This is a genomic window from Streptomyces sp. NPDC096339 (assembly GCF_044762985.1).
Lineage (GTDB): Bacteria > Actinomycetota > Actinomycetes > Streptomycetales > Streptomycetaceae > Streptomyces.
The window spans coordinates 1-54,766 of sequence record NZ_JBIWFI010000001.1 but is presented as its reverse complement, the minus strand read 5'-3'; the positions used below and the strand labels follow the sequence as shown (position 1 = coordinate 54,766).

53 protein-coding genes, 1 tRNA gene and 6 pseudogenes (1 of these 60 cut by a window edge) are annotated in these 54,766 nt (G+C 68.3%); 25 read left to right on the top strand and 35 right to left on the bottom strand.

Annotated elements, in window-relative coordinates:
- The 3 genes from ACIQ5Y_RS00300 to ACIQ5Y_RS00290 form a co-directional block, all read right to left on the bottom strand.
- On the bottom strand, positions 1-448 hold the start of the coding sequence (locus tag ACIQ5Y_RS00300; RefSeq protein WP_403873190.1) for an iron-containing redox enzyme family protein. 638 nt of this gene lie to the left of the window's left edge; 448 of the gene's 1,086 nt are visible here — the first part of the coding sequence; it begins with the start codon at positions 446-448; its stop codon lies beyond the left edge, outside the window.
- Between the two features lie 73 nt (positions 449-521).
- Positions 522-1,199, bottom strand: coding sequence for a TylF/MycF/NovP-related O-methyltransferase (locus tag ACIQ5Y_RS00295; RefSeq protein ID WP_403873187.1), 678 nt, complete (start codon positions 1,197-1,199; stop codon positions 522-524).
- Positions 1,200-1,425: 226 nt separating this feature from the next.
- Positions 1,426-2,094 (bottom strand): HAD family hydrolase, encoded by a 669-nt coding sequence (locus ACIQ5Y_RS00290; protein ID WP_403873184.1) that lies wholly within the window; start codon positions 2,092-2,094, stop codon positions 1,426-1,428.
- A 926-nt stretch (positions 2,095-3,020) separates the two neighbouring features.
- On the opposite strand from ACIQ5Y_RS00290, the gene ACIQ5Y_RS00285 reads away from it, so the two are divergent.
- Positions 3,021-3,476, top strand: coding sequence for a hypothetical protein (locus tag ACIQ5Y_RS00285; RefSeq protein WP_403873181.1), 456 nt, complete (start codon positions 3,021-3,023; stop codon positions 3,474-3,476).
- Positions 3,477-3,746: 270 nt separating this feature from the next.
- Here the strand turns inward: ACIQ5Y_RS00285 and ACIQ5Y_RS00280 are convergent, their stop codons facing one another.
- Both ACIQ5Y_RS00280 and ACIQ5Y_RS00275 read right to left on the bottom strand, forming a co-directional pair.
- Positions 3,747-5,081, bottom strand: coding sequence for a S41 family peptidase (locus ACIQ5Y_RS00280; RefSeq protein ID WP_403873178.1), 1,335 nt, complete (start codon positions 5,079-5,081; stop codon positions 3,747-3,749).
- A 160-nt stretch (positions 5,082-5,241) separates the two neighbouring features.
- Positions 5,242-5,445: a hypothetical protein gene (locus ACIQ5Y_RS00275; protein ID WP_403874490.1), complete on the bottom strand. Its 204-nt coding sequence runs from the start codon at positions 5,443-5,445 to the stop codon at positions 5,242-5,244.
- Between ACIQ5Y_RS00275 and ACIQ5Y_RS00270 the strand changes: the two genes are divergently transcribed.
- From ACIQ5Y_RS00270 to ACIQ5Y_RS00250, 5 genes are all read left to right on the top strand, one after another.
- Entirely contained in the window at positions 5,434-5,634 is a 201-nt protein-coding gene (locus ACIQ5Y_RS00270) for a hypothetical protein (protein WP_403873175.1), read from the top strand. The genes ACIQ5Y_RS00275 and ACIQ5Y_RS00270 overlap by 12 nt on opposite strands.
- Positions 5,635-5,640: 6 nt before the next feature.
- Positions 5,641-5,970 (top strand): hypothetical protein, encoded by a 330-nt coding sequence (locus ACIQ5Y_RS00265; RefSeq protein WP_403873172.1) that lies wholly within the window; start codon positions 5,641-5,643, stop codon positions 5,968-5,970.
- A gap of 48 nt (positions 5,971-6,018) precedes the next feature.
- Positions 6,019-6,447, top strand: coding sequence for a DUF4158 domain-containing protein (locus tag ACIQ5Y_RS00260; RefSeq protein WP_403873169.1), 429 nt, complete (start codon positions 6,019-6,021; stop codon positions 6,445-6,447).
- Between the two features lie 307 nt (positions 6,448-6,754).
- Positions 6,755-7,108, top strand: a complete 354-nt coding sequence (locus ACIQ5Y_RS00255) for a NucA/NucB deoxyribonuclease domain-containing protein (RefSeq protein WP_403873166.1) — start codon at positions 6,755-6,757, stop codon at positions 7,106-7,108.
- Positions 7,108-7,641 carry a hypothetical protein gene (locus tag ACIQ5Y_RS00250; RefSeq protein ID WP_403873163.1) on the top strand — a complete coding sequence of 178 codons (534 nt, stop codon included), beginning with the start codon at positions 7,108-7,110 and terminating at the stop codon, positions 7,639-7,641. Before ACIQ5Y_RS00255 ends, ACIQ5Y_RS00250 begins: the two co-directional genes overlap by 1 nt.
- A 467-nt stretch (positions 7,642-8,108) precedes the next feature.
- On the opposite strand, the gene ACIQ5Y_RS00245 is transcribed toward ACIQ5Y_RS00250, so the two are convergent.
- From ACIQ5Y_RS00245 to ACIQ5Y_RS00225, 5 genes are all read right to left on the bottom strand, one after another.
- Positions 8,109-8,639, bottom strand: a complete 531-nt coding sequence (locus tag ACIQ5Y_RS00245; RefSeq protein WP_403873160.1) for a hypothetical protein — start codon at positions 8,637-8,639, stop codon at positions 8,109-8,111.
- Between the two features lie 600 nt (positions 8,640-9,239).
- Positions 9,240-9,896: a response regulator gene (locus ACIQ5Y_RS00240; RefSeq protein WP_403873157.1), complete on the bottom strand. Its 657-nt coding sequence runs from the start codon at positions 9,894-9,896 to the stop codon at positions 9,240-9,242.
- A complete protein-coding gene (locus tag ACIQ5Y_RS00235) occupies positions 9,893-10,903 on the bottom strand; it encodes a sensor histidine kinase (protein WP_403873154.1) in 1,011 nt (336 codons plus the stop codon). Before ACIQ5Y_RS00235 ends, ACIQ5Y_RS00240 begins: the two co-directional genes overlap by 4 nt.
- 190 nt (positions 10,904-11,093) lie before the next feature.
- Positions 11,094-11,918 (bottom strand): hypothetical protein, encoded by an 825-nt coding sequence (locus ACIQ5Y_RS00230; RefSeq protein WP_403873151.1) that lies wholly within the window; start codon positions 11,916-11,918, stop codon positions 11,094-11,096.
- A 508-nt stretch (positions 11,919-12,426) separates the two neighbouring features.
- A complete protein-coding gene (locus ACIQ5Y_RS00225; protein ID WP_403873148.1) occupies positions 12,427-13,911 on the bottom strand; it encodes an alpha/beta hydrolase in 1,485 nt (494 codons plus the stop codon).
- Positions 13,912-14,547: 636 nt separating this feature from the next.
- On the opposite strand from ACIQ5Y_RS00225, the pseudogene ACIQ5Y_RS00220 reads away from it, so the two are divergent.
- Positions 14,548-15,307 (top strand): annotated as a pseudogene (locus tag ACIQ5Y_RS00220) (IS5 family transposase); the annotation flags it as partial.
- A 1,318-nt stretch (positions 15,308-16,625) separates the two neighbouring features.
- On the opposite strand, the gene ACIQ5Y_RS00215 reads toward ACIQ5Y_RS00220, so the two are convergent.
- Positions 16,626-17,690, bottom strand: coding sequence for a S8 family serine peptidase (locus tag ACIQ5Y_RS00215; protein WP_403873145.1), 1,065 nt, complete (start codon positions 17,688-17,690; stop codon positions 16,626-16,628).
- 414 nt (positions 17,691-18,104) lie between these two features.
- On the opposite strand from ACIQ5Y_RS00215, the pseudogene ACIQ5Y_RS00210 reads away from it, so the two are divergent.
- Positions 18,105-18,674, top strand: a pseudogene (locus ACIQ5Y_RS00210) (IS701 family transposase); the annotation flags it as partial.
- Positions 18,675-19,075: 401 nt separating this feature from the next.
- Here ACIQ5Y_RS00210 and ACIQ5Y_RS00205 read toward each other — a convergent pair.
- Together ACIQ5Y_RS00205 and ACIQ5Y_RS00200 are read right to left on the bottom strand one after the other, a co-directional pair.
- Positions 19,076-19,411, bottom strand: a complete 336-nt coding sequence (locus ACIQ5Y_RS00205) for a hypothetical protein (protein ID WP_403873142.1) — start codon at positions 19,409-19,411, stop codon at positions 19,076-19,078.
- Between the two features lie 23 nt (positions 19,412-19,434).
- The gene (locus ACIQ5Y_RS00200; protein ID WP_403873140.1) at positions 19,435-20,178 is read right to left on the bottom strand and encodes a helix-turn-helix domain-containing protein; all 744 of its coding nucleotides are present in this window, start codon (positions 20,176-20,178) and stop codon (positions 19,435-19,437) included.
- Between the two features lie 480 nt (positions 20,179-20,658).
- Between ACIQ5Y_RS00200 and ACIQ5Y_RS00195 the strand changes: the two genes are divergently transcribed.
- Positions 20,659-22,530 (top strand): solute carrier family 23 protein, encoded by a 1,872-nt coding sequence (locus ACIQ5Y_RS00195; RefSeq protein WP_403873137.1) that lies wholly within the window; start codon positions 20,659-20,661, stop codon positions 22,528-22,530.
- A gap of 377 nt (positions 22,531-22,907) precedes the next feature.
- On the opposite strand, the gene ACIQ5Y_RS00190 is transcribed toward ACIQ5Y_RS00195, so the two are convergent.
- Both ACIQ5Y_RS00190 and ACIQ5Y_RS00185 read right to left on the bottom strand, forming a co-directional pair.
- Entirely contained in the window at positions 22,908-23,363 is a 456-nt protein-coding gene (locus ACIQ5Y_RS00190) for an SDR family NAD(P)-dependent oxidoreductase (protein ID WP_403874460.1), read from the bottom strand.
- 22 nt (positions 23,364-23,385) lie between these two features.
- The gene (locus ACIQ5Y_RS00185; RefSeq protein ID WP_403873134.1) at positions 23,386-23,697 is read right to left on the bottom strand and encodes an SDR family NAD(P)-dependent oxidoreductase; all 312 of its coding nucleotides are present in this window, start codon (positions 23,695-23,697) and stop codon (positions 23,386-23,388) included.
- A 162-nt stretch (positions 23,698-23,859) separates the two neighbouring features.
- On the opposite strand from ACIQ5Y_RS00185, the gene ACIQ5Y_RS00180 reads away from it, so the two are divergent.
- Together ACIQ5Y_RS00180 and ACIQ5Y_RS00175 are read left to right on the top strand one after the other, a co-directional pair.
- Positions 23,860-24,153, top strand: coding sequence for a NucA/NucB deoxyribonuclease domain-containing protein (locus tag ACIQ5Y_RS00180; RefSeq protein WP_403873131.1), 294 nt, complete (start codon positions 23,860-23,862; stop codon positions 24,151-24,153).
- Positions 24,153-24,455: a hypothetical protein gene (locus ACIQ5Y_RS00175; protein ID WP_403873128.1), complete on the top strand. Its 303-nt coding sequence runs from the start codon at positions 24,153-24,155 to the stop codon at positions 24,453-24,455. Before ACIQ5Y_RS00180 ends, ACIQ5Y_RS00175 begins: the two co-directional genes overlap by 1 nt.
- A gap of 343 nt (positions 24,456-24,798) precedes the next feature.
- On the opposite strand, the gene ACIQ5Y_RS00170 is transcribed toward ACIQ5Y_RS00175, so the two are convergent.
- The gene (locus ACIQ5Y_RS00170) at positions 24,799-24,921 is read right to left on the bottom strand and encodes a hypothetical protein (protein WP_403873125.1); all 123 of its coding nucleotides are present in this window, start codon (positions 24,919-24,921) and stop codon (positions 24,799-24,801) included.
- 628 nt (positions 24,922-25,549) lie between these two features.
- Positions 25,550-26,206, bottom strand: coding sequence for an MFS transporter (locus tag ACIQ5Y_RS00165; RefSeq protein ID WP_403873122.1), 657 nt, complete (start codon positions 26,204-26,206; stop codon positions 25,550-25,552).
- A 282-nt stretch (positions 26,207-26,488) separates the two neighbouring features.
- Here ACIQ5Y_RS00165 and ACIQ5Y_RS00160 point away from each other — a divergent pair, with 282 nt between their 5' ends.
- Positions 26,489-26,623 (top strand): hypothetical protein, encoded by a 135-nt coding sequence (locus ACIQ5Y_RS00160; protein ID WP_403873119.1) that lies wholly within the window; start codon positions 26,489-26,491, stop codon positions 26,621-26,623.
- Between the two features lie 120 nt (positions 26,624-26,743).
- Here the strand turns inward: ACIQ5Y_RS00160 and ACIQ5Y_RS00155 are convergent, their stop codons facing one another.
- Positions 26,744-27,364 carry a TetR/AcrR family transcriptional regulator gene (locus ACIQ5Y_RS00155; protein WP_403873118.1) on the bottom strand — a complete coding sequence of 207 codons (621 nt, stop codon included), beginning with the start codon at positions 27,362-27,364 and terminating at the stop codon, positions 26,744-26,746.
- 96 nt (positions 27,365-27,460) lie between these two features.
- Here ACIQ5Y_RS00155 and ACIQ5Y_RS00150 point away from each other — a divergent pair, with 96 nt between their 5' ends.
- From ACIQ5Y_RS00150 to ACIQ5Y_RS00140, 3 genes are all read left to right on the top strand, one after another.
- Positions 27,461-28,246, top strand: coding sequence for an alpha/beta fold hydrolase (locus ACIQ5Y_RS00150; protein WP_403873115.1), 786 nt, complete (start codon positions 27,461-27,463; stop codon positions 28,244-28,246).
- Between the two features lie 174 nt (positions 28,247-28,420).
- The gene (locus ACIQ5Y_RS00145; protein WP_403873113.1) at positions 28,421-30,061 is read left to right on the top strand and encodes an ISL3 family transposase; all 1,641 of its coding nucleotides are present in this window, start codon (positions 28,421-28,423) and stop codon (positions 30,059-30,061) included.
- Positions 30,015-30,221: a hypothetical protein gene (locus ACIQ5Y_RS00140; RefSeq protein WP_403873110.1), complete on the top strand. Its 207-nt coding sequence runs from the start codon at positions 30,015-30,017 to the stop codon at positions 30,219-30,221. Before ACIQ5Y_RS00145 ends, ACIQ5Y_RS00140 begins: the two co-directional genes overlap by 47 nt.
- A 32-nt stretch (positions 30,222-30,253) precedes the next feature.
- Here the strand turns inward: ACIQ5Y_RS00140 and ACIQ5Y_RS00135 are convergent, their stop codons facing one another.
- On the bottom strand, positions 30,254-30,658 hold the full coding sequence (locus tag ACIQ5Y_RS00135) for a hypothetical protein (protein ID WP_403873107.1): 405 nt from the start codon (positions 30,656-30,658) through the stop codon (positions 30,254-30,256).
- Positions 30,655-30,807, bottom strand: a pseudogene (locus ACIQ5Y_RS00130) (IS5/IS1182 family transposase); the annotation flags it as partial. The gene ACIQ5Y_RS00135 and the pseudogene ACIQ5Y_RS00130, both read right to left, overlap by 4 nt.
- Before the next feature lie 533 nt (positions 30,808-31,340).
- Between ACIQ5Y_RS00130 and ACIQ5Y_RS00125 the strand changes: the two are divergent.
- The 3 genes from ACIQ5Y_RS00125 (at position 31,341) to ACIQ5Y_RS00115 (ending at position 33,665) form a co-directional block, all read left to right on the top strand.
- Entirely contained in the window at positions 31,341-32,339 is a 999-nt protein-coding gene (locus ACIQ5Y_RS00125; RefSeq protein ID WP_403873104.1) for a DUF6192 family protein, read from the top strand.
- Positions 32,340-32,341: 2 nt separating this feature from the next.
- Positions 32,342-32,761, top strand: coding sequence for a RacP protein (locus ACIQ5Y_RS00120; RefSeq protein ID WP_403873101.1), 420 nt, complete (start codon positions 32,342-32,344; stop codon positions 32,759-32,761).
- Positions 32,762-32,828: 67 nt separating this feature from the next.
- Positions 32,829-33,665, top strand: coding sequence for an IS5 family transposase (locus ACIQ5Y_RS00115; protein ID WP_403873099.1), 837 nt, complete (start codon positions 32,829-32,831; stop codon positions 33,663-33,665).
- 30 nt (positions 33,666-33,695) lie between these two features.
- On the opposite strand, the gene ACIQ5Y_RS00110 is transcribed toward ACIQ5Y_RS00115, so the two are convergent.
- The 6 genes and pseudogenes from ACIQ5Y_RS00110 to ACIQ5Y_RS00085 form a co-directional block, all read right to left on the bottom strand.
- Positions 33,696-34,388, bottom strand: a complete 693-nt coding sequence (locus tag ACIQ5Y_RS00110; protein ID WP_403873096.1) for a hypothetical protein — start codon at positions 34,386-34,388, stop codon at positions 33,696-33,698.
- A gap of 88 nt (positions 34,389-34,476) precedes the next feature.
- Positions 34,477-34,968 carry a hypothetical protein gene (locus tag ACIQ5Y_RS00105; protein ID WP_403873093.1) on the bottom strand — a complete coding sequence of 164 codons (492 nt, stop codon included), beginning with the start codon at positions 34,966-34,968 and terminating at the stop codon, positions 34,477-34,479.
- A 65-nt stretch (positions 34,969-35,033) separates the two neighbouring features.
- Positions 35,034-35,732: pseudogene (locus tag ACIQ5Y_RS00100) on the bottom strand (IS5 family transposase); the annotation flags it as partial.
- A gap of 297 nt (positions 35,733-36,029) precedes the next feature.
- On the bottom strand, positions 36,030-36,563 hold the full coding sequence (locus ACIQ5Y_RS00095) for a hypothetical protein (protein WP_403873090.1): 534 nt from the start codon (positions 36,561-36,563) through the stop codon (positions 36,030-36,032).
- 270 nt (positions 36,564-36,833) lie between these two features.
- Positions 36,834-37,901, bottom strand: coding sequence for an IS110 family transposase (locus ACIQ5Y_RS00090; protein WP_403874458.1), 1,068 nt, complete (start codon positions 37,899-37,901; stop codon positions 36,834-36,836).
- Positions 37,902-38,102: 201 nt separating this feature from the next.
- Positions 38,103-38,519: pseudogene (locus tag ACIQ5Y_RS00085) on the bottom strand (transposase); the annotation flags it as partial.
- A gap of 120 nt (positions 38,520-38,639) precedes the next feature.
- Between ACIQ5Y_RS00085 and ACIQ5Y_RS00080 the strand changes: the two are divergent.
- Entirely contained in the window at positions 38,640-39,851 is a 1,212-nt protein-coding gene (locus ACIQ5Y_RS00080; RefSeq protein WP_403873087.1) for an IS4 family transposase, read from the top strand.
- A 214-nt stretch (positions 39,852-40,065) separates the two neighbouring features.
- Here ACIQ5Y_RS00080 and ACIQ5Y_RS00075 read toward each other — a convergent pair whose 3' ends face one another.
- Together ACIQ5Y_RS00075 and ACIQ5Y_RS00070 are read right to left on the bottom strand one after the other, a co-directional pair.
- A complete protein-coding gene (locus tag ACIQ5Y_RS00075; protein WP_403873085.1) occupies positions 40,066-40,494 on the bottom strand; it encodes a hypothetical protein in 429 nt (142 codons plus the stop codon).
- A 41-nt stretch (positions 40,495-40,535) separates the two neighbouring features.
- Positions 40,536-41,998: pseudogene (locus ACIQ5Y_RS00070) on the bottom strand (NF041680 family putative transposase).
- Positions 41,999-42,108: 110 nt separating this feature from the next.
- Here ACIQ5Y_RS00070 and ACIQ5Y_RS00065 point away from each other — a divergent pair.
- Entirely contained in the window at positions 42,109-42,489 is a 381-nt protein-coding gene (locus ACIQ5Y_RS00065; RefSeq protein ID WP_403873082.1) for a hypothetical protein, read from the top strand.
- 353 nt (positions 42,490-42,842) lie between these two features.
- Here ACIQ5Y_RS00065 and ACIQ5Y_RS00060 read toward each other — a convergent pair whose 3' ends face one another.
- On the bottom strand, positions 42,843-43,328 hold the full coding sequence (locus ACIQ5Y_RS00060; protein ID WP_403873079.1) for an RICIN domain-containing protein: 486 nt from the start codon (positions 43,326-43,328) through the stop codon (positions 42,843-42,845).
- Positions 43,329-43,867: 539 nt separating this feature from the next.
- Here ACIQ5Y_RS00060 and ACIQ5Y_RS00055 point away from each other — a divergent pair.
- Both ACIQ5Y_RS00055 and ACIQ5Y_RS00050 read left to right on the top strand, forming a co-directional pair.
- Entirely contained in the window at positions 43,868-44,356 is a 489-nt protein-coding gene (locus tag ACIQ5Y_RS00055; protein WP_403873076.1) for a helix-turn-helix transcriptional regulator, read from the top strand.
- Positions 44,357-44,670: 314 nt separating this feature from the next.
- Complete coding sequence (locus ACIQ5Y_RS00050) at positions 44,671-45,165, top strand: RICIN domain-containing protein (protein ID WP_403873073.1); 495 nt, start codon at positions 44,671-44,673, stop codon at positions 45,163-45,165.
- A 1,578-nt stretch (positions 45,166-46,743) separates the two neighbouring features.
- Here ACIQ5Y_RS00050 and ACIQ5Y_RS00045 read toward each other — a convergent pair.
- On the bottom strand, positions 46,744-46,935 hold the full coding sequence (locus tag ACIQ5Y_RS00045; protein WP_403873070.1) for a hypothetical protein: 192 nt from the start codon (positions 46,933-46,935) through the stop codon (positions 46,744-46,746).
- 55 nt (positions 46,936-46,990) lie between these two features.
- Here ACIQ5Y_RS00045 and ACIQ5Y_RS00040 point away from each other — a divergent pair, with 55 nt between their 5' ends.
- Positions 46,991-47,134 (top strand): hypothetical protein, encoded by a 144-nt coding sequence (locus ACIQ5Y_RS00040; RefSeq protein WP_403873067.1) that lies wholly within the window; start codon positions 46,991-46,993, stop codon positions 47,132-47,134.
- A gap of 287 nt (positions 47,135-47,421) precedes the next feature.
- Here ACIQ5Y_RS00040 and ACIQ5Y_RS00035 read toward each other — a convergent pair.
- The 5 genes from ACIQ5Y_RS00035 to ACIQ5Y_RS00015 form a co-directional block, all read right to left on the bottom strand.
- Positions 47,422-47,492, bottom strand: a tRNA-Asp gene (locus ACIQ5Y_RS00035).
- A gap of 279 nt (positions 47,493-47,771) precedes the next feature.
- Positions 47,772-48,521, bottom strand: coding sequence for a hypothetical protein (locus ACIQ5Y_RS00030; RefSeq protein ID WP_403873064.1), 750 nt, complete (start codon positions 48,519-48,521; stop codon positions 47,772-47,774).
- A gap of 61 nt (positions 48,522-48,582) precedes the next feature.
- Entirely contained in the window at positions 48,583-49,620 is a 1,038-nt protein-coding gene (locus tag ACIQ5Y_RS00025; protein WP_403873062.1) for a hypothetical protein, read from the bottom strand.
- A complete protein-coding gene (locus tag ACIQ5Y_RS00020) occupies positions 49,620-50,216 on the bottom strand; it encodes an AAA family ATPase (protein WP_403873059.1) in 597 nt (198 codons plus the stop codon). Before ACIQ5Y_RS00020 ends, ACIQ5Y_RS00025 begins: the two co-directional genes overlap by 1 nt.
- Before the next feature lie 171 nt (positions 50,217-50,387).
- On the bottom strand, positions 50,388-51,926 hold the full coding sequence (locus tag ACIQ5Y_RS00015) for a Mu transposase C-terminal domain-containing protein (protein ID WP_403874456.1): 1,539 nt from the start codon (positions 51,924-51,926) through the stop codon (positions 50,388-50,390).
- 322 nt (positions 51,927-52,248) lie between these two features.
- On the opposite strand from ACIQ5Y_RS00015, the gene ACIQ5Y_RS00010 reads away from it, so the two are divergent.
- Together ACIQ5Y_RS00010 and ACIQ5Y_RS00005 are read left to right on the top strand one after the other, a co-directional pair.
- The gene (locus tag ACIQ5Y_RS00010; RefSeq protein WP_403873056.1) at positions 52,249-53,523 is read left to right on the top strand and encodes a helix-turn-helix domain-containing protein; all 1,275 of its coding nucleotides are present in this window, start codon (positions 52,249-52,251) and stop codon (positions 53,521-53,523) included.
- 113 nt (positions 53,524-53,636) lie between these two features.
- Positions 53,637-54,056, top strand: coding sequence for a hypothetical protein (locus ACIQ5Y_RS00005; protein WP_403873053.1), 420 nt, complete (start codon positions 53,637-53,639; stop codon positions 54,054-54,056).
- Positions 54,057-54,766: the final 710 nt, after the last annotated feature.

Sequence of the window (54,766 nt, the reverse complement as noted above, 5' to 3'; positions counted from 1 at the left end):
CCGCGGAGGCATGTTGGGAGAGGAAGTCGAACAGCGGATGGCCGCACACCGGGTGCTCCGCGATCAGCTCCGACAACCACTGCGCGAAGCGTCCGGGTTCGCTGGGGACTCGGTCCGCCGGCCACCGGGTACGGGCCGACTCGCTCCGTTCCCAGGCCTGCTCCAGGACCTGCTGCACTCCGACGACTCCCGGGTGGAACTGGCCGCCCACCGGGCCCTGGTCGGGGGTGAGCAGGTGCTGGTCGTACGACCACGCCAGCGTCTGGTGGGCGGCCAGCAGCGCGGCCGGATCACGGTCCTCGAAGGCGCGGCCGGCCACCTCGGCCGCCTGGTCCCACATCCCTGCCCAACGGGCCCGCGCCGCCGGCTCGCCGGCCCCTTCCGCCACGCTGCCCGCCGCCATCGCCCGCACACGCGCGGCGAAGCCGTCGACCTGCTCTTGGTCCATGTCTACTGCCCCTCCATCGTGCCCGCACCGGTCCCGGGATCGGGTACGCGAGGCGAGCGTTGCCCTGTGTCGGTCAGACGGCGGCCGGCTGCGGCTGGCGGTAGATCCCGAGTTCGCATGACTCTGCGGCGCAGGTGACCGGGTACGGGGCGGCGGCGAAGTAGTCCTGGCAGGCTTTGAGGACTCCTGGGTACTTCGGTTTGGCGACGGTCGGCTGGTCGAGGGGGACGGTCGGGTCGGCGTAGTCGTCGACGAGGACGACCGCGCCGGGTGCCAGGCGTGGCACGCAGTGGGTCAGGCCGGTGAGGATCGAGTCGTACATGTCGCCGTCGAGGTAGACGAAGGCGATGGTGTCGGGCAGCCGGCCGGGCAGGGTGTCGGCGAACCAGCCGGGGTGGACGGTGGGCCGCCGGAGCCCGAATCGGTCGTGCAGGGCGGTGACGTCTTCGGGGCCGGCGGTGAACTCGCCCGCCGGTACGGCGGCATTGTCCTTCTCGCCACCACGCGGCAGGCCCTGGAAGGAGTCGTAGGTGTGTACGGCCCGCTCGTCGCCGAGGGCGGTCAGGACGGCGCGGACCCAGGTGGTCATCGCCCCGCGGTAGCAGCCCAGCTCCACGACCGCGCCCTTGATGTCCTCGCGGGTCAGGCGGGTCAGTTCGCGCTCGACGACGGGCAGCCTCCCGCGGTCGACGGTGCGCGTGTACTCGCTCTCCAGGACGGAGCGGATCTGGTCGCGGTGGAGGTGGGGCATGGTGGTCCTGTCTCGGACGGGTTGGCGGTCCTGCCGCCTCGGGCACTGTACGGCGCAACGATTCAGCGGCCCGGGCGGACACGTGCGGCCCCGCACGGCCGGAGGAGCGCATGAAGCACGACCGGACCCGGGGGAGCCGCCGGGCAGGCATTTTGGGAGCCGGCGTGCCGGACGCGCCGGCGGTTGCCTGGAGCGCGTACCGCTCGCGGCGCTGTACGCCCGGCGGTCACACCGGCGGCTCCGGCCGGCTTCCGTGTCCCGCCGCACGCCAGCAGTCGAGCCATCGCGCAAGCCCGGGGTCGAGGAGAGACCCCCACAGGACATCGGCAAGGGGGGACGTGTTCCCGACGGCCACGACCGGAATCCCGGCGGCTTTCGCGGCCCGAACCCCCACAGGAGAATCCTCGAAGACCAGAACCGATTCCGGCACCACGCCCAGGCCGCGGCATGCGGCGAGGTAGACGTCCGGGGCCGGCTTGGAGGCATCCACCTCGTCCGCAGCGACCGTCACCGCGAACCTGCCGGCGAGCCCGATAGCCTCCAACGTCGGGTCCAGCACGCACCGGGGCGCGTTGCTCGCCACCGCCACCGGCATCAATCTCGCGATCGCGGCCACGCATTCAAGGGCCCCGGGCATCGCGCGCACACCCATGCGCAGACGCCGCATGCCCGCATCCAGGAGTTCCTGCTCGATGAACCGCTCACGCCCCGCCTCCCCGAAGTGCCCGGCCATGACCGTGGCGACGTCCGGAACGTCCAGCCCCAGCAGTGCCTTCCGCTCGGTTTCCCCGAACGCCAAGCCCCTGCGCCGGTACAGCTTGCCCCGCGCGGCAGCCCACAGGGGCTCCGAGTCGGCCAGCAGGCCGTCGCAGTCGAACACCACGGCCGCGGGCACCGGCCCCCGCCAGGGCGGGCCGCCGTCGGATGCCGCGGTGCCCGCAGCCGCCGCGGCCGGTCCGGGCACTGCGCCGGGGCCGTCCCCTGCCACCTGTAGATCGTTCACGTGTGGGGAACGCTTCCGAGGCCGCATGGTTACCGGTGTGAGGTGCGTGCGGGTATCGCTCGTGTCGGGAAGGCGAATGAGGCGGTGGCCGTGGCTGCGAACGCGCAGGCCACCCACCCCAGAAAGCCGCCGGCGCGGCGTCAGCGCGCCGGCTGCCTATGCACCAGGACCCGGATGCTCGGCGGGACCGGGCCGGTCGAGGAAGACGACCGGTACGAGTGCCACGCCAGGGAACGGCCGAGCTGTGGTCGTGAGGGGGAGCGAGGCCGCTCTTCGTTCAGTCGGGGAAGAAGTCGCCGCGGAGGTCGGAAGTGGTGGGGATGCTGGTAGTGCCGGTCATGTAGCCGCGTTTCCTTTCCCAGCAGCGAGGATCTCGCTGCGCACCGCGCGGATTCCCGGCGTTCTGCCGCTGCTCCGCTGCTCCGCTGCTGGAGTCGTCTGGGGCAGCGGTCGAACTGCTCGCGGTGCGCGACGTTTAGGGACGGCGCGACAGTCATTGCCGACGGTTCGGGCGTTGGTCCCGGCGGTGAGTCGTCCGTGCCTGCCGAGTCAGACTGCGCACGGCGATGATCGTGTCTGCCAGGTCGAACCATGCGTATCGATGCGGTGGCGCGCCGCTCGTAACAGCGGGCGAGCCGAGAGAAGGCGTTCAGCCCACGCCTTCGTCGTCCTCGTCCAGCTCCGGCGCGTCCCGGTTGCGCAGCGGACGCAGGAGCGTCTGCTTGAGCAGGCGGAACGTGTGCTCCACGCTGAACCGTCGTAGGTACGCCCGCTAGAGCGTGTCTCCTCGGTGCTCCCCGCGTGCGAACCTGTGCACCATGGTGCCTTCGATAGTCCGTGGACTTACTCTGCCCGCCCTACTGACGTCGTTCATCGATCGCAACCTCTGGCGTCATCCGGGCGATGTGGTGCTGGCGAAGGCCATTCCGTGGTTCAAGGACCCACTTGGCTTCGTCTCGAACCCCGAGCAGATGGCGTACGCGTCCCAATCGATGGACATGGTCGCCGATGATCCGCACTCCGCCTTCTTTCGCCAGGCACGCGGAAGCAGGAGCGTCGCCCCGCTTGAACTTCCTTGGCTTGACGTTGAACGGGCAGTGCTGATCGCCACCACTCGCAACCCCGGTGATGATGGCGCTCTGGCTCTCGACTACCGGCCTGACCCCTCAGATCCTCGTATCGTCGGCAGCGACTTCTGGACGGACCCCTTTCTGTGCGAGTGGCGGGTCGTAGCACCCAATTTCTCGGGCTTCGCCTCGAGTTTGGGCCTATAGCTTCCGCAGTCGTCGTCACTGCACCGTTCGTGTGGCGGGGCGACCCCCCGCAGGCCCGCAGTAGGTTCTCCGGGCCTGGGGGTCGACGTGGGATCCCACTCCTTCAGCAGCCACGGCGCACGAGGTGGGGCATCACGGAGGTGATCATCGTCTCCCGGTGACCTGGCTCGCCTACGCCTCGCCGCAGTGGGTCGCGGTGGTGCAGACCGGCTTCACCCCCGCGCCGCTGTTCCTCGCCCTCACCCTCGCCGACCGGGGGCGGCCTCGCCGCTACTCCCGGAGCTCCGCGACGGCCGTGTCGAAGGCCGAGTCGCGATGCTTCGCGAACTCCTCCTCGGTGAAGACCGGTGTGCGAAGGTGCGGCAGGATGCCGTCACCGTCGAAGGTCCGCCCCGAGCGGGTCAGGAACTCCTCGTTCGGGAGTCGGACCTTCATGCCGTTGGGGAGCGCGCGCTCCATGACGTCGGAGAAGACGCCCTGGGTCGCCTCGCCGATGCGGACGGTCCTGCCGGGCCGGTCCATGAGGGCCTGGGTGAACGTCTCGCCCGCGCTGAACGTCGTGCTCGCGGTCAGTACGGCGACCGGGCCGCCGTAGCGGGGGGCGTGCGCGTCGGGTTGCACCCGGACGGGCTGCGGGTGGGTGTACCGGGTGCGTTTGCGGTAGGCGGTGTACGGAGTGTCGCTCAGGCGCCCGGCAAGGCGCAGGCCGAGGGCGTCGGAGCCGCCGCCGTTGATGCGCAGATCGATGATCAGTCCCTTCAAGGCGGCGGTCCGCTCGACGGTGAGGACGGTGTCGAGTGCCCTGTCGAGTTCGGCCAGCTGGGCGGCGTACGAGGAGTCCTGCGCGTCGTAGCCGGCGAATCCGGAGATGCGCAGGTAGCCCAGCCCGCCGGGCAGGTCGGCATAGCCGATCCGCCCGTTCGCGAATTCCGTCGGGCTCTTGCCGTCGAGGTCGTACCGCAGGATGTGGTCCTTGACCCTGTCGTCCAGCGTCTCGCCGATCGCCGGCGTGCCCGGGCGGACCTGTGCGAAGCGGCGGTCTCCGTCGATGACGGCCACGTGCGCGTCGTACAGCGGCGCCACCATGTCGCTGAAGAGGGAGAAGAGCTCGTCCCTCGTCGTGCCGGCGTGCACCTTGGCCCGGTACAGGTCCCGTCGCGCGTGCCAGTCGATGCCCTTGGCCGCGAAGAAGGGGTAGTTCTCCTCGAAGGACTGCCAGAAGACGTCGAACGTCGTCACCGGGTCGTCGGACGTGGAGCGCCCGCACGCCGCCGGGAGCCCGGCCAGCCGGCGCAGCTCCCTGTCCCCCGCCGATCCGGCCACGTGCAGCGACCCCGAGGGCCGGATGGTGAGGACCGTCCCGTCGTCGGTGCGGTAGGCGCCCTCGGCCGTTCGCCGCGCTGCGGCGCCCTTGATGCAGCTCACGGCTGTCGTCTGGTACTCCTGTAGGCGTCCGTCCGCGACCGACAGAACGGTGCCGTAGCCCTCGACGCGCCAGACGCCGTCGGCAGGCGGTCGTGGCGCGGCTGAGGCGGGGGCCACCGCCCCGCCGGCAAGGGCCAGCACCACCAGGGCCGTTGCCGCTTTGGAACTCCTGAATCGCACGCTCTTCCCTTCCCCCGTACGCACCCTGCGTCAGGAGATCGACGATCGCCGACCGGGCCGCCCGGCGGCCATCCGGCGGGCAGGCGGATCGGCAGGGGGGCTACCCCCCTGCCGATCCGCCTCGGACGCCCGGAACGCGCACTGAACCCGGCCCGGCTCCTCAGCCGGTGGCGGCTCGGAAGCCGCGCAGACGCAGGCTGTTGCCGACCACGAAGACCGAGGAGACGGCCATGGCCGCTCCGGCCATGATTCCGCACGCGGGACCGCCCTCGACGGCGACGGCAAGATGAGGGGAGAGGAGATCAACCCTGGCGTGAGGATGGTCGACGAGGTGGAGTTGGAAAGGATCCGCTTGGATCTGCACGCCAAACTCGGCGATCCCGAAGTCAGACAGGTTCCGAAGGGCACCATCGAAACATGGAAGCTGTCGGACGACCCGAAGGCGACCGTGACCTGTCGGTCGTTCAGCAGGTCTGGCGGAGCGACCATTGACTACAACGACGTGGACGGCTTGGACATGAAGCGCTTCCACATTCCGCAGCATGGGGACTGAGGCCTGGTGAACCAGGAGGCGTACCGCCGAGAGCTGGACTATCTGAGCCAGTACGCACACGACGACTGGGTCGGCTTCTCGGTCATCAGCGGAGCCGTGGGGAGTTTGCTCGGACGGGGAGCCTCGTTCGAGGAGCAGCTTGTGTTGCTCCTGCGGATCGTCGGCGACCTGTACGACGCCGGGGCGAGGCCGGGAGACCTGACAGAGTCGGAACAGGGTCCCTTCCTGCCATGGAAATCGGACAAGGCGGGGGCCTTGGCGCGAATCGCGGCAGTGATCGATGCCGATTCCCGTTTGCCCGACTCCGGTGACATCTGCTGGTTCACGGTGCCGTGACGGCCGGCACGGCCTTCCACGGCGCAAGAATCGCTCGGGGTCAAAGAGGTGACGGCCGCTGCGGTGGATTACGTGGCCCAGCAGGTGAAGGTGCCTGCGGAGGCGTGGGCGGACTACGACTGGCAGAGCAAGGCGATCCAGCGGCACCAGGGCGAGATCCGGGCGGCGTATGGGGTCCGGGCGAACACCGAGGAGGACCAGGACCGCCTTGCCGCGCGCCTGGCCACCGAGCTGTGCCCGCGGAGCTGTCGCGCGACCGGCTTGCGCGGCGGTCGTGGCCCGGTGCCGCAATTACCACATCGAACCGGCGGCGGCGCCGGCGCCGGGGCAGGTGCGGCGGCTGGTGGGCAAGTGCGGCGGCTGGTGGGCAAGGTGGTGAAAGACTTCGAGAAGCGGTTCTGTCGCAACACGCTGGACCGGCTCAGCCACACCACCCGCTGCGGCTGGAGGACCTCTTCGCGTGCGACGACACCGTGAACAGGAACGGGGTCATCGAGGTGCGGAGGACGGCTACCAGAGCCATCGATCGAGGAGTTCCGCCCAGATGAAGCCCTCGTACCCGTTGAACGACGGTGGAGGCCGGCAGGCAGACGGCAGGCACGATCACGTACCGGGACTCCACGACCAAGCGGAACACCACCACCGCATCCCACACGGTGACCGCGACCTCGGCCGCGGCCACACCGGGCACAGCGTCATGGAAGTCCGAGGCGTTCCGGTGCGACAAGGAGATCGGAGTCAACGCGGGTGCGTGTTCCCCGCCGCGAGCCCGACCCTCACCACCTTGAGCCGGCTCCCGGCCATCGCCGCGAACATCCGCCGCGTCATGGACGCGGGCCCTCACCACTACGGCGACCCCACCCGCGGCAGTGCCCTGACCCGCAGCACCGACGCCACACTCGAACGCGCCAACCGCGACACCGCCTGCCCTGCCTCCCGCAAACGTACCCAGGGCCAGTCCTGCGACGAGTACCCCTTCGCACGCACCGACCAGGGCGCCTCGAAATCCGAGCGTCGCGACTGGGGATGGGCCTGGGTCCCCACTTCCGAACAGCACAGCCAGGGCGGCTGCCTCTCCGCCTTCTACAAGGCGCAGCGCGTCCTGAACGGCGACAAATTCTGGGTCGAGGTGCCCTGATGACCGCCCTCCACGACATCACCGCCACCGCACCCGTCTGGGCCGGCGACAGCCAGTACTACCTCTACGGCACCGAATTCGACCCCACAGGATTCACCTACACCGGCTTCAACGGACTCCTCGCCCCACTCCGCCCGGGTACCGGCATCGGCGTTCCCGGCACGTTCGCCGTCATCCTGACCGGCCTCGAAACCGGCTACGTCACCGTCACCCTCGAACTGCACCCCACCTCCCCACCGGCGCCTGTCCTGGACGACTGGGACGAGGTCGTCGAAGCGAGCCTGGAACTTCCAGACGGTGACGCCTACATTTTCGACGCCCACGACGCGACACCCTTCCCCTCCCTGGCCGCCTATACAGGCCGGCCCACGCGGATCCGCGTCCACGCCCGCGGCCGTGACGCGGCCCGCAACGCAACCGAACCCGACGACGAGCATCCCCTGGAACAGCACCTCATCCAGCTCTGGCCCGCCCCCGTCGCCGAGCTCATCTCCCACAAACTGATCGACACCACCGGAAAGGCTCATCGCTGACCAGCCGAAGTTGCCGCCGGCTTGGCGGTTGACGAGTTGGGGAGCATGTAGTCACCATCAGCTGCGCGGCGGTGGCCGCGGCTGTCGCCTCGCCAGTTGGACCGACCCCGTGGTGGTCGAGAGGGACTTCACGGAGATCGAGCGTCGGCTAGAGGACAGCACGTCCTGCGGGAACTATGGCGGGCGCTATCGCACGCCGACGACCAGTCACCGGGCCAGGCCCGGCGCCCTGGCCGATTCGATCTTGTTCCTGGACTGGCGCGGTGACGGTCGCGGCTACGGGCGCCACAAGTACGCAGGCTTGCCCACTGTCTGACGGCGCAGTAGTACGGGCCGCCACCCTCGCCGGGCAGCGGGGACACTCATGGGCAGCGGCCGTACTCTTGCACTTCGTGACTCGACATCTCGAAGCGTGGAGGGCGGCCGCGTCACGTGCCCCCGGAAGCGGTAGAGGTTAAAGACCAAACTTAGTGGTCGACGAACATCTCGAAGTCGTTGTAGCCATCAGCGAACACGTAAGTGTAGGGCTTGTCGAAAAGCTTATGCCAGTTGTTGTTGGTGTCCTGGGCCCAGATTTCTTGCCGAGTGATTTTCACATTCTTCTGACGACCTGGAGGGGTATTCGGTGTGCTCACCGTCAGGGTCAGACTGGTGAGGTCCTTCCAGACGATGTGGTTCGCCGGCTTGGGGCCGGCCAGCAGGTTGACCCGGCTGTGGGTGTTCTGAAAGTCGCCGAACTTCTGCAGGTGCTCCGGGTCGGAGTCGCAGCCGTTGGTGTTGGTGCGCACCAGCCTGGTCCAGGTGTCGCTGCCGGACGCGTCCCTGTACCGGGCCGTCACCCAGGACGGGATGCACTCGTTGGTGTTGGAGAGTTCGCCGATGTCGAACCAGAGACTGAACGCCTTGAACTCCTCCGCCCCCGCAGCGGCAGCAGCAGTAGCAGGGGAGGTGCTGAACGAGCCGGCCAGCAGTCCCGCCCCCGCAATTGCCGTGAACAACCTACGAAACCCTCGAACAGTTCGTACAGCCATGCCGCATCCCAATTTTGATCGGTCCAAGTTCCTTGCGGCAACAGGCTAGATAACGTTCCGTATGCATGCAATCACTCGGAAGAGTTGCCTGTTCGGCCGGGGTTTAGAAACGAGCCGAAACCCTCACTGAACATACGACTCGACCCTCGCACCATTCCAGCTGTCCTGCCCGAGTACTGGACCGCCCCGCTCGACGAACTCGACGCACCGAGACGGCAACTGCGGTGGGACGCGGCGATCCGACTCGTCCGGATGGCCACCGGCTCTTCTCGACGCTCCGCCGCCCTCCACCTCGGAACCCCTCTGGGATCGCTGCACGCCGCCACCGTCATCATCCACCCCTGGCAGAAGGAACCAGGCAATGCTTTGGCGTACCAGAACGCCCTTCATCGCGTCGTCGGGATCGCCATCGCCGAAGGTCAAAGCGACGGTGAGAGTGTCCCGGTAGGGTGACAGCGCCCCTGGACGGGCAATGCTGCCGCAGTAGGCCGCGGGTGTCGAAGTAGTCACCTCCGGGCCACCCATCCATCGTTTCTATGAGGTGGAAGCCGATCCTGAATTGGCCGCTCACTGCGGAACTTCCACCAGCCCGCTCTCGTAGGCGATGATGACCAACTGGACCCGGTCGCGGGCGTCGAGCTTGGACAGCAGACGGGTCACGTATGTCTTGGCGGTCGCGACGTTGATGCACAGGTGGGCGGCGATCTCGCTATTGGACAGGCCCGTGCCGACGAGGCCCAGTACTTCACGTTCGCGGTCGGTGATGGAGGCCAGTGTGCGGCGGTTCCTGGCTGCCGGGGCCGAGCGGCTTGAGAAGTCCTTGATCAGACGGCGGGTCACGCTGGGAGCGATCAGTGCGTCGCCTGCGGCGACCACCCGGATCGCCGCGAGGATGTCGTCCACCGCCAAGTCCTTGACGAGGAAGCCGGCCGCGCCGGCGCGTAGAGCCCCGTAGACGGATTCGTCGTCGAAGGTGGTCAGGACGAGGACATGCGCGGTGCTCGGACCCGCGATGATCTGACGGGTCGCCTCGACGCCGTCCATGCCGGGCATGCGGAGGTCCATCACGACTACGTCGGGTCCGGCGTCCACGGCCAGTTCGACGGCCTCGGTGCCGGTCCCGGCCTCCGCGATGACCTCGATGTCGGGGGAGTCGGTGATGACCATGTGGAGCGCGGTCCGGATGAGCGGCTGGTCGTCGACGAGTAGGACGCGGATGGTCATGAGATTCCTGACGGAACGGGGAGGCGGGCGGTAACCCGGAAGCCGCCTTCGGGGCGTGGTGCGGCATGGAAGTCACCGTGGAGCAGTCCGACTCGTTCGCGCATGCCGACGAGTCCGTAGCCGGAGCCCGAGCTGTTGGTGCGGCCGGGTCCGCTGTCCAGGACCTCGATCGAGAGTTCGTTGTCCTGGCAACCGATGAACACCTGGCAGGAGCTGGTCCCGGCATGACGCACCGCATTGGTGACCGCCTCCTGAATGATCCGGTAGGCAGACACGTCGATCTCGGGAGGTAGCTGCCGCCTCTCGCAGTTCCAGCGCACGTCGACCTTCACCCCGGCCTGCGTCGTCCGCTCGGCCAGCCGGTCGACGTCCGCGAGACCAGGTGCCGGGTCGAACGCCGCCTCTTTCGCCTGCTGCCCGGCCTCCGCCTCGCGTAGCGCGCCGACCATCCGGCGCATGCCCGAGAGCGTCTCCCGGCCGGCGGACTCGATCGCTCGCAGCGCGCCACGGGCCGCCGCCGGCTGGGTTTCGAGGACCCGGCCGGCCGCACCGGCCTGCAGGGCGATGACGCCGATGCTGTGCGCGATCATGTCGTGCAGCTCACGCGCGATGCGGAGCCGTTCGGCGGTGACCGCCTGGGTGGTCAACTGGGTGCGCAGTACCTGGGCATGCCGTCGGTCCTCGCGTACCGAACGCCCCGTCAGCCATGCGACCACGGCGACCCGGACCATGACCAGCACAGCGGACGCTCCCGGACTCGCCCCGAGCAGCAGTCGGACGAGCACGTAGCCGGACATCACCCCCAGCGACATGCCCGCGGCGGCGCGGCCCGTGTGCGGCGGCCGCGTGGCCGTGACGCAGCCGAGCGCAAGATCGAAGGCCAGAAACTGCGCCAGTGGGACGTCCGCCACGCTCACCGTCGTCGACGCGGCGACCGAACCGCCCAGCAGCAGCGCCAGGGCCGGCAGCGGACGGCGGCGCAGCAACGCGCAGCCGAGCAGCGCCATGGCGCTGGCGGCGGCGTTGATCAGTGCGTACCGAAGGGGGGTGGGCTGTGATCGGGAGGACCGCATATCCGTGGTTCAAGCGCTTGATCACCCCTCGCGTCGACCGGACCCTGATCGTTCTCGCCGGGATCTTCTGTACCCCGACTACTCACATCCGACTTCACGGCACGGCCGTGCCCGAGGGCCAGGGTCAGGTGGTGTGGCGGGCCCTGAGGGCTTCGCACAGCCGGTCGGCGACCAGGTGGGCGAAGGCCACCTGGAACATCAGGACGCTGAAGGCGACGGAGACGGCCGCGATGATGATGCCGAGGGACAGGGAGGCGTCGGGCGGGCCCGTGGGCTCGTTGCCGGCCCTGTTCACCATCGAGTCAAGAGGCAGGAAGCCCACCGTCAGGTCTATGCCGAACGCGATCAGCGCCGCGAGGGCCAGGGTGGAGAACGCCGGCCACCACACGCCCTTGATCAGCGCCGCCGACCGGCCCAGGGCCCGGAACATGCCCACTCCGTCGCGGGCCATGACCGACGGGGCGAGCGAGTACACCACCCACGGCCAGGCCAGCAGCGGAGCGAGAGGGCTGAGCATGCAGGGGAAGAGGAAGATGGTCAGCAGGTAGCCGCCGACCGTGCCGGGGATCCGGGGCGCGCTCACCCTCAGGAGGCCGCGTACGGTGACTCGCTGTCCGTTCGCGTCCTGCTGGGCCAGGGTGGAGGCCAGGGACCCGACAGCGCCCTGGACCAGGAAGATGGCCAGGAGAGCGGGAACGAGGACGATCAGGAGCATGTCCGTCACGTAGTCCGGGCTGGCGGCGCCTTCCGGGTCCTGGCCACCCCGGAGCGCGTAGATGCCGAACCAGGTCATCCCGGCCAGGACGAAGATCGCCAGCTGGGACAGCAACAGGGCACCCAGCAGGCGCAGCCAGTGCCGGCCCAGGATCCGGAAGGCGCTGCCAAGGAGGACTCCTGGGCTCGGGAGCGGCGGAGGCGTCGGCCGCCAGTCGGCAGGCGGCGGGACCATCTCCGGGTGGTGCCATTGTCCCTGCCACTGCCCTGACATCGCCTCGGCCTCCCCAGGGCCCGGGTGTGGTGCCGATGGTAGGTATCGATCGGTGTGGAGGAAAGAGCTCCGACGGGCCAGCCGGCTCAGGCGGTGCCGGGCGAGTGCCGCGGTCACCGAGTCTCGAAGTTGGTACGGGCGCCGGCTGGAACGCTGCCTGGGGAGCGCGGGAGCCCGCCGGGCAGCGCGTACCGGAGCCCCCCAACTTCCGCCAGCCGACGGACGTTGGTGGGCCACTGCTCAACCGGCTTGTCGAGTGCGGTGGTGAGACGCGGTGGGGCCAGGGTTCCGTACAGCTGGTGGTAGGCACGTGCGGCGGCGGACTCTGGTCGCAGTCGGCGGTGCCCGAGACGATCCCGAGCTGATTCGGTGAGGCGGCCCGTTCGCCGTTCGTCTGTGCGGTCGTACGACGGCGGTTCTCCGCCGCCCCGGCTGGAGGACGAGGTAGCCCTCCAGCCGGACGAGACTGTCAGAGTGGTAGGGCTGGGCAGCTGGTGCCCTGGGGCGGGACTTCCAGGTCGGTGAGATAACCGTCCACGGTGTCCTGCATGCACGGGCCCCTGGTAACGCTGCCGTGGCCGTGGCCTTCGTAGGTGAGGAGTACGCCGCTGCGGCCGAGCCGGCGGGCCACCGAGACCGCCCACGGGTAGCCGGTGGCGGGGTCGTGCAGGGCGTTGGAGACCAGGATGGGCGGTGCGCCGTGTGCGTCGAGGCGGTGCTGCGGGTTGGCGGTCGGCGTGCCCAGGCACGCGGCTGCCATGTGGATCGGCAGCAGGAAGGGCAGGTCGGGCGCGGTCTTGTTCATCATGGCGACGAGCGCGGTGTACTCCTGGTAGTCGCGTACCGGCAGGCGCCAGTCGGAGCAGAAGACCGGGGTGGCAGGAGGCAGCGGAGCTGTCGAGGTGGGCGACGCGGGCAGCGGTCTGCTCGCATCCATGCTTGCGATCACCGTGGCCAGGCCCGTGTAGTCGGCTCCGTAGAACTTCCGGAACGCGGTCTTGTTGACCAGGTCCGAAGATGACAGCGAGGTGCCCGCCTTCGCGGGGTCCTCCAGCTCGCCGCGCCCGGCCCGGGCCAACAGCCCCTGCCATACGGCGTGGACGTCGCGGCCGTGCAGCGCGCAGTGCACGGCACGGTCGCACCACTTCACGAACTCCTGGAACGAGTCCTGGGCCGTGGCCGCCTCGGACCGCAGGAACTCGCGGGTGGTCGGGACGCTGTGGTCCATGACGCTCTCCAGCACCATCGCGCGCACCCGGCGCGGGTAGGTCTCGGCGTACTGGGCCCCGAGCAGTGTGCCGTACGAGCTGCCGTGGAAGGTCAGTTTCCGCTCGCCGAGGGCGGCCCGGAGGGCGTCCAGGTCCCGGACCGTCTGGCCGGTGTCGAGGTGGTCGAACACGGGGCCGGTGCGGGCCCGGCAGTCGGCTCGGAGCCGCCCGTTGTACGCCAGGGTGGCCTCGAAGTCCGCCTGGCTCTTCAGCTCCGGTGACGGGCGCTCGGCGAGCAGGTCGCCGGAGCAGGTCACCGGGCTGCTGTTGCCCACGCCGCGCGGGTCGAAGCTGACGATGTCGAACCGGCGGCGGACCTCGGTACTGAAGCGGCCGATGCGGCGTACCACCATGTCCACACCCGAGTCGCCCGGCCCGCCTGGGCCGAACGCCATCGAGCCGACGCGTGCGCCGGGCTCGCCAGCCTTGCGGCGGGCCACCGCCAACTCGAGTTTCGGCCCGTCCGGGTGGGCCCAGTCGACCGGCACCGAAAGAGTGGAGCACTCTGCTTCCGGCTGCGCCGGGTCGCCACAAGGTGCCCACCGCAGGGCTCCGGCGGCAGCCGGCGACGCGTGGACCGCGGGAGCGGCGGCGAGGCCGGTGATGACGGCCATGATGGCTCCCACGGCCATGATCGTGCGCCGCGCGGCCATGCGCCGCAGTGCGGATCTGTCCCTTGGCGGCATGGATCCTCCTCACGAAGAGAGCGGTTGCGTGAAGCGTGCGGACCCGGCCGGGACACCATCGTCACGTTAGGCGCTCCGTCGCCCACATGGCGCTACGATCAGGGCCCTTTCCGGGTCGGCTCAGGGACCGATCAGGGACACAGAGGGAAATCGACTGACGGGGTATGACAAGGAATCTGTCGAGGACGCCGTGAAGATGGGCGCGCAGCCCCCCGTCAGGCCGCCACCGCCGAGCCGGCCGTGCGCGCGCACCGCCAGCAGGCCGCACCCGCTAAAGGGCACAGGGCGCGCCAGGTGACGTCGGCGCGGCCTGGCTGCCTGTGACGGCGGTCGCCGGCCTGCTGGGTTCTGGGCTGCTGCTCGCCGGGGGCCTCGCCCTGGTAGCGGCGGTGTTCCTGGCGCTGGCATCCGCCCGCCGGGCGCCGTAGGGCCTGACGCGGCCGCAGTCCGCAGCAGGGCGGGGCCCACACCCGTTGTTTGGGCTCCCCGGGGACGCGTTGTTCGGCGGGCCGCCGGAGGCGGGAGCCGGTGACGGAGAGTCGGCTGTAGTCGTCGGAGTGAAGTTCGGCAGAAGTCGGTGGAACGGGTACGGTCCGGCGCCGGGCGACCGCCGGGTGGAGAGGGTGGTGGCGGTCCCCGGCCTGCCAGACCAAGACCGGCGGGCACCCGGAAAGTGGCCCCGCGACAGATCGTGGACGCCATCCGCTACATCGTCGACAACGGCGCGAAGTGGCGTGCCCTCCCGGCTGACTTCCCGCCCTGGGAGACGGTCTACGGGTTCTTCACCCGCTGGAACCGGGCTGACTGCGTCACCTACATCCGAGACCAGCTCCGGCGCCGAATCCGTACTGACCTGGGACGATGCCCACATCCCGTCACGCTGATCGTGGACTCCCAGTCGGTGAAGGCAGCCCACACCGTCAGCCAGAACACCCGCGGGTATGACGCGGCCAAGAAGATCAACGGCCGCAAACGGCACATCGTGGTCGACGCCAAATGCATGCCCGTCATGATCATGGTGACCCCAGCCGACATGACCGACCGCGACGCGGCCCGCGAACGCCTCTGGCGCCTTCGCCTCACCCAGCCGCAGATCACCCAGGTCTGGGCGGACTCCGCCTACGCCGGCCGGCTCGTCGACTGGGCCAGGGACTTCCTCAACATCACCCTGCGGACCGTCTCCCGGCCCAGGGGTGCGAAGGGCTTCATCGTCCTTCCCCGGCGCTGGCGAGTGGAGCGGACCATCGGCTGGATCATGAACGCCCGACGCAACGCGAGAGACTACGAACGCCTGCTCCAGCACAGCGAAGCCCACCTGAACTGGTCACTCATCACCCTCATGACCAGGCGCATCGCCCGCAGCGGCAGACCCCACACCGATAGCTGGGACAAGAAGAACCACCCGGGAGCCTGACCGCAGGCACCCGCAAGCCGGTTCACTTTAGCCGTGCTCCAGCGCTGCCCCACTGCACCGTCACCAGGACGCCGTGCCCGAGGCAGGGCTTCATCGCCGAGCATGCTCCGGGGATTGACCTGTCAGTTCCCGCAACGCCACCTGGGCGCCTCGATAGGTCCCGAGTAGACCCAGTACCGTGACGGCGACGTATACCCAGACCCAGGCACCGTCGAAACGAGTCGCGATCACGATCGCCGCGACCACCTGGCACACCGCGAGCGCGGCATGGCCCAGCAACCGCGGCAGTGGATGCACCTTCATAACCACAGACCCCCCACTACGGACACCAACGTTGTTAGCACAGTAGACGGTCTCTCCCGAACGCTGAGTGCCGGCCATGGGATCAAAAACGCCAGGCAGGTTCAGACAATGCCGCAGGGTAGTGGCGCGGGCGTTGCCCAGCACAGCTCCATTGCGAGGACTGGCCCGAGTTGTGGCGTCCGCGCCGGACGTCGTCTGGTCGTTCACGGCTTTTCCCTCGGATTGCGCCGCGCCGTGGACCATTGAGTTCGTGTGGCCGGCGGCCGGACGGCTCGTAAGCCGTTGACCGGCAGGGGTCGAAGGTGGGGTGCCGCGCTGCTGAGTCGGTGGCGGGCAGGCCGGGAACGGGGCAACAGGGGCTGCTGACTTGGTTCGGTGGGGTGAGTCGCCGGCGATGGGGGCCTGGTGGGTGGTGGGAGAAATGGTGACTCTGGGGAGTGCAAGGGCCGGTGAGTGGTGACCGGATCGGTGAGTCACCGGCGTGCGGGAGCCGCGACTGGAGAGCGATGACATTGCGGCCGGGGCGTTCGAGGAGGTCGGCCGCGCTGAGCGCGCGACCGAGGACTTCGCCGTCGACGGGGACGCGGCGCCCGTCCGGCGTCCGGCAGGTAGACGATGACGTGTGCGTGAGTTGGCTGGTTGAGCGACACGCTCATCGGGGGCTGAGGAACATCCGTGTCAGATCGTGGGCTAAGCCGCCGGATGGAGATCTTCCTGCCCGCAGGCGCACCCGACCCCGCGACCCTGCGGCAGATCACCGCCTCCGAGGACGTCGACGGTGGCGGCTTCGCGGAGATGTTCGTCCTCGACGCCGACGGATTCTGGGCGCTCACGGGATACACCGGATCGAGCTTCAACTCGGCCAGGAAACTGTCCGCAGGCCCGCGCCGCTCAGCCGTATGGGGCCGACCAGCATTTGGGCCGTGGCCACGGCCCGGCCCCCAGGCCGCCGCCGCGGCTTGCTCGCGGGCGACGGCCTGGGAATCGGGGCCAAGGATCAACTGCGGCGGCGCTTGACGATCAGCGTGCCGGTGAGGCCGAGGCCCGCGGCGACGAGGGCGCCGAGTACCAGCCACTGCCAAGGCAGGCCCGCTTCCGCAGCCGCAGCTTCCGCTGGCACAGCAGCAGCAGCAGCAGTTGTCTGGCTGGGGGCGGGGGCGGGGGTGTTCGTGGGGGCCGGGGCCAGGGGATCGACGTCAGGTGGACCCGGGTTGCCTGCCTTCTTCAGCAGCACCCAGCTCGGGCGGGCCGTTCCGTAGCCGATCCAGTCGTTGCGCTTGGCGCCGTCGACGGGGCCGCCGGCGGTCTCGATGAGGACGCGGGCGACTTGATTGGCGGTCCAGTCTGGGTGAGCCGACCATACGAGCGCGGCGGAGGCAGAGGCCAGGGCACTGGCGTACGAGGTGCCTCCGTCCCTCACACACCAGGCGGTGTTGTCCTTGCAGCGGACGGGGGCCTTGCTGCCGTATGCGGATAGGTCCGTGGTGTGCCCGTGGGAGGTCAGCTTCAGGGGCTCGCCGGTCTCGTCGATGGCTCCTATGCCGAGGACTCCCGGAACCTGGGTGATCAGGTTGATCGCGTTGTTGCTCTCCCCCTCATTTCCCATGGCAGCGACGACGAGTACCCCCTTGCTCTGGGCGTACTGGACAGCCTCCTTGAGCGTTGGGTAGGCGTAGTAGTCGCCCCAGCTCAAATTGATGATCTTGGCTCCGTTGTCGGCCGCGTACCGGATTCCCCTGGCACCTTCGACGCCTGCGGCAAAAGCCATGGGCGTGCCAAGGCTGGTGCGGACGGGCATGACCTTCGCGCCGGGAGCCAGACCCTTAGGGCCCCCTCCTGAGCCGTCGCCGACGATCGCCGCGGTCATGGTGGTTCCGTGCCCTTCGACATCGTCGTGCGCCGGGTACGTCTTGCCCGGCTGCCCGGCCGGCGGTGACATGACCGACACGCCTGGAAGGACGGACTCGCTCCGCACGCCCGGGACTTGCTTGAAGCCGCTGTCGACGACGGCCACCGTGATGCCGCTGCCGTCTGCGACCTTCCACATCTCCTGAGCCTTCATGAGCGTGACGTAGTCCGGCGGGTCCGTGTCGGCAGCCGCGGGTATCACCGATCCTGCGCTTACCGCCAGCGCTGCGACGGTGACGCCCGCCGCCCTCCGCCACAACCCTCGTCGTACGGTGCCCTGCATTCCTGCCCCCTTGTGTACTTGCGCTGCAATCTCGCGCGGACCTACCTCATCACACGGGACGTCGACCGCCTGTGGGCGGCCCTGTTCTCGTATAGCTACGGCCAGGTGGCGTGTAGCGCTCTGCCCTACGCCGTCGGTCACACCGCCCGGCACCGACGCCGACGAATGGCACCGCACGCTCTGGAACCGCTGGGGAAACCGCGGACTCACCGACGAGGACTTGACGCGTCAGTACTGCAACGGTCTTTGTCGTGACGGTTGGGTAGGTCGGTCGTTGGTCTGCTCATGGGTGGGGAACTGTCTGATGCCCGGTCGTGGACGGATGAACTGAAAGCTCTGCATGAGCGGTTCGTGCATCGTTTCGCCAGGTCGGAGCCGCGTGAGTCGGCGCTTGCGTATATGCGGGGGCTGATCGCTTCCCTGGAGCGAAAGAATGGCTGGACGCTGGCGGAGGAGGCCAGGCATACGGGTCCGGACAGGATCCACCGGCTGTTGAACCGGATCGACTGGGACGCGGACGAGGTCCTGGACGACGTGCGCGAGTACGTCGTCGAGCATCTCGGCGACCCGGATGCGGTGCTGATCGTGGACGACACCGGTTTCCTGAAGAAGGGTGATCGGTCGGCAGGTGTCCAGAGGCAGTACTCCGGCACGGCGGGGCGGACGGAGAACTGCCAGGTCGGGGTCTTCCTCGCCTATGCCGCAGGCCGCGGCCGCACCCTGATCGACCGACGTCTCTACCTGCCGGCCTCCTGGACGGACGACCGGGAACGGTGCCGTCAGGCCGGCATCGGCGACGAGGTCGTCTTCGAGACGAAGGTCGCGATGGCCCGGGCGATGGTTCGCCGGGCGCTCGTGCTGGTCGTATGACCAGGGGCCGCGTCGGTTGCTGACATGGAAGCGGTGCTTGGGGTGGATGCCGCTGTCATGGGGCGGTACACCACCACGGTCTCCACTGCCACGAAAGCGGACCTTCTTGCAAAACCCACCCCGTCCCACCCGACCCGCAGGCATCAGTTGCCTCTCTGGCCACTTCCGCACCGCAACCACTCGCCTGGAAGGTCGGCATGAATGCGCCTAGGAAGGACGGAAGCGACATATGCGGCGCATCCGGCCACTCTGGCGCACCCGGGCCACCGGACTCTCACGGCACGCTCTGCGGCGCGCGGCTGCAGCGGGTCGACTGTCGCACTCCTTCATGGATCTGCTGCTTCGCCTGCGCCGCCTGCTGGGTGCCGCCACCCTCGTGCCGTGACTCAGCAGCGGATCAAAGGCGGGTAGGACGGTCGGAGTGCAGCGGTGCGCTTCTCGTCCGTGATCCGCTGCCGGTCTCGGACGAGTGCGTTCTCCCGAGCCTCGGAGGAGACGGGCTCGCCGCAGGCGATTGCTGTGGTGCCGTCGATGGCCGCCATGGTGTACCGGATCGGAGAGCGGTCGCGCTCGTCGGCAGGGGCAGGCGTGCGACGCCGGCCGGGAGTTTCGCGCGCACCGCCCCGTGCCAGCGGATCCACAGCGCCGAGAGCGGCACCGATGCCGATGCCGTGCAGGCGCCCGGTGACGAGGAAGGAGGCGAGGAATCCGCTTCCCGTCACGGTGAGTTCTCCAGCGCCTTCCCTCATCCTTCGTACGCGCTCTGCGCCGCCCTGTCGGCCGCCGCGGGGAGTTCCCGCCACAGATGCTGGTCGATGTGTTCGAGGAATTCCGAGGCCTGTACCTCGGCCAGTGCGGCGGCCCGGGGAGACGCTCCGGCGGAGCCTTCGAACTGCTGGTAGACGAAGTGGAGCCGTTCCAGAGCGTAATGGATCACGGCGGGGTCGAGGGGCACGATGCGGTTGACGGCGGTGACGTGGTTGGGCCACCAGCCGCTGACCGCCTCACGGAGCAGGAGCTGTAGCCGGCCTCTCGTACCGCAGGCGGCCACGAAGCAGGCCGGCGGCGGACGGAGCGTGCGCAGCAGCGCTCCGGTCTGGGCAGCTGTGCCCTGCCAGTGGTTGCGTCTCTCGACCGTCTCCCAGCTCGCCTGGGTCATCCCCAGCGCGGCTGCGGTCTCGCTCGGGGAGAGCCCGGCGACGTTCCGGCACTGGGCGAGGGTGACGGGTTCTCCGACGAGGTCGGCCGGGGAGCACCACAGGGCGGCGGCCAGCGCCCGGATCTCCTTCTCGTCGGGTACGGCGATTCCGGCCTCCCAGGCTTCCACGGACGAAGGGTGTACGGGTTCGCCACAGTAGGCGGCGATGGCCCAGGCCACCTGACCGAGGGTCAGGCCGAGCCCGGCGCGGACCTCATAGGCGCGTGCGGGGGCGAACGGTGGAAGACCGCCGGAGGGTGACGGAGCGTAGGGATCTTCAGCGGAAGACATAGCGGCAAACCGTAGGCATCCATCGGGATTTAGCCAAGGGCCCGATGGGTAAAGGCCGTTGCCGCGGGCTGTCGAGGATCCGGGCGGCGGGTCGGCCGGAGGGGGTGGCGGGACGGCGAATTGGTCGGAAAGTGACCTGCGCGACAGTGCTCTGACCATTGCGTTCGTCTGATCTGGTCGGACTCGGAACGTTCGCGCGAACCTCCGGGATTGGAAGTTCCTCCAAAGTCCGAGCCGAAGTACCCAGTCTCTTTGGGGTAGTTGACGAATGATGGACCCGTTACCTAGAGTCGCGTCCGTTCACAGCGGAATCTCATTTCCGCGATGCGAAAGCAGGTGTGGCACCGGATGCCGCCCACCCCTTGCGGTATCCGCTCCGCCTGCCACGCGCCGGTACGGGCCGTCCCCCGGCGCCGGTCGACCTTCCATCCGCACGCCGCCGGCAGCCCCATGCCGACGGCGGTTTCCCAAGGACCTGCTTTGTCGCCCCGCGCCTCAGCCAGAAGAACCACCACCAAGGCCACCAAGGCCGCCACGCCCACCACATCCACCACACCCGCATACCCGGCCGACCCGACCACGGATGCACCCCCGCACCCGGTCGACGAGATGCTTCCGGTCCGCCGCCTGGTGCCGGCCGCACTCCAGCACGTGGCCGCCATGTACTCCGGCCTCACCGCCCCGCCCCTGATCATCGGCGGTGCCCTCGGTCTGCCCCCGGCCCAGCTCTCCGCCCTGCTCGCCGCCTCCTTCCTCGTCGCCGGACTCTGCACCGTCGCCCAGGCCCTCGGTCGGTTCGGCATAGGCGCCCGACTGCCCTTCGCCAACGGCGTCTCGTTCGCCGTCGTCTCCCCGGCTCTCGCCATGATCGCCGCCGACGGGCGGGATGGGGCCCTGCCCGCGATCTTCGGAGCCACCCTCGTCGCGGGAATCGTCTGCCTCCTGCTGGCTCCCGCCTTCTCCCGGCTGGTCAGGTTCTTCCCACCGGTCGTCAGCGGCTGCGTCATCACCCTGGTCGGGATCTCGCTGCTCCCGGTGGCCAGCGTCTGGGCCCGGGGCGGCGACACCGGGAGCGCCGACTTCGGCTCGCCCACCAACCTGGCGCTCGCCGCGGCCACCCTCGCCATCACCCTGGCCCTCCACCGGCTGCTGTCCGGCCGGTTCCTCGGCCGCATCGCCATCCTGCTGGGCATGGTCGCCGGCACGCTGATCGCCGTACCCCTCGGCAAGGTCGACCTCGACGCCCTCGGCCAGGCCCCCCTCTTCGCACTGCCCGAGCCGTTCGCGTTCGGAGCTCCGCGGTTCGTACCCACGGTGATCGCCACCGTCGTCGTGGTGATGCTGGTGTCCATGATGGAATCCACCGCCTCCCTGCTCGCCCTCGGCGCGGTGACGGGCCGCCCCACCCAGGACCGGACCATCGCGGGGAGCCTGCGGGCGCAGGGCCTGGCCGCCGTCTTCGGGGGCGTTCTGGGCGGCTTCATCAACACCTCGTTCGCCCAGAACGTCGGCCTGGTGGCGCTCAGCCGGATCCGTAGCCGCTACGTGGTCGCCCTCTGCGGAGCCGTCCTGGTCCTCATGGGCCTCGTACCGGTGCTGGGTTCCCTGGTCGCGCTCGTCCCCCTGCCCGTCCTCGGCGGCGCCGCCGTGGTGTTCTTCGGCTCCGTCGCCGTCGCGGGCGTCCGCACCCTCACCAAGGCCTCCCTCGGCACCGGCCACAACAGCGTCATTGTCTCCGTCACCCTGGCGTTCGGCCTCTTCCCCGTCGCCAGCCCGGACTTCTACGACCGCCTGCCGGACGCGGTGGGCACCATCCTGGGGTCGGGAGTCACGGCCGGCTGCCTGGTCGCGGTCCTGCTGAACTACCTGTTCAACCACCTCGGCCACGGCACCGAAGCGGACCCGGACTCCGTCCCGGCCTTCGCCGGCGCCGGCACCGCCCACACCTTCCGCACCGCGGCGGCCGCGACTCCCCGTACGGGCGCCGCCGGAGCCCCTCGCCTCCCGTACAGGCCGACCCCCGCCGCCCCGGCCACCGCGTGGCCGCCCTACACCGCCGACCCGCCGGCCTTCCTCCCGACCGACCCGCCCGCGCACGACAGCCAGGGGCCGGCCCCCGACTGGCAGTACCCCACGTACGAGGCATCGGCGCGGAGGCCCGCACCGGGACCGGAGTCCGGGCCCCCGGCTCCCGCCGACACGGTCAACCCCCCGGGCGTCGCCTTCCCCGGCCCCCTGCACCCCCACCACACCCGGGCCCGGCACCTCCACCCCGGCGGCCAGGCGCCCTCGCCCACGGATGCCCCGCAGCAGGCCCCCCAGGACCCCACCGCCCCGGGCGGACCCTGGTAGACCCCGAGATCACCGGCTCCGACAAGCCGGTACGACGGAGCGCATCCCGTCACCCTTGCCGGGATGCGCTCCGCTCTACCTCGTTCCCCCTCACTGGGTTCGGACACCGCCTGGTGGTCCTCGACGCAGACACGGTTGGCTGAGGGCTTCATCGTCGAGGACGGCGAGCGGACCGTCGCTCTCAACGAGATCGTCTTAAGGAGGCCGTGGCGGGGGAGCGGAGTCGCCTGGCAGGTGCACGCGGCATGGCTTGCACAGTGTCAGGAACAACGGGTCACCCTGCTCTGTCGCTCGACGGCGTCCGCGCCCGCACCGGGGAACGCCATCCGCTGAACGAGGGCGACATCGTGGCCTGGATCGACCTGCGTCTGAGCCGATCAGAGGGTGGTGATCAGGCCGCCATCGATGGTGGGGGCGGCTCCCGTAGTGTTGCCAGCCCGGTCGGAGGCGAGGAACACGACGAGGTCGGCGACCTCCTCGGGACGGGTGAAGCGTCCTGTGACGAGCTGGGCGGCGACCTGGGTGACGACGTCGTCCGGGGTGTGTTCCGATCCGGCGGCGACGGTAGCCGCCACACCTCGGTCTCCGAGCCAGAGGTCGGTTTCGACCGGGCCTGGGCTGACAGTGTTGACGCGTACGCCGCGCGGGCCGAATTCCTTGGACAGCGCTTTCGAGAAGTTTGTGAGGGCTGCCTTGGCCGCGCAGTAGTCGATCACGCCGGGATCGGGGAGGAAGGCGTTGACCGAACTGACGTTGACGACGGACGCCGTCCCGCGTTCGATGAGGTGGGGGAGGGCGGCCCGGGTGGTTCGGACGGCGGCGAGGAAGTTGATGGTCAGGCACCAGGTCCATGCCTCATCGCTGACCGACAGGAAGCCGACCAGGCGGGGGGCTGACGGCGCCCACGTTGTTGACGAGGACGTCCAGTCCGCCGAACGCCTCGGCCGCCACCTGTACCGCGCGCGCCGGTCCGTCCTCGGTGGTCAGGTCGACGGAGACCGGCCGCACCCGCCCACCTGCCGCTAGTTCGGCCAGAGGCCCGTCCAGCGTACGGGCGGCCGCGACCACCCGCGCGCCCTTGCCGGCCAGCGCTCGGGTGATCGCCAGCCCGATGCCCTTGCTTGCTCCCGTGACCAGGGCCACCTTGTCCGTGAGATGGAGGTCCACGCGGTGCTCCTCGTCGGGTTTGCGCGCCGGGTGCCGCCGCCCGGCCCGGGAGCCTTGAGTCTGTTGGTGTACGGGCCTCCGAGCGGGCAGACGGGGCCATGGAGTCAGGCAGGTGGCCGAGCGTTTATCCGGAGGGCGCATGGCGTGGGCTCAGCTGTCGCTGTGACGTCGGTCGTCGCCACCGGCATGGCCGTCGTCGCCGTGGCGTCGGAGTCGCCGCCCTGGTCTCTGCCGGCATCGGCGCGTCCCTCCTCCCGTAAATGTCCCCAGGGCCAGTCCTGTGACGAGTACCCCTTCGCGCGCACCGACCAGGGTGCCTTGAAATCAGAGCGCCGTGACTGGGGATGGGCCTGGGTCCCCGCCTCCGAACAGCACAGCCAGGGCGGCTACCTCTCCGCCTTCTACAAGGCCCAGCGTGTCCTGAACGGCGACAAGTTCTGGGTCGAGGTGCCCTGATGAGCGCCCTGAAGGACATCGCCGCCACCGCACCCGTCTGGGCCAGCGACAGCCAGTACTACCTCTACGGCACCGAATTCGACCCCACCGGCTTCACCTACACCCACTTCAACGGACTCCTCGCACCACTACGCCCGGGCACCGGCATCGGCGTTCCCGGCACGTTCGCCGTCATCCTGACCGGCCTCGAAACCGGATACGTCACCGTTACCCTCGAACTGCACCCCCACCCCTCCACCAGCGCCCGTCCTGGACGACTGGGACGAGATCGTCGATGGGAGCCTGAACCTCCCGGACGGTGACGCCTACATCTTCGACGCCCACGACACGACACCCTTCCCCTCCCTGGCCGCCTACACCGGCCGGCCCACACGGATCCGCGTCCACGCCCGCGGCCGCGACGCGGCCCGCAACGCAACCGAACCCGACGACGAGCACCCCCTGGAACACCACCTCATCCAGCTCTGGCCCGCACCCGTCAACGAACTCGTCTCCCACAAGCTGAGCGACACCACCGGAAGGGACTATCGCTGAGCACCGGAGGTTGCCGGGGCCCTGGCGGTCGACGATCGGGCTTTGGCGCAGTGAGCAGGGCACGCCCGACGATGTCCCGACGGCGCACGGCCGTGGAACATGTGCCCGGGCTCAGCCATCAGCACCGGGCGTCTCGTCCTGGCCGTGGGCGAGGATCGGGAGCAGGGCTTCGGCGGCGTCGCATCCGGTGTACGCGATGGTGCCGGGCCGGGCGAGTGTGTCGAGTGCCTGCATGGTGCGCAGCGGGCGCGCGTGGCTGCCGCGTACCGGCAGGCTGTGGCGTGGACGGTGGCGGCCCGGCTGCCGGTGCGGGCATCGAGGACCCACGACCAAGGGGCGGGCGCCGCGGTGGCCGCTTGCCGGCGGTGTGTGGGCACGCCGTCGAGGCTGACGCCGGGGATCGGGCGCAGCTGCGCGGATGTGACCCACGTGCTGTACTCGGCCGCCTCGGCGCCGCCGCCCTCAGCTGTGCGCCAGAGGGGGACGCCTATGCGGTACATCCATAGACCGGTGTCGAGCTGCTGGCGCTCGTAGAGCCGCACCCGCCCGATTTCCTGCCCGTCCGGCAGAAGGAGAGTGATCGGGGCGGGCGGTGGTTCGGGATCGTGCACGGTCAGGGGCGGGCCAGATGCTCTTGCCGGGCCTGCTGGCACGGCTTGCATAGGGGATTCTCTGGGGCTGGGAGTGTGGCACAGCGCAGAGGTTGGTGAGTTCGTGCAGCTCAGCGTGCGGAGTGCTTACCGTACCCAGCGCAACAGGTGTGGTGCTATCGCCGATTCGGGTGAGCCGTCCGGCTGGAGTCTGCGGCCTTGGGTTGGCCGGTGACCGGGACCGACAGCGCTTGCTGGCGGTCCTGGCGCTGCTACGCGGAGGTGGGGGCGTCGGCCACTATCAGGGTGGCGGTTTCGGTGTCCCGGGCGGGCAGGAGGGTGATGACGAGGATGGTGGTGAGGGCGGCGAGGGCGGCGCAGATGAGAGCGACGGCGGACATGCCGGAGACGAAGGCTTCCTGTGCCGATTCCAGGAGCGTTCGGCCCTGGGCGGTGGGGAGGATGTCGGCGGCTTTGGCGGCTGCTGCGACGTTGTCGCGGATGGCGTCCTGGGTGGCGGCGGGGAGTTGGGCGGGGACGTCGGGGTCCACGCCGTTGCGGTAGACGGTGTTGAGTGTGGAGCCGAGGGCGGCGACGCCGATGGAGGCTCCGATCTGGCGCATGGAGTTGGCCAGGGCGGATCCGGCACCGACGTGTTCGGTGGGCAGCGAGGAAAGGATCACGTCGAGGGTGGTGGGCATGGTGAAGCCGAGAGCGGCTCCCATGAGAGCCAGCGCGCTGCCGGTGACCGAGAAGTCGGTGTCACTGTCGACTTGGGCCAGGACGAGCAGACCGATGGTCCACATGATCATGCCGACGGTGATGACGGCTTTGGGACCGGAGCGTTCGGCGATGTTGCCGCCGAGGCGGGCTGCGACGACGAGGGAGAGGATGAGGGGGAGCAAGTGCAGGCCTGTGGAGAAGGCCACCCTCACCCTGGCGGACGTGGCCGAGTTCCATGACCTTGAGAGGGCGGTTCGTGAGCCTTTGGGCGACTCTGTCGTCGCCTGATGGTGTGGGTGCAGGCGGATTCCGATGGTCTGCAGCCCCAGGACGGGACACGAGGTCCCTCAGGGAGCATCGCGAGAGCTTCGGGCGCCGTGTGTCGAAGTTCCGGCGCCGGGCAGCAGGTTACGCATGAAGGTCGCCAAGAGGGCCAGCAACCGCTTCGAACGCGGCATGCTGATCGAACACACGAACCCGGAGGCAGTGTGAACGACACCAAACCCCTCAGCAGCGACGAACTCGACGCGATCGAACAGCGGTGCGCGATGGCCAGCCAAGGGCCGTGGCAGTCCTTCGTCGAAGGCCGTGACCACTTGGGTGGAGACAACTTCATTCGGTGACAGCAGTCAGAGGGAATTCCCCACGTACGGCCAGGTGTGATGTGACGCGCCGTTACGTTCGGGCCCCGCTGGTGGATGTCGTGAGGTATTGGTCAGGCCGGTGGGGACGAGGGGTCGGCGCTACGGGCATGGTGCCACCGGCCATGCCGCCATCGCTGCGTCGACCACGCGATTCAGTGTCGCCCGTCCTGCTCCGTCCCATGCTTGCTGGTTCATGCCCTGGATGACCGCAGCGTAGAAGGCCGCGAGTCCGTCGGCGTCGGTGTCGGAGGGGAGTTGTCCGGTGTCAATACCGGCGCGGATGCAGGTGGCGATCGATGCCTTGCTCTCCTCGCGCATGGCACGCAGCTTGGTCTTCACGTCCTGTGAGCCAGGGGTGCAGTTGGTCGCCCCGGTGATGATGAGGCAGCCCGGCGGATGGTTCGGGTCGGTGTAGTCGGCGGCGAGTTCCCGGAGCATCCGAGCGATGGCCGAGTGGGCATCGGGGCCTTGCGGTGGGCCCACCGCATACGTGCGTACGTACAGCCGGACGGCCTCGTCGAACAGTTGCCGCTTGTCGCCGAAGGCTGCGTACAGGCTCGGCGGGTTGATGCCCATCGCCTTGGTGAGCGAGGCGATCGACGTCGTGTCGTAGCCGTGCGTCCAGAACTCCTCCAGCGCAGCGGCCAGGGCTCTGTCGCGGTCGAAGGCGCGCCGGGCCCGCTTGGCCGCGGGCTGTGCGGGGTTCTTATCGCTGCTCACAGGGGAAGCCTACCCGCTCTTGTAGCGATCGCTAAAGATTCTGCTACCGTCAGGGACGTCATGTCTTTAGCGATCGCTACAGCAATGGGGGACTCCATGACCACCACACTCGCGCCCGCCGTCTTCGCCCGTACCACGCGCGGCTCCGGACCTGGCCTCCTGCTCGCCCATGGCGCCGGCGGCAGCATCGAAGCCAACTACGGGCCGATCATGGACGGGCTGGCCGCAGGGCACACCGTTGTCGGAGTCGACCTCCCGGGAGCCGGTGAGACCCCGCAGCCCGACGCCCCCTTGGATGTGGAGGAGCTGGTGGATCAGTTGGTCGCGGCGGCCGATGCCGAAGGGCTCGACACGTTCGCCGTCAGTGGCTACTCGCTCGGCGGGCCCGTGGCGATCCGCCTGGCCGCACGTCACCCCGAGCGGGTCAGCTCACTCGTGCTCAGCGCGGCATTCGCCCACGCCGACACGCGCACGGACCTGGCCACCTCCATCTGGCACCAGCTCTACGAGACCGGCCAGCACACCCTGCTGGCCAACTACCTCAGCCTGATGGCCCTCAGCGAAGGCGCCCTGAACACCCTCAACCCCGCCCAGGTCCAGGCGGCTGTCGAACAGCTCGCTCCCGTCATCCCCGCCGGCACCGGGGACCACGTCGACCTCGTCCGCCGCATCGACGTACGCGCCGACCTTGCCGGCATAGCGGTACCGACCCTCGTGGTCGTCACCACCGCCGACCCGCTCATCTCCCCGGCCCTCCAGCGGGAACTCGCCGCCGCCATCCCCGCAGCCGAGGTCGCTGAACTCCCGACCGGACACCTGCCGTTCGCCGAACGCCCCCAGGAGTGGCTCAAGCTCATCAGCGACTTCCTCGCCCGAAACTGAAAACCTCGACCGGACGGTCGGCACGTTCTGTGACCACTGGCGGCCAGATCGCTCCCCACCAACTGGCCGCCAGTGGGGAATCTCAACGGTTCTGATCCACTTCTTGTGGGGCGATGACAGTGCGTCACAAGGCCCTGGCAGGATGGTGGTTCGTGTAACTGCAGCGTTCTCTGGGTGGCCTTCTCTCATCTGGCGTCGGTCGCGGTGGATCAAGTGGTGGTCGGTGACGACACGGTCACTTTCGTGGCGAGAGCCGTGGCCGCGGAAGCGGTCTGCCCCGGATGCGGGGCGGCGTCCCGTCGCATCCACGGCAACTATCAGCGGCCCTTGGCCGACCTCGCGGTGGCCGGACAGAAGACCGTGATCAACCTGCTGGTCAGACGGTTCATATGCCCTGTCTCCGGGTGTTCTCGTCGTACGTTCGTCGAGCAGGTAGACGGGCTCACCGAGCGGTTCGCGCGCCGCACCCCGGCACTGCGCCGGGTACTGGAGCGGATAGCACTGGCCCTTGCGGGACGTCCAGCGGCCCGGCTGGCCAGGCACCTGTCGATCCCGGCCAGCGCGAACTCGCTGATCAGGATGCTGCGCAAGCTCCCCGACCCGCAGTCCTCGACCGCCCCTCGCGTGATGGGGGTGGACGATTTCGCCTTCAAGAAGGGCCACGTGTACGGCACGATCATCTTGGACATGGAGAGCGGCGAACGCGTGGCCGTGCTGCCCGATCGCACCTCAGAGACGCTGACGGCCTGGCTGCGTGATCACCCCGGGGCCGAGATCGTGTGCAGAGACAGGGCCAGCGCCTACGCCGAAGCCGTCCGTACCGCCTGTCCCGACGCCACGCAGGTCGCAGACAGATATCACCTCTGGATGAACCTGTGCGAGGCCGTGGAGAAGTGCGTTGCGCAGCACCGCAAGTGCCTCACCGAGATCACCGAGGACACCACGGCCGGCACCGCCGTCGCCCAGACCGGCACGACAGCCGACGAGGTCCCGGAATCCGCGGAAGGGCCACGCGCGATCAAACGACGCGAGCGCCATGCCGCGGTCCATGCCCTCTACGACAAGGGCGTGCAGATCGAGGTGATCGCCAAGACCCTCGGACTCGATCGCAAGACCGTGCGCCGCTACGCGCACGCCGGCACTCCCGAGGCGGCGTCCCTGGGCACGGGTGCTGGCCGCTACGGCCAGATCCACGCCTATTCGCCGTATCTGTACCGGCGATGGAACGAGGGCTGCACGGACGCGGCACGGCTTCATGCGGAGATCACCGAGCTCGGCTACCGCGGCAGTAAGCGGACCGTCCGCCGCCACCTGGAGCAGGTCCGGGCCAGCGGGAAGCCCGCACCCGACAAGCCCAAGGAGCTGACCGTCCGGAAAGCCAGCTGGCTGATCACCGCGCATCCCGACAAGGTCAACGAGAGCAATACGCTCAAGCTCAAGCATCTGCTGTCCCGGTGCCAGGAGTTGGAAGCCGTCGCCGACTGCGTGCGCACCTTCGCCCAGATGATGACCGAGCGACGCGGAAACGACCTCGACAGCTGGCTCACCCGCGCCGAACACACCGGACTGAAACCGCTGCGGAGCCTGGCCCGCGGCCTACGGCAGGACTTCGACCCCGTCACCGCCGGGCTCACGCTGGAATGGAGCTCCGGCAGAGTCGAGGCGGATCAAGAGGGACGGGTACGGCCGGGCCGGCTTCGACCTCCTCCGCCGACAGATCCTCCTCGCGGACTGACGGCCGTGACGCTCCGCGATCGGACCACAAGAAGTGGATCAGAACCATCTCAACTGGCCGCTGACAATTCGGATCGGTGAGCTCGACGACAGCGAGCCCGACATGTATGTCTCCCGGGCCACGGAGCGAGGACTTGACCCCGCCGGCGACCACGATCTCGACTTCATTGGGCATGCCCGCCGGGATATCCCCCGCCTCATCGCCGAGATCAAGCGCCTGCGCGCCGACGAGCGCCGCTGATGGCGGGGCTGCTGGTCGTGGTGCTCGGGTGACTACTGCTTCCTGGTGAAGCTTCCGGTGCCGGCCTTGGTGATGATGTCGAGCTTGACCAGGCGTTTCAGCTTGGCGCGGGTGCCCTCGATGTTCCTCGGCAGCAGTTCGTGGTCGAGGGCTTCACAGACGTCGCGGGCTCGGAGGGGGCCGGTGGCCTCGTTGAAGACGGCGAGGATGCGGGGGTAGTCCGGGTGCTCGGGCAGGTCCGACGAGTCGGCTCGGGCGGGGATCCGGTCGGCGAGGGCGGTGACGGTCTTCCGGGTGATCGCGAGGTGTTCGAGGTGGATCTCGGCCTCCCGCAGCCGGGCCTGTAGTTCGCCGATCTGGGTGCGGAGATCATCGGCCGTTGCTCCGGCGGCGTCCTCTTGGATGCCGAGCGCGTCAAGCAGGGGCTGGACGTTCACGCGGCCACCGCCTGCGGGTCGCGCCAGGTGGGGGTGTTCGCGTCGGTGAGACGACGGGCCATGACGTGGGTCATCGCCCAGTAGACACGGGAGGCGGAGGAGGCCGGGCGGTGTTCGTAATCTCGGACCAGGCGCCGGTGCAGTATCACTGCCTGTTTCGTATCCACTCCGCGGGCTGGCCGGAGGGCCTAGGCTGAGCTGGTGTCGAAGGGCTCCGAGAAGGCCACAGAGCGGGCCTGTCGGGCTTGTGGTGACCGGCTTCGGCCGGGCGCCAGGCCGGAGGCGGTGTTCTGCTCGGCGGCCTGTCGTTCCAGGCAGTGGCGGGTGGAGCGTCGGTTGCGCCGGCGTCTTGCCGCAGTGCAGGGCGGGATCGGTGAGGGCGAGTGCCGCGAGTGCGGAGCCCGCTGGATTGCGGGGGTGGACCGGCGATTCGCGGCCGTTTATTGCTCGCCGAAGTGCAAGGTGAGGGCATGGCGGCGGCGGAACGACCCGTTCGCAGACCGGTCACAGTAACCGCACCGCGAACGCATCAGTTGTCCAAGTTCAGCCAGTTCTCGGATATTTGCGGTCTTTCGTTGCGATCTTCCTCTTTGCGGTCTGACTCTCGGTGACGAGCGGGCTTTGTACCGTCACGGCAGGAAGATGGCCGTGCCAGGGCCCGCGCTTTGGGTGGTGACACACCATGCCCGAGGACATCGAGAAGATCGGAAGCGTCAGCCCGTCACGATACGAACAGATCGTGGCCGAGCTCCGCGAAGTCGTCGACCAGCACTCCCGCGGCCAGTTCACGATCGGTGACCGCGCCCTGGAGATCGAACCCCTCCGCGCCCGAGACAGCTCCCGGCCCGAGGCCGGGTGGAGCGTCAAGGAGTCGCTCATGCGGCTCGCCGAGGACATCGGCCTCAAGTACGGAACCGTCAACAACGCCCGCTGGGTTGCTTCCCGCTGGCCCAAGCAGCATCGGCAGGTCGGCGTCTCCTTCACCGTCTACCGGATCCTGGCCAGCGTCGACGACGAGAACGAGCGATTCGCGGCCGTGAAACTGCCGCCCAAGGGCAAGACCCGGTGGACCGCTGACGACGCAAGCCGTGTGCTCGGCTGGCAGGTCGACAACCCGGTCTCCAAGCAGGAGAAGATCAGCGCGATCCACGCCCTGGCCCAGGACGAGGAAGTCGCCGCGGTGGTCACCACCGACCTGCTGCGCCGGCCTGCGGTTTCGGCGCAGGTCGCCGTCGAGGACCGGGTCCGGGTGGTCGAGGAGTTCACCCGCGACGAGACCGTCGCCGCGACCGTGACCACCGGGCTGCTGCGGCGCCCGGACGTCGCGTTCCGGGCGATGAGCGACGACACCGCCCGCCACCAGGTCAACCATGCCCAGGTCGAACGCGGCCGCCAGGCCCGCGAGAACTTCGAACGGACCAGTCCCGTCGCGCCGGCGGTCAAGCAGATCAACCGCACGGTCGAGTTCCTGGACCTGGTCACCGCCTGCCACTCCTTCGTTGCCGCAGCCGGCCGGGCCGTCCCGGGACTGCGGGACCGCCAGCTGACAGAGGACGAACAGGCAATCGTTCACCAGAACATCGCCAAGGTGCGGGCCACCCTCGACTGGATCGAGAATGCCGTCGACACCGGCAAGGTCGACATGGACGACGAGCTCGCCGCCCTTCTCCGAGGCCAGTAGCCATGCCCCGCGCCTCACGGCGCCGGGGCGACGCCGCTCTGCGGCACGCCGACACCCTTCGGTTCGTGCTCTTCGAAGCACGCCCGGCCGGACTCCTCTTCCACCAGCTGACCCGCGCCAGCGACCTCACCCCCAGCCAGGTGAGGTCCGGGCTGGCCGCCCTGCGGGACGTCATCGCGGACCAGGGATGGCCTCCGCTGATCTGGACCAGGGCCGACGGTTACCAGCTCGGAGCCGAACGGGCCGCGTTGGAGGCCTACGAACGGAAGGTGATCAAGGAGAAGCTCACTGAGTTCCGCCGGTTCATCACCGGCACCGTCGCTCCCCATGCCACCGCCCACCCGGGCGACAAGTGGGTCCGTCACATCACCGCCCAGCTCAACTCGATCGAGTCCACCCTCGACCTCGTCAACAGCTACTGACCCCTCGCTGCCCGGGGCCCGGCCTTCGGCCGGGCCCCGGGCAGCATCGGCTTGAAGGCCAGCCGCCATGCGCCGACGCCGCTACCCCTCCGACACCACCGACGCCGAGTGGGCCCTGCTCGAACCCCTGCTGCCCGTCCCGGCCTGCGAAACCACCGTCGGCGGCCGGCCCGAGAAACACGACCGGCGCGAGATCGTCGACGCGATCCGCTACGTCGTCGACACCGGCTGCAAGTGGCGGGCGCTGCCGGCGGACTACCCGCTCTGGCGGACCGTCTGGGGGTTCATGGCCCGCTGGGCCGCCTGCGGTGTCATCACCCAGATCCGCGATGTCCTCGCGCAACGGATCCGCCGCGATATGGGCAAAGGACCCCGCGCGGTCGCCACCGTCATCGACTCCCAGTCCGTCAAGGCCGCCGAGACCGTCGGACGTGACTCGCGCGGCTACGACGCGGGCAAGAAAATCAACGGCCGCAAACGCCACATGGTCGTCGACACCCGCGGTCTTCCCCTGCTCGTCATGGTCACCCCCGCCGACCTCCACGACAGCCAAGCGGCCAAGGAAGTCCTCTTCCGCCTCCGACTCATGCACCCCGAGATCACCATCGTTTGGGCGGACTCCGCCTACGCGGGCAAGCTCGTGACCTGGGCAAAGAAGTACCTCAACTTGACGATCAAGACCGTCAGCAGACCCAAGGACGCCTCCGGCTTCGTCATCTTGCCCCGTCGCTGGGTCGTGGAACGGACCTGGTCCTGGATGATGCGGGCCCGCCGGCACGCACGCGACTACGAACGGCTCGTCCAGCACTCGGAAACCCTCATCACTTGGGCCTCCATCACCCTCATGACCCGCCGGATCACCAAGGCACGCAAGCCCCCAGAGCGGTTCTCACCCTCGCTCTGACCAGGAGCTCTTCGTTTCCTCGCGCTGCCGTCAGGAAGTTGTCAGTGCGGAGGCGACCTGGGCCAGGCGGGCGGCCGGCCAGGCGAAGCGGTTGGCAGGGTTACGGAAGGAGTAGCCACCGTCGTTGATCAGGTAGCCGCCCTCGGCCGTCGTCCACCGAGTGGGGCCACACTGCCCCTGATGCTCAAGGAGTGTCGCAGCAAGCTGCTCAGGCTCCTCAACACGGGTGCGGGCACTCAATGCGGCGGTCAGACGCTCGACGGCGTCATCCGGTACGGCATCGTCGCCGAATGCCGGGAGCAGGAGCAGCAGTCGGGCGTCGGGGTTTGTGGTGCTGCCGCCGGGCAGGCCGTTGTCGGCCGCGGCGATCAGCTCGGCCCAGGACAGACCCGGGCCCATGAAGTGCCCATCGTCTTGCGCCAAGGTCTCGGCCGCGTCCCAGTCAGGATGGTGCACGAGGTAGTCGATGCCGGCCTCCCCCTCCAAGGCGCGATACACCACATACAGGTGGTGGTCACCGGCGAGCGGCACCGTGAACAGGGGCCAGGTGTCGCCTCCCAGCAGCTGGGACAACAAGGCTCCCGTTTCCTGATCCTGTGTGGCGCCCAGGGGCAGGTGGACCTGCCAGAACAGGTACTCGTCCAGAAGTTCGGGCTGGTGGCGGAAGGGGCCACCGTCATAGCCCGGAATTCGGGCCGGAGGTGTCTGCGAGCTGTTGGTCACGAGGTCATCATGTCCCCAGCTCCCTCACGACTGACCGATGGGGTGAGGCGGCCCGCCGAAGCCCTGGCTCCGAGATCAGAAAAGGCAGTCAGGTGTCGTACTCGCCGTTCCACGGAGCCGAGAAGCCCAATCGATCCGGATAGAGCTCAGCCCAGTCGTGCTCGCCCTCCTCGTCCTCGGCATGGCACTCCGTGACCAGGCCGAAGACCACACCATCAACGGTGAGCTGGAACGGCCGGATGGCAATGTCGCAGTACTCACGATCTGCGAGCCCAGCGAGGCCGGCGGCCAGCCGCGCTTCCGCGCGGGCAACCACAGAATGCTCGCCACGCGGACGCTTCATCTGCTCTGCCCAAGTACCGGCACACCAGATATCGGACTCCTGGTGGTGCCCGTCGTGGTCGAACTTGTGGAGCACTGCGAAGAGCCGCTTCTGCTCCTCCCAGCCGTCCCCCATCGCGAACCCATCCGGGAAGGCATAGGTGACCGAAGCCAGAAACTGGCCGCCGCTGAACCGGCCGATGGTGCTCGTCCGATAGTCCGGCTCATGGGTGATAGGGATGATCTCAGGGACAGCCATGCCAGCACCCTAAACACCCAGGTGAGCCCCACCTCTCACTGGGTCCGGGATCGGAAACAGGCAGTCAGGATCCCGTAGGTCTGCTCGACCCTCCAGCGCTTGGGCTGCGGCACGAAGCCGATGTCCTGCGGGTTGCGTGCGACGATCTCCACGTCGATCCCGATCGCGGTGCCGTGAGCGACCACGGCGACCTTGAAGCCCTGGTCGACCAGGGCCTTTTCGACGGTGCCGCCGGTGTTCTCGGCGACCTGGTCGAGCAGGGCGATGCCGGCCGTGTTGTCATGCACCCTCGCGCCGAGGACGATGACGGCGATGACCAGGCCGAGTACGTCCACGGCCAGGCCCCGCTTGCGGCCCGGGCCCTTCTTTGCGGCGTCCCGGCCAGTCGTGGTGGCAGGGACCCCGGCGGCCGCCCGGACACTCTGCGTGTCCAGGACCACCAGGGTCGGGTCCTCTAATTGTCGGGCCCGCTCCCGGACCTGGCAGCGCAGGAGTTCGTGGATGACCTGGTCGGTCCCGTCGTCCCGCCATGCGGCGAAGTAGTAGTATGTCGCGCTCTTCGGCGGAAGATCATGCGGGAGGTAGGCCCACTGGCAGCCCGTCCGGCTCTGGTAGAGAATCGAGTTCACGATCTCCCGCATAGCGTAGGCGCCCTGGTGGCCGCTGACCGAGCAATGCCGGTCCTTCCGCGCCGTGATCACCGGCTCGATCAACGACCACTGCTCGTCCGATAAGTCACTCGGGTACGGCTTGCGTTCACTCACCCCATCAGCCCAACAGGCCACCGGCTGCAGACCAGCAGATTCCGCCTGCACCCACACCATCAGGTGACGACAGAGTCACTCAAAGGGTCACGAACCGCCCTCTGAGAGGGCGGTTCGTGAGTCTTTGAGCAGTCTTGCCGTCGCCTGATGGCGTGGGTGCGGGCCGAATCCGCTGGCTCGCGGTCACCGATTATCCGCTGGGGCGGCAGACCCCTACCCTCCGCGGCCTGACCGCACAACCCGGCGAACCTTCCGGTCGGCACTAGATCGAGACCCAGTATTGCTGGCCTCGGTCAACTAGAGCTGGTCCCCTACTGAGGCCGCTTTCGGAGGGTGCACCCCGCCACCGTCTTTCGTGTCTTGCGCACACGAACGCCCGCCTTCGGACTGATTGTTGGGGATCAGAAGCACTCCGGCAACCAGCTCAGGGTGCTCGACGGTAAGCCAGTCGTCACCCGTGCGGGTTCCGTCTGGCTTGGACCACGCAGTGGACGAATAGATCGTCTTGCACATCAACGCCACACGCTTTTCGTCGACCGCGCAGGCCTGCACCGCAGGCCCGATCGCCCCCTCGGCAACGCCGTCGAAACGGTAGTGGAAGTGCGCCAGATTCCCCTCGTAGGGCGTCTGTGGATGGGGCTCGAGTCGCCACTCAACGACCTTGGCCGTAACCCCGATAGGCCGCTCGGACGTGTCCACGACCTGAACCGAGGCCCCAGCTTCAGAGCGCTCTGCCACCCGGTCGGTACAGCCCCAGACGGCCGAACAACCGGTGAGGCCGAAACCAACCAAAGCCAATGGAACAATGACAAGAACCCGTACGGAAAGCACTCGGACGACCTCCAGCCAGATGGAGCCGAGCAGTCTATAGCGCTTTCGGAAGAGCAGGTCGGGAGCTCCCGGCGGCCAAGCCGCACCAGTAGCGACACCTCCCGCCAAGCCCGATCAAACCCTTCCCCTACCAAGTGCTGCGACCCGGTGGACCTTTCCGGTCACAGCACTAGGCCGTCTCTTAGGGATCACCTCGCGGTCCAGATGTGGATGGCCGCGAGGTGGAGGGCTGCCTGGTAGACCGTTGCGGTTTTGATGCCCCTATGGATGTCAAGCAGCCAGGACGTGGGTTGTGGTGTGCGTGATGAGTCGGTGGATCTCGCGTGCGACGTAGCGCTTGAGGCAGCGGAGTGCTTCGCGTCGGGTCTTGCCTTCGGAGACACGCCTGTCGATGTAGCCGCGGGTGCGGGTGTCCCATCGGAGGCGGGCCAGCACGATGGTGTAGAGGGCGGAGTTGGCCTGGCGGTTTCCGCCGCGGTTGAGGCGTCGTCGCTGGGTCTTCCCGGAGGAGGCTTCGACTGGGCTGACGCCGCAGAGGGCTGCGAACGAGGCCTCGCTGCGGAGTCGTTCCGGGTTGTCGCCTGCTGAGATCAGGAGGGTCGCGGCAGTGTCGGGGCCGACGCCGTAGCAGGCCAGGAGCTGCGGGTTGTGCCGCGTGATGACCTCTGTGATCCGGGTGGTGAGGTCCTCGATCTCTTCGGTGAGGTGCTGGATCCGCCGGGCCAGGAGCCGGAGCGTGTGGGCCGCTGCCCCGGCCGCTCCGACTGCCGGGCCGTCGAGGCTGGCGCAGGCGCGTATCAGTTTGGGGTTGCTCAGACCGGCCATGGACTGGCGGAGGTCGGGGTCGGTGGCCACGAGGACGGCCTTGAGCTGGTTGATTGCCTGAGCCCGGGACTTGGTCGCGGAGGCCTTGGCCATCTTGAACAGCCTGAGCATCTCCACGGGCCCGTCGCCGGCCTTCGCGGTCGCGGTGGCCCGGCCGGTGATCACGGCACGGGCTGCGGCCTCGGCGTCGATGATGTCGCTCTTGCCGCGGCGCCGACGGGTGGCCTTGTCGGGCTGGTTCACCTCGAAGACGGTGATGCCCTGACTGAGGAGATACCGGCTCAGTGCGGCGCCGTATGAGCCCGTGCACTCCACCCCGGCCCGGTCGAGGCGGCCCAGTGTCCGGGCCCAATGCAGTAAATGCTCGTAGCCCTCGGCGGTCGTCGGAAAGCTCCGGCTCTCGATGAAGGCGCCGGCGGCCGTGACCACGGCGGCCACATGGATGTCCTTGTGGGTATCGACACCCAGCACGATCTCGGAAGTCTCTTGGTCCGGCGGGGCGGACTGGGTCATCCTGGTCACGGTCACCTGTCTCCTGCAGCCATGGGAAGCGGGGCGGCCATCGCTGGATCGGTCAGGGCGGTCAGGACTGTGACGGTGCCTCTCGCGAAGGCCCCTATCGGGACACACCCGCCGGTCCAGCGGCAGCGAGTACCGCTCCGGACAGTGGCTGACAGATCAAACGCAAGGCACCAGGGCCAGTCGTAACGCGGGTCAAGCCACCACCCGAAGCGGCACCTGCACATCCTCACAGTCGTAGCGGGTGGCCAGGCCGCGCCACTGCTTGAGCTTGTTGATGCACCGCTCGACGGTGTTCCGCTGCTTGTAGGCGGTCTTGTCGAAGGCCGGCGGCCTGCCGCCCTTGCTGCCGAGGCGTTTGCGGTTGGCGAGCTGGTCGGCCGGCTGCGGGATCACAGCCCGGATTCTGCGCTTGCGTAAGTGCTCGCGGATCGCGCGGGACGAGTAGGCCTTGTCGGCCAGCACGACGATGGGTCGGGTTCTGGGTCTGCCTTTGGGCCTGGTCACTCGGATGGCGGCCATGACCTGCGTGAACGCGGGTGCGTCGCCGGCCTGGCCAGGCGTGACGACGAAGGCCAGAGGCCTGCAACGGCCGTCGGCGGCGAGGCGGACCACGTCGGCAGAGGAGCACCGCGGGGGATACGGATCAGGTACTGAGCTTGCCGTTTAACCACAATGCCGTTGACTTTGGGGTGATTTGGCGGTTCAACAGATATCAGGGGGTGGTGTCTGATGACTGCTCGGCTGGTGGACCGGATCGGGCTGGGAGACCTGACGGAGGTGTTCCCGCCAGAGCTTGTGGACGCGGTGCTGACGAAGTCCCTGGCGCGTGAGGTGCGGGTCCGGTTGCTGCCGCCGAGGCTGATGGTGTACTTCGTTCTCGCGCGGGCGCTGTTCTCCGGCGAGCCGTACCGGGAGGTTCTACGGATGCTGGCTGAGGCGGTGCGGCGCGAGGACGGGTGGGGTGCCTGGCGCGTACCGGACAAGGCTGCCGTCTTCCGTGCCCGCCGGAACCTGGGGGTTGAAGTGATGCGTGAGCTGCTGCTTCATGCCGGTGCGGCGGTGGCCGACGAGCGCACGCCGGGTGCGTTCTGGCGGGGCTTTCGGCTGATGGCCCTGGACGGGACGACATTGCAGGCTGCCGACACGGAGGCCAACGAGGCCGGGTTGGGACGGCTCCGGACCAAGGCAGGCAAGGGGCCCACCGGATATCCGCTGGCCCGGGTCATGGTCCTGGTCGAGTCGGGAACCCACGTGGTCTGCGACGCCGCGGTCGACTCCTACCGGGTCAAGGAACGCGTCCTGGCCCAACGGCTCGCTGGCTCGCTGCGGCCGGGCATGCTGGTCCTGGCCGACCGCGGCCTGCCCGGAGCCCATCTGTGGCAGCACCTTGCCGCCACCGGCGCGGACCTGCTGTGGCGGATCCCCGGCATCTGGAAACTGCCCGTCGAGGAGGTTCTCCTCGACGGTTCATGGATCTCCACCGTCCGCGGCGGTCGGGGCCGCAGCGTCCGCCCGCCCCAGGACATCCGGGTCCGCGTGATCGAGTACAGCCTCGACATCCCCGGCCGTGACCACGCCGAACGCTACCGGCTCATCACCACCCTCATGGACCCCAAACGGTCGCCGGCCGCCGAACTGGCAGCCCTCTACGGCGAACGCTGGGAGGTGGAGAACACCCTCGCCGAACTGAAGACCACCCAGATCGGCACCCGCACCGTCATGCCGAGCAAGAGCCCGGACCTGGTGTTCCAGGAGATCTACGCACACCTGGTGCTCTACACGGGCTTGAGGGTCCTGATGCACAGAACAGCGGTGAACCGCAGCGAACCTCTTGATCCGGACCGGCTCTCCTTCTCCGCGGCCCTACGGGCAGCCCGCCGGAGTATTACTACGCTGAACAGGGATTTTCCCCCCTCAGTACCTGTCCACGGTGGCCCGTGAACTCGAGGAAGAGATCAACCCGCCCCGCAGACTTCGGGCCGTGATCCGCCAGGCGAAACGCAAGATGTCCCGCTTCCTGTCCTGGAACCCAGACCGGCCACGCCCACAACAACCAACCCGCCGACCAGCAGAAACATTGCAGGTCATCACGGCCCTCGCACCCTCACCGGACCCCTAAGTCAACGGCATTGCGTTTAACCACTGGCCTGTGCGGTCATGGCGACGGTGGACGTTCAAGTGTTTGCTCGTCCGTGGCTTCGGCTTGTGTCAGCTCCCGGCGCATGGACTCGGCATGCTCGCGAGTCATTTCGCGGAGCGTGGGTGAGGCAGCACTCCGCTGGGCTGCTGCTTCGTCCGCCTCGGTCCAGGACCGAAGCACTTTGAGTGGGCGCTGGTGTCCGCAGACCAGTGCTGCGCCTGACTGGTCGTGAACGACGGCCTCGTAGCCGATGTTCACCCCGACGCTGACACCTTGATTGTGGAAGACGACGTCGAAGGGTGCCTCGTCGGGGTCCTCGCCCTCGGGAGATTCAGTGGTGATCGTGAACTCCTCCCTGGGGTTCATCCAGTAGTCCTCACCCCATGGCTCGACCCAGATCCCGAGTATTTTCTTGGTGTCGTTGTTCAACCTGATCTTCGGCATTGCCGCAGCGTAGGCCACTCGGGCAGCTGTCATAGATCGGATCAAGTTCGGCGGGGCTTGGTCCCCGTCTTGTGGTGTGAGGGTCTGGTGTAGGGCTCACCGGTCGCCAGGACGCGTCCGACCTCGAAGCGGGTGGCGAGCTGCCTGTTCTTCGATCCGAGTGGTCGGCCGGGGCCGGGCCGAGTGGGTTTCGGTGCACGGGCTGGCGTGCCGGTCTTCACGTGCAGGTTCCTGAACCCGCGCCGGACGCGGGCAGGTGTGAGTCTGTTCGGTTCCGCCGCCCGTTCCCAGGGCCGGCGGAGATCCCGTGCGAGCGGGCGGGCGAGTCGGAGCTGGGTGTGTGCGGCAAGGACGATCCACGTCCAGCGGTCGGCTGCTTCGGAGTTTCGGAGCTTGGGGCGCGTCCAGCCGAGAGTCTGCTTGAAGAGGCGGAAGGTGTGCTCCACGTCGAACCGTCGCAGGAACGCCTGCCAGCATCGGTCAACGTCCTCGGGTCCCGCACCGGTGCCGGACCACCAGAGCCAGACGGGCTTGTTCACCCCGCCGCTCGGCAGCTTCGCCACCGTCAACCGGATCACGGTGCCCTCGATGATCGGCAAGGGGCCCTCATGGTCACCCCAAGCCGCCCGACGCGTCAGCCGGGGGTGCAGCCGGTCCCACGCCTGCGCGGTCGCCACCCCGTACCGATCGGTGTCGGTCACGGTCACCACCGCCAGCTCGCCCCAGGTTTCGGGGCGGCCGAAAACGAACTCACCACCGTGCTTGGGCGGGCGACCGCCCTGCGGCGGACAGATCCACGGCACCGGGACCGGCTTGCGCATCACCCGGTCCGAGCGGAGTCGGCCCAATACTTCCACGGGCAGGTCGGCCAGGAGGTGGGCGATGCGAGGTGCGTCGTATCCGGCGTCCAGCACGACCAGAACGTCCAAGTCGCCAGCCCGCCACTGGCCGGCCGCGACGAGGCGCTCGATGACCTCGCGGACCTGGCCGGCGGTGACGGCGGCCAAGTCCGCGCCCGGTTCCAACCGAACCGCGTCCAGCAGCGCGGTCCACGAAGTCCGACCCGGCTCCATCGCGGCGACGATCGAGTACGGCCAGCCGGGCACCATCTGGTGCTTGCCCAGCCCGCGGCCGAAGGTGTGACAGAACGAGCGGTCCGCGCGGTGTCGGCGTCCGGACGCAGCCACGGGGACACGTCCACTGCCAGAACCAGGCGCCCGTCGGCAGCCCGGGGCAACGGCACACCGGCCAGTGCCCGCCGCAGCCGGGCGACGTCGATCTGGCCCCGGTTGATCCCGGAGTACAAGGCCCCGTGCCCGCGTCGGTGTTCCGGCGCGAGCGCCAGGTCCACCAGGGTCCGGACCGGTCCGTCGGTGCACAGCAGAGCGTCACACACGTCGAACAGGGCATCCGCCCGCGCCGTCAAGCATGCGTACAACTCAGACCGGAACTCCGACAACTTCGACAAGGCGTCTCGTTGGACGCTGTGCTCGACCAGTCCCACGATCCCGGCCTCCGTGCTGAATCAATCCTGAGCACAGGATCGGGGCCCGGCCTCTCGCACGTCCGGTGAACCGGGGAAACCCCAACCAGTTCGATCCCAGTTCGACGCCGGTGGATAAACGGCAAGCTGAGGCGGTCGCCTACGGCCTCGAAGGAGCCTTCGCGGCGGTCCACCGGGGCGCGAACCTCCTCGACCGTCTGAGCCTGTCCGAGGGCGAGGAGGCGGCGGTGACCCTCGCGGTGTGCGCGGTCCTGACCACCCTGGAGAACCCCACCGCGACGCTCGATGACGTCACCCGGACCTGCTTCGACTCCTCACTGCCGCAGGTGGCTGCGCGCCACGGGTGGCGGGTGCGGGCCGAGGAGGCGGGGCCGGTGTGCCCGGTGTGCGGGGGCGCGGTGGTGCCGACTTGCCGGGGGTGGGAGGCGTGCGCCAGCTCGGGCTGCTCCTGGGGTGACATGGCCGCAGTGGCCCCGGGGTGGGAGCTGTGATACGTGGCCCGGAGGGCCGAATAGGTGAAAGAGGGGCGGCATGTGCCGCCCCTCTTTTGTGTGATGAATGGGGGTTGATGGACAGCCCTGCGGGCTGGCCCGCCCCTTGAGTGCCCTTAGGGCACGGGCGGGCAAAAGAGCTGCCCTTCGGGCAGGTCGCTTCGCTCCCGGGCCCCTTTGAAGGCGCTTCGCGCCGGGGCCCGCCCCTGCGGGGCAAAGGAAGACAACCAGGGGTCGGTTGGGCCCAGGGGTCCAAGCGCGGCTGCCTGTACTGTCCCTGGAGATATCAGCAGGTCAGGCGACCAGCACGGTCAAATATCAGGCTTGTACCGTGCTCGTCGGTTTGCTTGCGATCAGGCGTCCCACGTCTGCTCGGGAACGTTGCCGCTTGCGCAGGTCCACAGGGTCAGGTAGGTGCCGTTGGACAGCGATCCGCCCTTGTTGGTGATGCACTTTCCGCCCCACTGGGTGTAGACCCGCAACGGGTTGGTGGCCTGTACGAACCTCTGGGGAGACGTCGAGGACCAGTCGCAGGTCCAAAGCGTCAGCACGGTACCGTTCGTTCCGCTCGCATTGCCCTGAGGGGTCAGGCACTTGCCGCTGGCGCTGTGAACTATGTGCGCATCCTGGTAGCTCCACTGCTGGAGGTTACTCCCAGTGCACTCCCAGAGGGTTACGATCGTGCCGTTCGCGGTGCTGTTCCCCTTCGGAGTGCCGCAGCCGTTGTAACCCAGCAGGCTGTGGGGATTGGTCAAGGCGACAGCACTGCCTGAATTTGCAAGCCCAAAACCGAAAACGGAAACAAGCGCCGCGAACAGCGCAACCACTCTCTTCTTCACGGAATCTTTCCTCAAAAAATCAAGATGAACTCTCCGGCAAGGCGCCGGAACCGGATCATGATAGCCATGTCCAGGACAACGAGGTGGAGGAGAGGGCGGCGGCACCGTCGTGCGGGCCGTCGTCGTCTTCGCGGCCTTTCCCGTCGTGGGCGCTGCGCTCGGCGTCTGGGTGCCCCTTGCCCCTCACGCTCAGACGATCATCGGCGACACCGGCCTCGCCGGCTCTATCGCCCGTTTCCTCGTCGGCTGCCACCGCAGGCCATGAGCTGGCCACGTGCTCTTGGGTGTCGGCGGTGACCCGGTTCGGGAAAGCGAAGGAAGAAACCCACTCGGGCTGGGCCGGGTGGGCCCGCCGCGACCCCGTGCAGCCGCCGTGAGGCTCCCTGCGCGCCGCGCAGCCGCCACGGCCCCCCAGGGGCCGCGAAGCGGCCTGACAGGCGCTCAGGGAAGGTTCTACGGCCTCGGGTTGGGTCGGGGTGTTCTGGGGCGGCGGTGGGGGCTCGTCGTGGGGGCTAGGGTCGAGTGCAACCCGCGCCGATATGGCGTGCGCGGGCGAGGCCCGGTGCCCGGTTTCCGGGGGCAGTACCGCCGGGCCGCCCCAAGCACACACGTGGGCCCCGGCACGTGCCGGGAGGTCACCGCCCGGCCGTGTCCGTTCCCGTGCCCAAGATGCGCCGGCCCCGGGATCGGGGCGGGCTCGCGGGCGGCTCGACCAGCTCGACGGGCTCAGCCGCGAGACGGGCCCGGCGGCCGACATGGCGCGAGCGGCCGATGTCAGCGTGCAAAGCCTGCGCGAGGGGTTCCGGCGACATCTGAACACCACCCCACTGGCGTACCTGCGCAGCGTTCGACTGGCTCTCGTACGCCGCGACCTGGTGGCCGTAGCCGAAGGCCGGGCACCAGGCAACGTCACCGGTGTGGCCTTGAGGTGGGGCTTTACCCACCTGGGCAGGTTCACCGGCTACTACCGGGCAACCTACGGTGAGACACCCTCGCAGACACTGAGGAACGCCCGCGTCTCCGGATGAACCCATCTCGTCGCGCTTGCGCTATCCGAAAACGCGCTCGCTTCCCCGCAGAAAGCGGATAGCTCTCAAGGAGCACGCCCTGCAGTGTTTCGTCTGACAGTGGCAATGCCCTGGCGGGCAGTCGGACCCTTCTGCTTCCAGGCCCGTGGGCCTTGAGCGGCCGTTGGCCTCCGCGGGGGTCGGGCCGGGCTACCCGGTCCGGTGGTGACGTGTGCTCACCACCTTTGCGGGGCGAGGTGGGAGAAAAGGATTGGCTCGATGGGCATGATCGATAAGATTTTGGTAAAGTCGTCTCAAGTTATGGGTTGAGCTTAATGATTAAGCGCTCTTGGGCCACTTTCGGCTCTATTGCCGCAGTCGTCGCGATGGTGATAATTCCTGCACCGTCGGCCTCTGCGGGCGGATTCACCGGTGAAATCAGGAACAAGAACAGTGGTCGGTGTCTGGAGATCGCGGACTGGAGTACCGCTAACGGTGCTGTTGCCCGTCAGTGGAGTTGCACTGGCGGTGCTAACCAGAAGTGGACTTACGACCTCAATACTGGGTACATAAAGAACGCGAACAGCGGTCTGTGTCTGGAGATCGCGGACTGGAGTACCGCTAACGGTGCTGTTGCCCGTCAGTGGAGTTGCACTGGCGGTGCTAACCAGAAGTGGGATTACCTCTTCTATTCGAACGATACTCCCTACTTTGGCCTCGCCAACCAAAACAGTGATCGAGTCCTGGAGATCGCGGACTGGAGCACGGCTAACGGCGCTATTGCTCGCCAGTGGGGACTAACGGGCGGGGCCAACCAGAAGTGGCTCTAGAGTAAAACCGTTTCCCCCAGGTTTCCCGACGGCCCGACATTCGAGTTAACGGGCTGATCCTAGAGGCGAGGCCGAAAGGACCGCAGGGCGGGAGAGAGAGGCGGACCCACGAACTGCCACCCGTCGCGGCCTTCCTGGTGATTCCGGGGAAGCGGTGGGCGCCGGGCTGGTGGGTTTCCGGACGCGGAGTCCATGAGCCTGGTGAGTTTCACTCCGCCCGGGATACTCAGGTGGGCGTGCTCAAGGCGGTCGCCTACGGCCTTGACGGGGCCTTTGCGGCGGTTCACCGGTGTGCGGGGGCGCGGTGGTGCCGACTTGTTGGGGTTGGGAGGCGTGTGCCAGCTCGGATTGTTCCTGGGGTGACATGGCGGCAGCGGCCCCGGGGTGGGAGCTGTGAGAGGCGGCCCGGTGGGCCGAATAGGTGAAAGAGGGGCGGCATGTGCCGCCCCTCTTTTGTGTGATGAATGGGGGGTTGATGGACAGCCCTGCGGGCTGGCCCGCCCCCTATGTGCCCTTCGGGTACGGGCGGGCAAAGAGAGCTGCCCTTCGGGCAGGTCGCTTCGCTCCCGGGCCCCTTTGAAGGCGCTTCGCGCCGGGGCCCGCCCCTGCGGGGCAAAGGAAGAAACCCGCTCCGGCCAGGCCGGTCCGTCGGCCCCCGCCCGTGGTTCGAGGCCGGGGCGGAGCCGTCCTAGCTGGCCGAGTTGGGCACGCTGGGACTGGTGGTATTGCTCACAGCCGGAGCATGCTCGGCCGGTGCGGTCGAGTCTCCCGCACCGGGAGATCCGTTGTTACCGAGCAGGGCGTACAGGACCGCGAACACCGCTGCTCCGGCCGTGATTGCACCGACGAGGTCTCCCGCTCCGGGTAGGCCTACATGCGTCCGTTGCGACGCCTTGAAGACGAAGTACGTCACTAGGACGCTCATCACAAGGACCCCTGCGCCGGCGGTGGGGATGTGTACGGTCAATTAGGGCCTCCTTGGGCTCCGGGGCCTGCCCCGCCCGATCCGGCCAAAGATCATGAGGGCAGGGCAGGCCCGCGCTTCAGCCGCCAACGCGTTTGTGGTCTGCGGCACGTTGAGGTCAATGAGGCACTACGAAGGCCCGGATGTTCAACGAGCGACAGCGATCTATATCAACCTCTACTTGCGCTCCAATAACGCCATGACCTGCACATTTACCTGTGTTCTGGCTCGCCACGCCGGGTATGGACAAGAGACGCATGTCTCGTTTACCGATACCCGCCAATATCGGACTCCTGGCAGGTCAAGAGGCTGTCCCCTTGATTCGCGAGACAGGCCCCCGTTCTAGCGGCTGCGCGCCCCCCCCTGAGCGCCTTGCAGGACCCGCGCGGCGTCGCTGGTCGTGGGGCGGCCTGATGGGCGTTCAGGGGGCCGTCGGCGGCCTCGGATTGCGGGGCCGGGCCCACGGGGCGGCCCCGGGGCCTGCTGGGGGCGGTTAGGGTCGGGGCAGCCTGCGTCGATATGGCGTGCGTGGGTGAGGCCCGGTGCCCGGTCTCCGGGGGCAGTACCACCGGGCCGCCTCAAGCAGACAGCCGGCCCCGGCCGGTGACCATCGGTCAGTGCCTGTCGGTGGCCGTCCCGGTTCCTAGGCGGCGTCGGCCGGGTGAAAGGGGCACCGCGGGCCCCTCGGTGGCCGTGTGCGGCGTCTCGGCGAGCTCGGCGGCGAGGCGGGCCCGGCGGCCGACCACGGGCTGTACTGGGGGAGTTGCGGGGCGCGGGCCGGTGCCCAGCGCACGACGTTCGATCATCACCCCAGTTTCCCGGCTCGGGGCCGGGACTCTGACCACCGAGGGAGCGGTTCACATGACCGAAGACGAAAAGCAGTCCGTCATCATGCAGACGATTGACGCGTATCTCGCGGGAGTAGATACGGATGCAGCGGACTTGGATTCCGACGATTTGGCATGGGCTATTGTCCACTCATTGCGCGTTGCGGAGAATTCCTGATGATCTGCGTGTGTTTGTCAGTGGGTGTTCGGCGGTGATGTGTCAGTGCTCTGCGTTGGGGTTTTCCCTGGTCGGGGGCATGTGGCTTGTGGTCTGCCACTGACAGTGTGTGCCGATTCCGTGCTGACGTTTTTGACGTAGTGCCTGGTCAGTTGGATGCACATCGGGATCACGCGGTGGTGTCTGTAGTGGTCAGACAAGCGTCGCGTTGTCCTTGCCTCTTGGTTCAGGGCGGTGGTTGGCCGGAGTGGTTTATCCGGGCCCGCTGATCTCGCGGGCCGGCGGGGGCAGGGCCGGATTCGAACCGGCGTCATCCCCTCCTGATAAAAGGGCGCGTCTACCTCTGCGCTGCCTGCTTCCGCCGCGGCGTGGACAGCCTGCGCCGTGCCCCCGTACGTACCTCTTCCTTATTTTGTTGGCAGCCAGCGGAAGTGGGCTGGTCCTGGTGGCGAGGCCCGAGGGACCCAGGGCGGCGAGCGGAGCGGATCAGTCCAACGGGCTGGAGGCCTGCGCCCCGTGAACGAGTCAGCCCGGCATCGCAGTGGGCTGCAGCGAAGCGGAGTACCGGATTGTTCGAAGCGCCGGGTGCAGAGTGGGTGTCAGCAGGCGCAGGGCTGTGTCAGTGGCGTATCGCTGGTCAGTTGCTCCAGCGGGCCACGACGGCGTGATCTACGCGGAAGAGTGCATCGCACTCTGTGCAGTGCGCACTGCCGAACACGTAGAGCAGTTTGTCGGCGACCTCGTGCTGGCCGTCGGCGAGGGCACGGGCGTGTAGCCGCTTGGCCAGCCCTTGCAGCGAGGGGATGGCTGCGGGATGCAGTTCCCTACGGTCCCCGGCGGCCTCGTTCATGTAGAAGCCGTCGGTCGTTGAGAAGTGGCCGTATTCGCCGAACACCACGAAGTTCTCGGCCTCGCACACGGGGCAGGGAACTTCGAACTCCTCGCTGCTGAGACCGTGCAGCTCCTGCCCCCACACCTTGACTCCCTCGAAAGCGAGCAGGGCTTCCAGCAGTCCCACGTAGCGATTGGGGTTGTCGGCCAGCGACGGGTGGCGTAGTGCCTCCTCCACGAGTTCGATCAGCTCAGTGGTCTCCGCAGCGTAGGCGTTTTGGGGTTCGGGTGCCCCGTGGGGGCGGTCGGTGCTGGCGATGATGGAAGCGGCCAAGAGCAGGGGCATGGTTCGGTCTGTTGCCGTCAACCGGCGGGCCTTCTCGGCCAGCGCGGGCAGGGCAGCGTAGCTCGCGGGGTAGACCGTCCCTTGGTGACACAGGCGGGACCAGAGCTCGTTCCATGCGGGACTCTCCGAGTCGGGCCCGGCTGCCTTGAGGAGGCCGGGTACGTCTTCGGCAGTGCCGTATGCATGCGTGAGCTGAGACCAGTCCGTCATGAGGTGATCAAAGCAGATGCCTCCGGAGTCAGAGTTTGCGCCCTGGCGCGCGCCGGGCCTCTCACCGACCAGCAGGCATCCGGGGTAGTCGGGTGTGGATGGAGTTGGCGTGTTCGGTGAGGGTGGCGGCGTTGCGGGTGGTGATGAAGGGGTGGAGGGCGCTGTCGGGTGGGCGGCCGGTGTCGTGATGGTGCTGGTGGGCTGCGGTGATGAGGGCGTGGGCCCAGGTGGGCAGGGCGTGGATACGGCAGTGGCGGTGGGCGTGGAGGTCGTGAACCTTCACGTGGGTGCCGTGGGGGTGTACGTCGTTGCCGCGGATGAGCGCGAGGCGGGTGGGGTCGGCTCCGGTGAGGAGGGCGGTGGTGAGGGCTGCGGCGTGGAGGGGGTGGGCGAGGGTGTGGAGGCGGTCGGCTAGTTCGCTGGGGGCGTCGTTCTGTGGGGTTGTGGGCGCGGCGGGGTAGGGGAGTGGGCCGACGCCGCCGCAGAGGCCGCGTGCTGCCCGTGCGACGGCGAAACCGGGCAGCCGCGGTGGTGGATCGAGCCAGGGGATGGCTGTCCGCGGTTGCTGGCGGTTTGCGGGCGTCGGAGCCGCGCTGGCGCGTTCGGTCGGGGGTGCGCCGGTGTGGGTGATGACGTGCTCGATGCCGGCCAGGGGCAGTGGGAGGCCACGGGCCGGCTGGGTATGCCAGATCAGCGTGAGGTGGATGCCGGTGCGTTCTCGCAGGTGAAAGAGCTGCTGGAGTCGGTGTTCGGTGAGCCGGTGTGCGCGGGTGATGGTGAGGGCGGTGATGTGCAGGGTGGTGGTCCAGGCGCGGACTGCTGTCCAGGCGGGTGTGAGGGAGTCGGCCCAGGTGCCGTGGCCGTCCGGGGTGCCGAAGCAGGTTTTGCCGAGTGCGTGGAGGATGTCCTGGGCCAGGGCGGCGGGGGCTGTGGTGGCGGGTGTGGGGTCTACGGTGATCCGCCCGGTTGCTACGTGGTGTGAGGCCAGAGCCTGGGCGGTGACGGCTGGATCGTCGTGGGCGTCGATGAGGACGGTGACGGGCGGCGGTGCGACGGGTGGCGGCCCTGCGCGCGTGGACGTAGGGCCGGGCGCGGGCATTACATGCCGCCGATTTTGCTGTAGACCCAGTGGATGAGGGGTTCGTCGACTTCGGTCAGGTTCTTCTTCCGCATGCCGGTCAGGACGTGGGCGGTGATGCAGGCCCAGTTACGGAAGCTGCCGTGGGCGGCCTGCTTGTCGACGGCTTCGATCAGCGCCGGAGTGGCGGTGGCCCAGACGGGGTGGAAGACGGGGATGGTCTGGAGGACCTCGGCGTGTGAGAGCCGGGAGAACTCCTGCCAGACGTGGATGCGGGAGGCGAGCATCGGTTCGCGTCGCAGGACCTTGTAGCAGCCGTCGCCGCCAGCGAAGATCACCGCGATGTCGGTGCGTTTGTCGTCCCACAGGTGTCGCCAGTACTCGAACGAGTTCTTCTTCATCCACTGCGCCTCGTCGCACACCAGGATCCGGAACTCCTCGGCGAGGGTGTCCTTGAGGAGGTTGTCGAACTCGATCGGCCGGACGGGAGGTTCTCCCGGGAGGCCGAGGGCGTTGAACAGGCCGTGGCGGATGTCGCGGGGTGTGGGGCCGGCACGCAGTTCCAGGCGGTGGGTGCGGTCGGGCGCCAGGAGCCGCAGGGCGGAGTTGACGGACATGGTCTTGCCTGAGCCGGCGGGCCCGTACACACATCATGGCCTTGGCCTCGATGACGGTCTCGATGTTGTCCCGGGTGGTCAAAAGGGCTTCGGTGCCGACGAGCTGTGCGTCGGGCAGGGACAGGAAGTGGTCGGCGGTCTCGGGCGGGAGCAGCCCGTAGTCGAGGTCGATCATGGTGTCTGGTTCTCCTCGTGCGGTGTGTCGGGCGTGGGTGTCCTTGGGGCCGGTGGGATCGGGCGGGCCCAGGTGTCGGGTACCGGGGCGTGGGGGATGTAGTCGGGCCGGGCCAGTTCACGCAGGCCGCGCTGATCGGCGGCACGCAGCTCCGCCTCGGCTTCCTCAGCGGTCAGCGCGCCCAGCTGTTTGGGGACCTTGGGGGTGGTGACGGCCTCGAACCGCTTGCGCCGTAGCCTTTCGGCGGCTTTGAGGTCGGCCCGCAGCTGTCTGGCCGCCGCGGTGCGGGCCGCGCGTACGGCCGTGAACTGTTCGAGGTCGGCGCCGCCTGCGAGGAACGCCGTGCCCAGGTGTCGTCCGGTGGCCGCGTCGAACACCTCGATCTCCTCGTCGTGGTGCGGCAGCCGGCGTACCTTGATCGGGTCGCCGGCGTGACCGACCATCCAGTCGGCGATGTAGTCACGGCGCCTAAACCGCACACCGCTGGTGGAGACCAACCGGATGCGGCCGTCGCCTTCGAGCCCGAACCCGATCAGCGCATCCTTGGGCACGTCGGTGACGGGCGTGGGGTCGGCCTGCCAGGCCTGCAGCGGAGTCCGGCCGCCCAGGGCGGGGGAGAGGTGGGAGGTGTTCCACCAGTGCACCCACTCCAGCAGCGCGGCGACGAACGTGTGGAAGGCCATCGGCGGGGCGTCGGGGTCTGCGAGCCGGCCGCCCGCCAGGCGCTGGCGGTGCCGGTAGCGGGGGAGGGTGACGAGGAACATCTCCTCGACCGCGTCGTTGAGCGCCTCGATACTGCCCTTCAGGTGCGGCGTCCCGCCGGGCAGGTCCACCACCGGGACCGCGAACGCCCCGAGGGCCCCGGTCACCGCCTCACACAAGAACTCCTTCCCCCGGTCCACCCTCACCTGTCCGGGCAGTCCGCCGACGGGACCGAACACCGGCTCGTCACGGACCAGGGCGACACGCAGCGCCGCGAGTACCCCGTCCCTGCTGGGCGCGTGTGCAGTAACGGACGCTCCGGTGATCACGTTGTGCGCGCAGTCGATGAACCATGTCACCCACGGGGTGACCAGTTCTCCCTCCAGGTCCACCTCGACGGCCAGATGCTTGTGATCGCCCTCCCAGGCCGCGTTGCGGTGAGACACCGGCCGCTTGCCGAACACGTCGTGGGCCCGCCGCACCGCCTCACCGGACCGAAGCCCCGCACGTTCACCACGGCTCAGATCCCGCCGCAACGCGCGATGCACCGTCGACAACGAGGGCACCGTCCCGACACCCGGATCCTCCGCGGCCCGTCGCACCAACTCTGCGTGCAGCCGAGCGGCGTTCCCGCCGTAGAAGGCCAGCAGACGCCGGACCTCCGCTGTCACGGTGAACCGTTCCGACACTCGCGCCCCGGTCTGGCCTTCACGCCGAGCGGCGGCCAGCCACCGCCACACCGTCCGCTCACTACGCCCCAACGCCACTGCTACCAACCGCACGTGTGCGGCCGTCAACTCGCCCCGACCATCCAGTTCCAACAACCGCGGCACCGCCGCAGCGCGGCCCAACGACGACGAGAAAACTCCGACCTGCGCCTCGCAGACTTCCTCCGCTCCTTCATCACGCACGACACCGTCATCTCAGATCGAAGACGCTATTGGCAGCTAAATGCCGATAATGCCGAGATCATCAGATTCCTTCCGGGATAATCCCTTTCCTTGTGCTGGGTAACGCCCGATCACAGGAACAGCTGCTTTCGGGACGTGCGAGCCCGTACCTGCCTGTGAGGAAGGCCTGGTGATGGCCTGGTGGGTCCCTCTAGCGTGGTCTGGCCGGCGCCTGCCGGTGTGTACCGGGTGAACTGGAGTACCGATGGCTCTGCCCGTACGGCTCACCGCCGCTCTGGGACGGCACCCCGACGAGCTCACCGAGGACGATCTGCAGCGCGCAGTCGACAATCAGATACCTGAAGGTGTCGACCTTGACTGGAAGAAGGACTTCTACCAGGGCACCGACGCGGGCAAGAAGGAACTTGCCAAGGACGTGGCCGCCATGGCTAACACCGTGGGTGGTCTGCTCGTCGTAGGCGTCGACGACGGCAAGCGGGATCAAGCCCACGCCTTGGCGCCCTTCGAGCCGGCTCCCGGCAGGGGCGAGGAGTGGATCCGCTCGGTCCTCGCGAACTGGATCCAGCCCGTCATCCCCAACGTGGGAGTGCGCTCCTTGCAGTCCGCCGACGAGGGCAAGATCTACTGGCTACTTACCGTGCAGCCGAGCACTCAGGCGCCGCACGCGGTCGCGGCGCCGGGCAACGACTACAACTTCCGGGTGCACGTCCGCCACGGCACCACGACTCGTACTCTCGCCGAATCTGAGATCGCTCAGCGCTATCGCGACCGCTTTCAGGCGGCTGCCGCTGACGTGGATCGGCTGCACGAGGTGGCTACCGAGGGCCTCGTCCATCTGACGGCCCACGTGACAGCCGACCTTCCCTCAGGCGGAACCTTGACCACTTGGTACCCGGGCTGGGTCAGTCTCACCGCTGTTCCAGCGGTCCGCGGTAACTACCCGTTGACGACACAGGCCGAGCGAAGTACTGCCCTTGAACGTGTCCGGACGCTCATCGGCGAGCGAACCGCCACCAGCGTGCAGCCCAATCCCCCCGCACTTGTAGGCCGTAGACAAGTCCGTTTCGAGGGAGTTCCCACCGGTCAGCTTCACCAGGATGGCTCCCTCTCTGTGGCGTTGCCGCTGCCCCTACGAGCGGACCCCCATGATTCAGAGACCCCTCTGCGCTTGTATCAGCTGGAGTTCGAGAGGGAGGTAGTGGCGCTGGTGAAGGCGGCTGCGGTTTGGCCGACAGAGGCAGGAGCCGCAGGCGATCTCGTGCTCTCAGCAGCGCTCCACCGCTTTGACGGCCCTGACACTTCCGTTTCCCTCGTCCTGTCTACGACGTTCCCCCAGCACCGCCCTGCGGTACCTCTGCCCGCAACTCCAGCACAGACCACAGCTGACCTACTGGCGATCGCTTCGGACGGCAAGGAAGCCGTGATTACGGCTTACACCCTTGTCTCGGACTTGCTGGCAGACCTCGGAGCACACCAGCCCCACTTGCTGACGCGCGACGGAGAACTCAGGGCCGACTGACGAGGGATTGGCGGGAGGCCATCTCAACAATGACGTTTGGACGGAGGTTTGCATTCCAGAGCCTAGCCGGGCCTCACAATGAAGCAGCCTCTTGAGGCTGGCATGATCGGCTCATGTTGCGTGTGGTTGAGTTCTTTGTGGCTCCGGACGACGGGGCTTCCGCGCTGGTGGGGCCGAAGCGTCAGGGGCATGGATTTCCGGCGTTCAGGTGTGCGGATTTCTATCCCGATGATGCGGTGGAGGACTGGGAGGTGCTCCTGGTCGGGGGTGTGGCATCGGATTCCCGTGTTGTGGTGCCGATGAAATGCGACGGATTCATGGTGTTCGAGCTCTCGGAGCGGCTCTGTTCGGCGCTTGCGGCGGCGAGTAGGGCCCGGCTTGTTGAGGTTGCGGTTCAGTGGGTCGAGCTTGCGGAGGCGAAGGACGGGGCGCCGGCAGAGATTGCAGCTGAGATTCTCACTGCGGTGGCCGGTCTGGCTCGTACCGCAGGGGATCTGGGCCAGTCCCTGTACTGCTGGTATTTCGCGCCTTGAGTCGGGAGTCTGTGATGAGTGAGTTTTCTGAGAACCCGTGGACTCCTGCGCATCAGGCGGTCGAGTCGGGCGACGCTGCCGAGCTGACGCGCCTCCTCGGCGCGGGCGTGGACCTGGAAGAGGTCTGTTGCGGGATGACATTGCTGCTCCACGCGATTGATGTGGAAGGAGACGGGGCACTCCAGTCAGGCGAGCCCCTCGATGCGGCGCTCACTGCGATCCTCCTGGCCTATGGAGCTGACCCGACCGCGACGCCTGACGGTGAGACTCCGCGAGAGTTGGCAGTCTCCTATAACCACGACATGGCAGTCAGGCTGCTGGATCGGCACACGGCAACCCCTGTAGCTCTTGCTGCCGGCCCGCGGAGCGGGCTGTGGTCCTGGAGGCGGAGCCGGAGGGACTGAGGGTGGAAGCGCAGCGGACACCCAACGGGCCGTAGGCCCGGACCCCGTGAAACGGGGTCACCTCCCGTGCGCAGCACGGGAGGCCCTGTGGAGCGCAGCGGAACCCTGAACTAGTCCGAAGCGAAGCGCAGGACTCCGGCCCGAAGGGCCGGCTATGGCTCGGCGAAGCCGAGCCCCGCCGAGCGAAGCGAGGCGTTTCACTGCTCCGGAGCGAAGCGGAGGAGCCAGGCCCCGAAGGGGCCTCGGCCGAGCGCAGCGAGGCTGGTCTCTCCTGAGCGCGCAGCGCTCAGGTACCCGCTCCGCGGG

Bases quoted from the DNA above. Each gene is read 5' to 3' on its own strand.
- ACIQ5Y_RS00295 (WP_403873187.1), bottom strand. From the start codon at position 1,199: ATGCCCCACCTCCACCGCGACCAGATCCGCTCCGTCCTGGAGAGCGAG.
- ACIQ5Y_RS00285 (WP_403873181.1), top strand. From the start codon at position 3,021: ATGGTGCCTTCGATAGTCCGTGGACTTACTCTGCCCGCCCTACTGACG.
- ACIQ5Y_RS00250 (WP_403873163.1), top strand. From the start codon at position 7,108: ATGACCGCCCTCCACGACATCACCGCCACCGCACCCGTCTGGGCCGGC.
- ACIQ5Y_RS00240 (WP_403873157.1), bottom strand. From the start codon at position 9,896: ATGACCATCCGCGTCCTACTCGTCGACGACCAGCCGCTCATCCGGACC.
- ACIQ5Y_RS00235 (WP_403873154.1), bottom strand. From the start codon at position 10,903: ATGGCGCTGCTCGGCTGCGCGTTGCTGCGCCGCCGTCCGCTGCCGGCC.
- ACIQ5Y_RS00230 (WP_403873151.1), bottom strand. From the start codon at position 11,918: ATGGTCCCGCCGCCTGCCGACTGGCGGCCGACGCCTCCGCCGCTCCCG.
- ACIQ5Y_RS00225 (WP_403873148.1), bottom strand. From the start codon at position 13,911: ATGCCGCCAAGGGACAGATCCGCACTGCGGCGCATGGCCGCGCGGCGC.
- ACIQ5Y_RS00215 (WP_403873145.1), bottom strand. From the start codon at position 17,690: ATGAAGGCTCAGGAGATGTGGAAGGTCGCAGACGGCAGCGGCATCACG.
- ACIQ5Y_RS00200 (WP_403873140.1), bottom strand. From the start codon at position 20,178: ATGTCTTCCGCTGAAGATCCCTACGCTCCGTCACCCTCCGGCGGTCTT.
- ACIQ5Y_RS00175 (WP_403873128.1), top strand. From the start codon at position 24,153: ATGAGCGCCCTGAAGGACATCGCCGCCACCGCACCCGTCTGGGCCAGC.
- ACIQ5Y_RS00170 (WP_403873125.1), bottom strand. From the start codon at position 24,921: ATGCAGGCACTCGACACACTCGCCCGGCCCGGCACCATCGCGTACACC.
- ACIQ5Y_RS00150 (WP_403873115.1), top strand. From the start codon at position 27,461: ATGACCACCACACTCGCGCCCGCCGTCTTCGCCCGTACCACGCGCGGC.
- ACIQ5Y_RS00125 (WP_403873104.1), top strand. From the start codon at position 31,341: ATGCCCGAGGACATCGAGAAGATCGGAAGCGTCAGCCCGTCACGATAC.
- ACIQ5Y_RS00120 (WP_403873101.1), top strand. From the start codon at position 32,342: ATGCCCCGCGCCTCACGGCGCCGGGGCGACGCCGCTCTGCGGCACGCC.
- ACIQ5Y_RS00115 (WP_403873099.1), top strand. From the start codon at position 32,829: ATGCGCCGACGCCGCTACCCCTCCGACACCACCGACGCCGAGTGGGCC.
- ACIQ5Y_RS00105 (WP_403873093.1), bottom strand. From the start codon at position 34,968: ATGGCTGTCCCTGAGATCATCCCTATCACCCATGAGCCGGACTATCGG.
- ACIQ5Y_RS00090 (WP_403874458.1), bottom strand. From the start codon at position 37,901: ATGACCCAGTCCGCCCCGCCGGACCAAGAGACTTCCGAGATCGTGCTG.
- ACIQ5Y_RS00080 (WP_403873087.1), top strand. From the start codon at position 38,640: ATGACTGCTCGGCTGGTGGACCGGATCGGGCTGGGAGACCTGACGGAG.
- ACIQ5Y_RS00075 (WP_403873085.1), bottom strand. From the start codon at position 40,494: ATGCCGAAGATCAGGTTGAACAACGACACCAAGAAAATACTCGGGATC.
- ACIQ5Y_RS00055 (WP_403873076.1), top strand. From the start codon at position 43,868: ATGGCGTGCGCGGGCGAGGCCCGGTGCCCGGTTTCCGGGGGCAGTACC.
- ACIQ5Y_RS00050 (WP_403873073.1), top strand. From the start codon at position 44,671: ATGATTAAGCGCTCTTGGGCCACTTTCGGCTCTATTGCCGCAGTCGTC.
- ACIQ5Y_RS00045 (WP_403873070.1), bottom strand. From the start codon at position 46,935: ATGATCGAACGTCGTGCGCTGGGCACCGGCCCGCGCCCCGCAACTCCC.
- ACIQ5Y_RS00040 (WP_403873067.1), top strand. From the start codon at position 46,991: ATGACCGAAGACGAAAAGCAGTCCGTCATCATGCAGACGATTGACGCG.
- ACIQ5Y_RS00030 (WP_403873064.1), bottom strand. From the start codon at position 48,521: ATGACGGACTGGTCTCAGCTCACGCATGCATACGGCACTGCCGAAGAC.
- ACIQ5Y_RS00025 (WP_403873062.1), bottom strand. From the start codon at position 49,620: ATGCCCGCGCCCGGCCCTACGTCCACGCGCGCAGGGCCGCCACCCGTC.
- ACIQ5Y_RS00020 (WP_403873059.1), bottom strand. From the start codon at position 50,216: ATGTCCGTCAACTCCGCCCTGCGGCTCCTGGCGCCCGACCGCACCCAC.
- ACIQ5Y_RS00010 (WP_403873056.1), top strand. From the start codon at position 52,249: ATGGCTCTGCCCGTACGGCTCACCGCCGCTCTGGGACGGCACCCCGAC.
- ACIQ5Y_RS00005 (WP_403873053.1), top strand. From the start codon at position 53,637: ATGTTGCGTGTGGTTGAGTTCTTTGTGGCTCCGGACGACGGGGCTTCC.